This window comes from Nocardia rhizosphaerihabitans (genome assembly GCF_014646295.1).
Classification (GTDB): domain Bacteria; phylum Actinomycetota; class Actinomycetes; order Mycobacteriales; family Mycobacteriaceae; genus Nocardia; species Nocardia rhizosphaerihabitans.
In genome coordinates this window covers 504653-547082 of record NZ_BMNE01000006.1, presented here as the reverse complement: position 1 = coordinate 547082, position 42430 = coordinate 504653, and the positions used below count along the sequence as shown (strand labels likewise).

The following is a 42430-nucleotide window of genomic DNA, read 5'->3' as shown; positions in this document are numbered from 1 at the left end:
CTGACATTCATCGACACACTATTGAGTTCTCAAAGAACACACGCACAAGCTTCCACCCACAACATTTCGTAGGGGCTTCAGCGAGGCAGGGTTCAAACTTAGCTCATGCCCGCGCCCGGATGCAAATCCGCTTCAGGTGAACCTTCTTACTTGATGTTGTCGGCGCTCATCGTCCAACCTCGTTTCCCTGGTACTCGGTACCGGGTCGGTGTCCGTGTCGCTCTGACTGGAATTAATTTACGTGTCGACAAATGCGATGTCAAATTCCCTAGTCAGGGGATGTTTCGCCGACGTTGTCACGAACCACGGCCGGTACGGTGGCTCGTGGACGCGACAAAGGGAGGGGCGGCGATGGCGGTACAGAGTGGGAAGCGGCGACGACTGCGCCGGGTACTCGGGGCCGGGTTGGTCGTGGCGGGTGGGTTGGTACTCGTCACCGCGGGCGCGAATGCGGCTATGTGGGCTATGTCGTCCGGTCATCGGAGTGATGTGGCGGGGGCGCCGGATGTGCCGGTCGTGATTGTTCCCGGAGCGAAGGTCGCGACGGACGGCACTCCCATGGCGTATCTGCGGGGCCGGCTCGACGTCGCCATCGAATTGGTGGCCGCGGGGAAGGCCGGCGAGATACTGCTGTCGGGGGACGCGGGCGGGACTTCCGGAGACGAGATCGCTTCGATGACGCGGTATCTACTCGAGCACGGGATCGACCCGGAGATCGTGAAGTCCGATGGGGAAGGGCTGTCGACGCGAGAGACGTGTGAGCGGGCGCGGTCGATGTACGGGGTCGAGCGGGCGATCATCGTGAGTCAGTATCAGCATCTGCCGCGGGCTGTCGCGTTGTGCAGGGCTGCGGGGATCGAGGCCGACGGGGTGGTCGCGTATTGCGATTGCCGGCGGAGTACCGAGGTGCGCAACAACATCAGGGAGTGGCTCGCGGCGCCCAAGGCCGTCGCGGAGATGGTGCTGCGCTGAGGCTTCCAGGGTTGGACGCATCGGGTCAGGCTGTCGTGTCCTGGTGTTTCACCGGCGACGTTTCCACGGCGAAAGAACGGTCAACACTATCCGTCGGTCCGGGAGCTGCGATGGCCGATCCGATCACCGCGCTGATCAGCGCTTTTCAGGAGGATATTGTGCGAATCGTCAAGGCAGTGGCAGTGGGTTTGGCTGTTGCGGCTGCCACAGTTGTGGGGGCGGGTTCCGTTGCCGCGGAGCCGGAGCAGAAGGAGAACATCTACATCGATGTGAACGTGCTCGGGTGTTCGTTCGGCGCCGGGCTGGGTGGTGACGTTCTCGTCGCGCTGGGCGGTGGCAGTGGGTCGAGCGCGCTGGTGTCGTCGTCGCTGGCGGCGCGGATGCGGGCGGCGGGCTGCCTGCCGCAGCTGTAGGACCAGCGCCGATGGTCTCGCCGTGGCGGGCGGGACCATCGGGCTGCCGCACTGGCGGGATCGCGATCGCGTACCGTGATCGGCGTTGTCAGCACTGATGGCCGACGGATTGAGGTGCATCGTGGGCGGATCCGAGCACGCCGCGCGGCTCGTACGTTTCTGGCAGACCGTGGAGTTGTTCGGTCCGCATCGTGTTCCCGACGTCGGCGCGCTACCCGACGACGGGATCGTCGTCGAGCCGGCGGCGGATGATCTCGCGCCGTGGGAAGACCTGGCCACACTGCCCGCGTTGAAGCCGGGGCGGGTGTGGCAGTTCGTGGTGTACGGCGGCTTGTTCGGGGTGGGGCGGGCGCGCGAGGCGCTGGTTCGGGCATTCGGGGAGGATCGGCTCGAGGCCGATGCGCGGCGGGCCGGTATGACGGCCGCGTTCGCGGTGACGGTGACCGATGACGGAGTGGTCGTCGGGGGTTCGGCGACCTTGTCGGGGCTGGCCTGGGCGGTGAATCGACTGCGGTCGCCCGGTCCGGCGGACAGTGGCTGGGCCGACGGGTTCGACCATGATTCGGCGGCTTTCACCGCCGCTTTCGATACTTTGACGCGCGAGGCGGCGGCTGCCGACATCGTGCCGGAGTCTCCGCGGTGGCGGGCGTTCGATGTGGCGGGCCGTGGTGTCGGGGCTTCGCTCGTTGCGGCGGTGGCAGACGGGGTCATCTCCCCCGGGCTCGCCGGGATGTCCGCGCTGGCGTTCGCCGAGCGGCTTCTGCCTGAGGCCACAGAGGAGCAGCCCGAAGCGCCCAGCCTCACCGGTCGTGATCTGCATACTTTCACCGGCGAACTGTGTGCGGCGCTCGGGATTCGGTCGGAGCTGCGGGCCGGCGGGATTCGCGTCGCGTGTGTCCAGGTCGCGGCGCGCGACGCGGACAGCATCGCCACCGAGGATCGGCTGAACAGCGGTCTGGGCGAGGATCTCGCCGCGCTGGCAGCGGCCGTGGAACGCGGCGATATCGGTGCGGCGCTACAGGATTACCTCGCGGCCACCGAGACACTGCCGGTCGACGAGCGGATCGATGTCCGACAGCGCCTGGATGTGGTCGTCGAAGGACTACTCCCCCACCTGGTTCCGGATGGGAGGTGGCCGGGCGATCCACTGGTGTCGGGTCAGCAGTTCGCGGTCGATCGGGCGATGGCCGGATTACGGGACAGCTCAGGGATTTTCGCGGTGCATGGCGCGCCGGGTACCGGCACGACTACGATGCTGCGTGATCTGCTCGCGGGGATCATCGTCGAGCGGGCCGCGCAACTGGCGACCTTCGACGAGCCCCTGGATGTGTTCACCGGCATCACCGAGCAGGTGCAGGTCGCGAAGAACTACACCGTCGGCGCGCATCGGCTGGCGCCCAACGTCACCGGATACGAAGTGGTGCTGACGACGGGTAGCGAGGAAGCCGCGGCCGACGTCGTCACCGAGATCCAGCGTCGCGAGGCGGTCGATTGCGAGGTGAACCACTTCACCGAACTGGCCGATCTCGTCGGCGACGAGCCGGCGTGGGGATTGATCGCCGCGGCGATGGGCGACGAACGCCGGACGTTCGGCGAGCGGTTCTGGTTCGGGGAGCGGTTCGCCGGCGAGCGCAAGGCGGGGTCGACCACGGGCGGCATGCTCGACATTCTCAAACAGGCTGAGGCAGATCCGGATTCGCTGCCGGACTGGCCGACCGCGGTGCGGGACTTCGCCGGTCGTCGCGCCGAGGTGCGCAGGCTCGCCCAGGAGCGTCAGGATGTCGCCGACGCGGTCGCCGACCTGCCCGGCATGAACGAGCGTCTGCACTCGATGGCGGCGGAGATCGCGAACGCCGATACGGCACACGCGCATTGGCGGGAACGTCATCAGCTGGCGACCGAGCATCTGCGGGCCGCGCAGGCGACCCAGCATCGGGTCGGCAAGCTGCTCGGTGAGCACGGTGGACAGAAGCCGGGGTTTCTGGCCTCGTTATCGACCGGGTTCCGGGCCGGGCGGCGGTGGAGTGCCAGGAGCAATGAGCTTCTGCGCGAGCGGCATATCGCCGAATCGGAGATGCGGCGGCGGCAGACCGAGGTCGAGTACACGCGCGGAGAATGGGCGGCGGCGGCCGAGCACGGGCGACGGCTCATCCGTGATCATCTCGAGCTGACAACTCGGCGTGAGGCCGCGCTGGAGATCATCGAGCGGGCGCGCGAGAACTGGTCGGACACTATTCCGTTCGGCGATGTCGCCGGTGACGACGAGCAGTTCCAGCTGTGCAATCCGTGGGCCGACGAGCAGTACGCGGGCGCCCGGCGCGAGCTGTTCCTGTCCGCGCTGCGGTTGCATCGCGCGTTCCTGCTCGATGCCGGGTCGCGGGTGCGTGACAACCTGATCGTCGCCATCGCGCTGATCAGGGGTGAGCTGGCCGAGGAGCCGAAGCCGGAAACCGTGGTGGCCGCGTGGCAGACGCTGTTCCTCGCCGTGCCGCTGGTCGCGACGACCTTTACCGCCGTGCCGCGGTTGTTCGCCGGGCTCGGGCGGGAGGCGCTGGGCTGGCTGTTCGTCGACGATGCGGGGCAGGCCGCGCCGCAGTCGGTGGCGGGTGGGCTCTGGCGGGCGCGGCGCGCGGTGATCGTGGGCGATCATCGTCAGCTGGGGCCGGTGGGGACGCTGCCGACGTCGGCGCAGGAGGCGCTGGTGCGGCAGTACGGGCTCGATCCGGAATGGATGCCGGACATGGCGTCGGCGCGCCGGGCCGCCGATCGTGGCGTGCGGTTCGGGACGTGGTTGACGCCGGCCGATCATGCCGAACCGGTGTGGGTGGGGGCGCCGCTGCGGGTGCATCGGCGTAGCGATCTGCCGATCTTCGAGTTGACGCATCGCATCGCCTATGACGATGACCTGCTGGTCTTCGGTACGCCGGAACGGCCGAAGTTTCCCGGGCAGAATCGGTGGATCGATGTCAGATCGGCACGGGCCGAAGGCAATTGGATTCCCGGGGAAGGTGAGGCGCTTGCCGCGCTGCTCACCCAGCTGACGGCGGACGGCGTTTCCCCGGGCGACATCCGGGTCGTCAGTCCGTTCCGCGATGTCGCGCGGGGTGCGCGGGAGGTCGCGCGCGAGGTTCTCGGGGCGGAGTTCGCCACCCACCACGTGGGGACTGTTCATGCGATGCACGGCAATTCGGCCGAGGTGGTGGTGCTGATCCTCGGTACCTCCCCGGCGGCGGGTGGGTCACGGCGCTGGGCAGCGACGAATCCGAATGTGCTCAATGCGGCGGTGTCGCGGGCGCGGCGGCGGGTCTATGTGATCGGCAACTACCGATTGTGGAGCAGCCAGCGGTATTTCGAGGATCTCGCCGCGGTGTGGACCGTGCAGGACGAGCCGGTGGGTCAGGCCGTCAGCCGGTAGAAGCGCCAGAATCCGAACTCCTCGATCGGGAGGACATCGACGGCGGCGAAGCCTGCCTTGGCGGCGTAGTCGGCCAGCTTCGCGGTGCGCATGACCGTGCCGGTGCCCGCCGAACCAGGGTGCGCCATGCCGTCGGGCAGGCAGATCAGCAGGCTGAAGCCGTACATGAGGCGATCGATATCGCTGGCCGGTGCGGTGAACTCCGGGGCGACGGCTTCGTCCATCACGATCGCCGCGCCGTATGGGCGCAGGGACTTGCGTACCGCGGTCAGGACATCCACCGGGTGCGGCATGTCGTGCAGGCATTCGAAGGCGAAGACAGCGTCGTAGGTGGATTCGGGGAGGTCCGTCGCCGCGTCGGCGTGGTGGAAGCTGACGCGGTCGCCGAGGTCGCGGGCATTGACGCGGGCCATCTCGACCGAGGGCTGGTCGATGTCGTAGCCGTCGACCGTCAGATCGGGGTAGGCGCGGGCCAGTGCGATCGATGACCAGCCGCCGCCGGAACCGACATCGGCGACGCGGGCGCCGGGGCGGGACAGGATCGCGTGGACGTCCTCGACGCGGGCGAGGTCGGTGGCCAGGCGGCGTTCGAACCAGGGACGGTTCATGTCGGACTGTGATTCGCGCATGTCGGCGCCGTATTCGGACCAGCCGACGCCACCACCCTTGCGGTAGGCGCGGACCAGTGCGGGCAGTTGGACGGCGGCACCGGCGAGCATTCGGGCCAGTGGCGCAAGGTAATTGAGGCTGTTCTGGTCGGTCAGTACGTCCGCCGCGCCGGCCGGGAGCTCGAACCTGCCGTCGTCGCCGACGGTCAGGATGCCGGTCGCGGCCTGCTGCTCCAGCCACTCCTGGGCGTACCGGAGGTCGCCGCCTGCGCGCTCGGTCAGCTCGACCGCGTCGGCGGGGCCGCCATCGGCCAGCGCCCGATACCAGCCGAGCCGATCGCCGAGGTGCACGGCCAGGAGGTCGATGGTGCCGAGCGCCGCACCGAACAACCGGTCGGCGAACTGCTCACTGGTCTGTTCCACTGCGCTCACTGCCGGTCCTTTCGTGATGGCCCGTTGCCACGAACTACGCAACGGCGAGTCGAAGGGTTCATCCGACTGGATCGGTTGCGAAACCAGCTGACGCTGCGAGCGCGTCAGCTGATCGCCTACGGCGAATCGAACAGCAGGGCGCCGGGATCCACGTCGGTGCCGATGGCGTCGCTGGTGATCGAGTCCTTCGGGGAGTCCATCACGACGATCGGGCAGATCGGGGAGTTGCCGGTGGCGGCGATTTCGGTGGGGTCGAAGGTGACGATCGGGGCGCCCGCGACGACTTCGTCGCCTTCGGCGGCCAGGAGTCCGAAGCCTTCGCCCTTGAGCTTCACGGTGTCGATGCCCAGGTGGACGAGCACGCCGACGCCGCTGCCCAGGATGACGAAGGCGTGGGGGTGCAGTTTCAGGATCTTGCCCGCGATGGGGGCGGTGACCGTGAGGGTGCCGCGGGTGCGGTCGGGGTCGATGGCCACGCCCGCGCCGACGATCTGACCGGCGAAGACCGGGTCGGGGACGTCGGTGAGGGCGACGACCTTGCCTGCGAGCGGGGCGAGGACCGGCACACTCACAGGATGTCCTCGATGTCCTCGGCGAGGGTGTCCGCCTCGGGGCCGACGACGACCTGCACGACCGTGCCCGACTTGAGGACGCCGTGCGCGCCCGCGGCCTTGAGCGCGGCCTCGTCGACCTTGCCGCCGTCCTTCACCTCGGTGCGCAACCGGGTGATGCAGGCTTCGATCTCGACGATGTTGTCGGCGCCGCCCAGACCCTTGACGATCGCTTCCGCTTTGGACATGTGTTCTCCCTTTCCGCGGTGGTTGCCGGTTCCAGTATGGGAGCCTCGAATGTGCGCCACGTCATATTTCGCGGTTGACATCCGGTAGCCACCTGGTCAAACTTACAACTGGTTATGACCGGACAGTACCCGTCAGGGTGACCGGTTCACAACAGTTAACCCGGACAGGCTCGTAAGTCCGTCCGGCTCGCCGAGACCGCCGGCAAACCCGGCACGAAGAAGGTCGACATGACTGCCGTTACCGACAGCCCCAAGCAAGAATCGAAGGTGTTCGCGGGTTTGCAGCGCCTGGGTCGCAGCCTCATGCTGCCGATCGCGGTGCTCCCCGCGGCGGGCATCCTGCTGCGCCTCGGCCAGGACGATCTCCTCGGCCGGTTCTCCGCGCTGGAGAGCACCGCGTCGGTCATCTCGGCGGCCGGTCAGGCCGTGTTCACCTGGCTGCCGCTGATCTTCGCCGTCGGCATCGCGATCGGCTGGGCCAAGAAGGCCGACGGGTCGACAGCGCTGGCCGCGGTGGTCGGCTACATGGTGATCAACGGCGTGTTCGAGGCGATGTCACCGATCGTGCTGGAGGGCAAGACCGATCCGAAGGGCGCGCAGGCGCTGATCAACTACGGCGTCCTCGGCGGCATCGTGATGGGTCTGCTGTCGGCGATCCTGTGGCAGCGGTTCTATCGCACGAAACTGCCCGATTTCCTGGGCTTCTTCAACGGCAGGCGGCTGGTGCCGATCCTGACCGCGGTCACCGGTCTGGTCGTCGGTGTCGGCATGTCGTTCATCTATCCGGCGTTCAATTCCGCGCTCACCTGGGTGGGTGAGACGGTCGCCGACAACACCGTCCTCGGTGGCGGCATCTACGGCGCGGCCAACCGCCTGCTCATCCCGACCGGCCTGCACCACATCCTGAACTCGACCGTGTGGTTCCTCGTCGGCGACTACACCGACGCCTCCGGCCAGCTCGTGCGCGGTGACCTCAACCGGTTCTTCGCCGGCGACCCGACCGCGGGCACCTTCATGACCGGCTTCTTCCCGATCATGATGTTCGCGCTGCCCGCCGCGGCGCTGGCGATCTGGCGCAATGCGCGGCCGTCGCAGAAGAAGCTGGTCGGCGGCATCATGCTCTCCACCGGTCTGACCGCGTTCGTCACCGGCATCACCGAGCCGCTGGAGTTCTCGTTCATGTTCGTGGCGTGGCCGCTGTACGTGGTGCACGCGATCCTGACGGGCACGTCGATGGCACTGGTCAACGCGCTGGGTATCCACGACGGGTTCACGTTCTCGGCGGGCGCGATCGACTATCTGCTGAACTTCGGCAAGGCGACCGACGCGTGGATGCTGATCCCGATCGGGCTCGGTTACGCGGTGATCTACTACGTGCTGTTCAGCTTCGTGATCAAGAAGTGGAACCTGCGGACGCCGGGTCGCGAGGCCGAAACCGATGTCGAGGCCGGGGTGCCCGATGTCGCCGCGGTCGAAGCCGAGACCGCGCTGACCGCGACCGGCGATACTCGGACCGACGCGCCGTCGGTCGCCGAAGTCGAAACGAAGCTGGACAAGAAATTGGAAGGTGAGTGAGGCCATGACCACCCGCACAGTCGTCGTCGGATCCGAGGTGGGGCTGCATGCCCGCCCCGCCGCGAAATTCACCCAGGCCGTGCAGGCCACCGGGGTGCCGGTGCGGATCTCGGTGGGAGGTGGTGAACCGGTCGACGCGGCGAGTGTGCTCGCGGTGATGACGCTGGGCGCGGGCCACGGCGCCGAGGTCACCCTGCACGCCGACGACGACGCGGTCCTGGACAGCCTGGCCGAGCTCGTGGCCTCGGATCTGGACGCCGCCTGATGGGCGAGCAGCTGATCCGTGGGCTCGGGGTGAGCCCCGGTGTCGCGTGCGCGCCGTGGTTGCGGTTCGGTTCGCAGCTGGCGACCTCGCCGCTGGATCCGGTCGGCGGGTCGGTCGACGAGGAGCTGGCCCGGGTCAAGGCGGCGCTCGGTGGCGTGGCCGACGAGATGCAGGCCAGGGCCGGGCGCGTGAGTGGTGTCGCGGCGGAGATCTTGTCGATGTCGGCGACGATGGCCCGTGATCCGGGCATCGTCGCCGCCACCGAGAAGCAGCTGGCCGACGGGATGCCGACGGCGCACGCGGTGCACCTGGCGTTCGAGGGGTTCTGCGACAAGCTCGAGGCGCTCGGCGGGTACATGGCCGAGCGGGCGACCGACCTGCGCGATATCGGCGGGCGGACCGTCGCGGTGTTGCTCGGGGAACCGATGCCGGGCATTCCGGAGCCGGGGTATCCGTTCATCCTGGTCGCGCGGGACCTCGCGCCGGCGGACACGGCGATGCTCGGTGACAGCGATGTGGTCGGGCTGCTGACCACCGAGGGTGGGCCGACCAGTCACACCGCGATTCTCGCGAAGTCGCTGGGGTTGCCCGCGGTGGTGAACTGTCCCGATACCGATCGGCTCGTCGAGGACGCGCCGGTGCTGCTCGACGGCAGTACCGGTGATGTGGTGATCGATCCGAGTCCGTTGCGGCAGAAGGCGGCTGTCGAGCAGGCGGCGGCGGATGCGGCGCGGCTGGCCGCGGCCAGTGGACCGGGGCATACAGCCGACGGCACGCCGGTGCAGTTGCTGGTGAATATCGGGACTGTCGACGATGCCGAGAAGGCGGGGCCGGTCGACAGTGAGGGTGTCGGGTTGTTCCGCACCGAGTTCATGTATCTCGGCAAGGCGACGGCGCCGAGTCTGGATGAGCAGATCGCCTCCTACACAACAGTTCTCGAGCAGTTCGCCGGGCGCAAGGTGGTGGTTCGCACGCTCGATGCCGGCTCGGACAAGCCGTTGCCGTTCCTCGACCTGGGGACCGAGGAGAATCCCGCGCTGGGTGTGCGTGGACTGCGGATCGGGACGGTGTTCCCGGATACCCTGGCCACCCAGCTCACCGCGCTGGCCAGGGCGGGCGAGGCGACCGGGGCCGAGCTGTGGGTGATGGCGCCGATGGTCGCCACCGCCGACGAGGCCGCCGGATTCGCCGCGCTCGCACGGGAATCGGGGCTGCGCAAGGTGGGTGCGATGATCGAGATTCCGGCGGCGGCGCTGCGGGCGTCCGATCTGCTCACCCACCTCGACTTCGTCAGCATCGGTACCAACGACCTCAGCCAGTACACGTGCGCGGTCGACCGGATGGCGGGTGGGCTCGCGCACCTGCTCGATCCGTGGCAGCCCGCGGTGCTCGATCTGATCGCGATGGTGGGTGCGGCGGGGGCGGCGGCCGGGAAGCCGGTCGGGGTGTGTGGTGAGGCCGCGTCGGATCCGACGCTGGCGCCGGTGCTGGTCGGGCTCGGGGTGACGAGTCTGTCGATGTCGGTGCCTGCGCTGCCCGCGGTGCGGGCGGCGTTGTCGGCCGTGGATATCGAAAAGTGCCGGGATGCGGCGGATGTCGCGTGTGCGGCCAGGAATCCGCAGTTGGCGCGTGAGGCGGTCGCGGCGATCGTCGGGCGGGCATGAGTCGGAGGACGGTGCGTGCGGTTCGGCCGGTGGCCGGGCCGCTGCACGACGGTTGTCTGCGGGCGTCGTTCGTTCAGGGTGCGGTGATCAGCGCGGCACGCGGAGCCTGGCGAGAGTGCCTCCACGCCTCGTTCGGAACCGTCGATGTCGCGCTCATCGCCGGGTGGCGATCGGTCGCTCGGCCGTGGACCGGGGGGCGGTCCGACACTCGAGCCGATTCGGCGGCGCGACCGAACCAGCAGGATGCGAGGCGGCGGCCGGTCGGCCGGCACGAGTCTTCGTGGTCGTCAGACTCCCGGCAGGGGTCGGCGCCGTGATTGCACAGGGTGTGGTGCGGGGGCGGCTCGTCGGGGTATCCGGCGGCGAGATCGCAGATGGGGTGGTCGAATTCGCGGATGGCCGGATTACCTGGGTCGGTGCGGCGGTGGACTATCCTTCGGCTGAGCAACGTCCGCCGGCTGGTGACGATCTGGTGCTGCCGGGGCTGATCGACGTGCACTGTCACGGTGGTGGTGGGTTCGGGTTTCCCAATGCCGATGCGGCGGGGGCGCGGGTCGCTGCGGCGGATCATCGTGGTCACGGCAGTACCGGGTTGCTCGGAAGTCTGGTGTCGGCGCGGCCGGAGGTGTTGATCCGGCAGGCGGGCATGCTCGCCGATCTCGTGGATGAGGGGCAGCTGCTCGGAATCCACCTGGAAGGGCCGTTCATCAATGCGACCCGCTGTGGCGCACAGGATCCCGCGGCGATCATCCCCGGTGATCCGATGTTGTTCGAGCGGATCTTCGCGGCGTCGCGTGGCACCGTCCGATCGATGACTCTCGCGCCGGAGACCGCGCACTTCGAGGAACTGCTCGCCGCCATGCGGCGCAACGATGTGCTGCCGAGTCTCGGGCACACCGATGCGGATGCCGCCACGACCTCGGCGCGGATCGCGGATGCGATCGGCGGGCCGATCACCGCGACGCACCTGTTCAACGGGATGCCCGGCCTGCATCACCGCTCCCCCGGGCCGGTCGCCGCCTGCCTGGCTGCCGCCGGGCGTGGGGACATGGTGGTCGAATTGATCGCCGATGGAGTGCATTTGGCGCCGGAGACCGTGGCGATGGTGTTCGATACGGTCGGGCCGGGGCAGATCGCGCTGGTGTCCGATGCGATGGCGGCTGCCGGGTTGGGTGACGGCGACTACCAGTTGGGCGCGCTGGATGTGCGGGTGCGCGACGGTGTCGCCCGGCTCGCCACTGCCGACGGAGCTCCGGGTGCGATCGCGGGCGGGACCGCCCGATTGCTCGATGTGCTGCGGTGGACGGTTCAGCACGCGGGAATCCCGCTCGCCGACGCGGTCACCACCGCCACCCGCACTCCCGCCCAGGTGCTCGGTCTCCACGACCGCGGCGTCCTCTCGGTCGGTGCGCGCGCCGACCTTCTCGTCACCGACCAGTCATTGCAGCCGCGGCGGGTGTTCGTCGCCGGAACGGAAGGAATCTGATGGAGATCGTGATCCGGGCGGACGAACACGAGGTGGCTACGACGGTCGCCGATATCGTCGGCGGGTATGTGGAGCGCGGGAACGCGATCCTCGGTCTGGCCACCGGGTCGTCGCCGCTGGGCAGTTACCAGGAGCTGGCGCGGCGGTATCGCGAGGGTGAGATCGACTTCTCGACGGCGAGCGCGTTCCTGCTCGACGAGTACGTCGGGCTGCCGAAAGAGCATCCGCAGTCGTATTTCTCGGTGATCCGCTCGGAGTTCGTCGACCATGTGAATCTCGATCCGGCGCGCGTGCTGAGCCCGAACGGCGAGGCGGGCGACATCGCGGGCGAGGGCAGGCGCTATGACGCGGCGATCGCCGCTGCGGGTGGGGTCGATGTGCAGTTGCTCGGCATCGGCACCGACGGGCACATCGGGTTCAACGAGCCCGGGTCGGCGCTGACCTCCCGGACCAGGGTGAAGACGCTGACCGAGCAGACGCGCAAGGACAATGCCCGCTTTTTCGACGGCCCCGAGAATGTGCCCCATCACGTGCTCACCCAGGGCCTCGGCACCATCGGTGAAGCCGGACATCTGGTGATGATCGCGCTCGGTGCGGGCAAGGCCGACGCCATCGCCGCCGCGGCGGAGGGTCCGCTGTCGGCGTTCTGCCCGGCCTCGGTCATGCAGTGGCATCGGCACGTCACCGTGGTGATCGACGAGGCGGCGGCGAGCAAGCTGAAGCTGGCCGACTACTACAAGTACGCGCTGGCGAACAAGCCTGCCTGGCAGTCGTTCTGAGATGACCGCGCTCGAGTTCCCGGTGCAGGATGTGGCGGGTGCGGTCGGCGCCCGCCGGGTCGGCGCGGATCGGGTGGAACTGTGTGCGGCGCTGGGCAGTACGGGCGGGTTGACCGCGAGCATCGGGACGATCGAGGCGGTGGTGGCGACCGGGATTCCGGTGCACGCGCTGATCCGTTGTCGGGCGGGCGGTTTCGTGTATGCCGAGGCCGACGAGATCGCGGTGATGAATGCCGATGCGCGGGCGGCTGTGTCGGCGGGAGTGGCCGGACTCGTCGTCGGGGCGCTCACCGCTGACCATCGGGTCGACGTCGAGGTGCTGGAGCGTGTGCTCGACGGTGCTGCGGTCGATGACATCGAACTGACCTTTCATCGCGCCATTGATCAGGTATGCGACCGGTCGGCCGCCGTGGACACCTTGGTGGCCCAGGGAATGACCCGGGTACTTACCTCCGGCGGCGCCGCACGCTGCGCCGACGGTCTCGACGAACTCGCCGAAATGGTCGCGCACGCCGCCGGACGGATCCAGATCATGGCCGGTGGCGGGATCACCGTCGGCGATATACCGGCCTTGCATCGCGCCGGCGTCGACGCGGTGCACCTCTCGGCTCGCCGCGTCGTCGCCGATGACGGCGGGCCCGGTGGTGGTGGCACCTCCGGTCACGAGCAACTGGATCAGGAGCTCGCGGCCGAGGCGGCCGCACAGCTACGGGCTGTAAATTCGGTCGGCTGATCGACCACCCGCGTCGGCACGGATGACGGCGACCTGGCGCTGACGGCGCGCTCGGTCATGACGACCGAAGGACGAACTCGCGGCCGCTGCCCAACAGCACGCAGTGGATGCGACCGGTTGACCGGCCGACGACCAAGCACCCGGACGATCAACCGCGAGTGTCAGTTCGCTATGTGGCTGCGCCGCGTCCGGCCCCCCAGCACATCGAGGGCCGTCTGCCTGTGCGAGTCAGCTCAGGAACGTTCGGCGAGGATGAGTTCCGCCTCGCCGGGATTGCAGTCGAACGCGGCTTGAACCGCGGCGATCGCCCCCGCGTGGTCGCCCGCCGCGGCGAGCCGGTCGATCTCGGCCCAGCGATCTGTCGGCGGCGCCACCGACAGATCCAGTTTGCGTTCGAGCCGTTCCCACATGCGGGCCACCGTCGGATCGTCGGCGAGCAGCTCACCCAGATGGGCCTTGAAGGTGGGGTGTTCGGTGCGGTACATGCCCATCCAGCTGCTGCCGGGCGGGCTGGCTTCGGCATTGGCGGTGCGGTCGGCCAGCTTCAGGATCACGGCCGGCGGGTGCGCGGTGATCTTGCTGTAGGCGTCGAGGTTTCGGGCCTTGCGGTCGGGGCCGATGCCGGTGACCGCCCATACGAGGTCGAGAACCTCACGGCCGAAACGGGATTCGACCTCCTCGGCGGTGACGGGGGTGTCCTCGACGACGTCGTGGAGCCAGGCGGCGACGGCGAGCGAGCCGTTGTAGCCGAAATCGTCGAGCACGGCCCGCACCGCGGCCAGGTGGGTGACGTAGGGATGTTCGCCGTAGCGCTGGTCGCCGTGCGCCTCGACGGCGAACTCGCGTGCTTCGGTTTCCCGCTGATCGAACTCCATACCGCACCCCCGTGCTCGATTGGATCCTGTCGAGTCCGACCCTAGCCGAGGCCACCGACAGGTGGCCCGGATCAGTGGGGAGCGGGTTTCACCGCGGTGAGGATGCCGGTTTGGTACTTGCTCTGGGTGTACTCGAGTTCGGTGAATCCCATGTCGCGCAGCTGGTCGGTGTAGTGGCGGATGTCGGCGTCGGCGAAGGGGTTGCCGCCGCCGAAGAAGGGGGCGAGCACCCGGCGCGTCCCCGGGGTGGGTGAGGCGTCGGCGAGCAGCAACCGGCCGCCGGGGCGCAGGACCCGCCACATCTCGGCGAGCGCGGTGCCGCGATGCGGGGCCGGAATGTGATGCATGACGAAAGTGCAGGTGACGACAGCGAATTCGCCGTCGTCGAAGGGCAGGTCCTGCGCCGGGGCCTGCTCGTAGCGCAACTGTGCCCCGCCGGCACGCTGCCGATTGTCGGCCACCGCGATCGCCGAGGGATCGACCCCGACGGCCGTACCGGACGGGCCGGTCACAGCGCCGGCGGCACGCACGAGTTTGCCAGGCCCGCAGCCGATATCGAGCGTGCGGTGGCCCGGTGCGATACCGGCCTTCGCGACGAACTCGGCGAGCAGACGACGCTGCCTGCCCAGGAAGAACACCGCGGTGAACAGGTTGTAGCGGCGCAGGCCCGCGATGACCAGGCCGGTGTCGCTGTCGTCGACGAACATGGGAGTGCGAAGCTGGTTCTTTGACATGGGTCCATGGTCGAACGCAGCCACGGCAGCGACCAGAACCAGAACCGCCGGATCTGTCCGATTCCGGACACATCCGGTACATCCGTCCCGTGGAGGAACGCATGGCCGAGCACACCGATCGCCGGGTCCGCCGGACCAGGGACACCCTGCACCGCGCGCTGATCGAGTTGATGATCGAACGCGGCTACGACCGGGTGACGGTCAGCGACATCATCGACCGAGCCGATGTCGGGCGTTCCACCTTCTACGCGCACTACCGCGACAAAGACGATCTGCTGCTGGTCAGCTGCACCGAGTTCCTGCGCCGCGAGATCGCCAGAACCACCGCCCCTGGCTCGCCGATCGCGCCGCTGCGGGTGATGTTCCATCTCGCTGCGCAGTATCCCGAGGTGTACCAGCCGCTCATCGGGCCGAAGGCGACCACGACGGTGCTGCACGCCTACCGGCGATGCGTAGCCGACCTGATCGGCGAGCTGGTCGACGGCTTGGCCGCCGACACTGTCGCGTTCCTGTCGTGGGGGCTGGTCGGTGCTCTCGGCACGGTGATCGACCCGAACGCCCCCGTCCCGCCCGCACGGGCGTGGCGACGTTTCGAGGCGCTGGCCCTGCACGGACTCAACGGCGGCGCAGATCAGGCCACGGCGGGCGGCGCAGAATCGCCAGCGTCGCGATCACCCCGGTGAGCAGGCCGATCCATTCCCCCAGCTGGGCGATGCGATTGGAGTCGACGGCGGGCGTCCAGTGCGCGCGGCCCTCGTGCACGACGAACACGCCGACCGGGCGCGCCGATCGACCGAAGGCACTACCGCGCGCGACGGTGATGATGGTCGTGCCGTCGGCCGTCTCCATCGGTTCGCCGAACACCGTCGGCGGCGCGGCGACCGCCTCCTCGAGCCGATCCCTGATCGTCATCCGATCCCCCGTTCGTCGTTGCGACACTGCTGACGAACATACGCTCGAGCGGCGCGGTCCTCGGCCTTTCGGACGCGGCGTGCGCGATCAACGTCACCGGCGCTTGGCATGATGGGTGGGCCGAGCCACGACGAGAGGTGCCGAGCCCATGACCAGCACAGCGGAACAGGACATCCTGGCGACACCGTGGTCGCGTTCGATCGGTCTGCGTGTGCCGGTGGTGAACGCGCCGATGGGCGGTGCGGCGGGGGGACGGCTCGCGGCGGCGGTGACCGCGGCGGGTGGGCTGGGCATGATCGGGATGGGCAGCGCCGGATCGGTGGCCGCGCTGGAGCGCGAGCTCGCCGCCGCCGGCGGCACCGTGTCCGGGATCGGGCTCGTCGACTGGGTGCGGCAGCGCGAAACCGGGCTGCTCGAGGCCTCGATCGCCGCGCAGCCGCGCATTCTGTCGATCAGTTTCGGCACCGATTTCTCGTGGGTGCCGGTGGTGCAGGCAGCGGGGATTCTCGCGGTGACGCAGGTCTACGACGTGCCCGGTGCGCATCGCGCGCAGGATGCCGGTATCGACGTGCTCGTCGCGCGGGGCAGCGAGGGTGGCGGGCACGGCGCCGATCGGCTCGCGCTCCTGCCGTTGCTCGACGCGGTGCTCGATATCGCGACGGTTCCGGTGCTGGCGGCGGGCGGGATCGGTTCCGGGCGCACGCTCGCCGCGGTGCTCGCGGCCGGTGCGGCGGGGGCATGGCTGGGGACCTGCCTGGCCGCGGCGGACGAGTCGTTGGTGCCGGAGAACGCCCGGCGGGCGATGCTCGCGGCCGATTCCACCCATACCGTCGTGACCACCGCGTTCGATGAAACACTCGACCTGCCGTGGCCGCCGATCTATCCGGCTCGGGTGCTGCGCAACGACGTCACCGATCCCTGGTCGCGGCCCGAGTTCGACGAGTCGCGGCCGAGCGCCGAGATGCTCCGTGCCGCTATCGAGTCCGATGACGTCACCATCGCGCCGGTCGACGCCGGGCAGGGCGTCGGCCTCATCACCCACATCGAACCCGCCGCCGCGATCATCGACCGGTTGTGCCATGACGCGGCGGTGTTGTTGCGTCGCTGACGAGCGGCGCACCCGTCTCGACCTCCACGGTTCCCACACACACCTCAGACCCATTCGTGGCTCACGTGATGATCCAGCAGCGACGCCCGCTCGGCCTGCACCGCGCGAATCAGAGCGTCGCGCGGTTCAGCGCGTCGCGGCGCGACTAACCGACCGGGTTGTGCAGGTCGACGACTCGTGCGGGATCGTTCAGCATTCCCTGGTCGAGCTGGATCGTTTCCTCGGTCCGCCATCTGGCGTGCCAAATCGGTACGCCGCCTGCGAGATCGGTCTCGCGGGGGTTGGTGAGTAGCGGGAGCTCGAGATGCGCCGCCGTCACCGTGACGGTGGCGTTGGCCGGGGCGTGGGACCAGACGTCGTCGACGACATCGGTGATTCGGATGCCGAGGCGATGGCCGATGGTCAGGCGGGCGTCCTGCCAGAGCAGACGGATCTGCGCCTCCGGGCCGACCGGCGCGATGCCGCGGGTGATGACGGTGGCGCGACCGTCGGGCGCGATGTCGTAGAGCTCCAGGGCGACAGTGGCATTCGGCGGTCCGGCGAGGTTCAGCGTCGCGGTGGCCCGGCCCGCCAGGTGCAGCGCGCTGGCCACGGGCGCGGAGACCGACCAGATTTCGCGGTCGGGGCCGGGAAGCAGACCGCGATCCTGGAACGTGCCGGTGCGCAGGTCGACGGTGACGCGCTGGGAATCGACTGGAGGCCAGACACTTTCACTGCGCCAACCGCCGTCGAACTGGCCGACGGTGACCGGAGGTCCGGGGACCTCCACCGCCGCACCTGCCACGTGCCGGTCCAGGAACGCGGCCAGCTCCGCGTTGAAATGCGGTGTGCCACAGCGGCTGCGGCAGTCCGAGTGACCCCACTGACCGAACCATGCCCGGTGCTCGCCGGGGCCCATCCCCTGCCAGGCGTCGATGACGCGGTCGGCTCGGGTGTTGGAGTCGAGGAAGCTCTGGCCGAGGAACAGCGGAGTCGTGTTGCCACGCAGGTCCTCGACGATGTCGCGGTCCCGCCAGCCCGGGTTGGCGGCGTTGTGGTCGGTGGTGAGCGCGAGGTAGCTGTCGGTGCACTCCTTGGTCATCTGGAGTGCGTTGGCCTGGTATTCGGGTGAGTCGTCCCAGCGGCCCGGCGTGTGGGCGATGGCGAGGTGCTCCGGGCCGGCGAAGTCGGCGGGGCGGAGGCCGTCCTCGGTCAGCGGTTTTCCGCCGAACTTCCACGAGATGCCCTGCATGTACAGGTAGGAGTACGGGTCGACGACCGGCTCGAAGGCCGCGACCGCGGCCAGTCCCTTCGGCTTCGCGGCCAGCGCGAGCATGCCGGTCCAGCCTTCGTAGGAGGTGCCGACCACGCCGACCCGGCCCGTGGACCAGGGTCGGCTCGCCGCCCATTCCACCGCGGCGGTCACGTCGGACTGCTCCCCCGGGCCACCGAAATCCGGGCACCCGTTGGAGCCGCCGAAGCCTCGCAGATCCACGATCACGTAGGTGTAGCCGGACTTCAATGCCCACTCCACCGGCAGGTTGTCGGTGGACGGCCCGCCTTCGGGGCGCGGCTGGGTGAGGTAGGCCAGGTGCGCACGGTACGGGCTGGCGGTCAGCAGTACCGGGGTGCGCACGTCGTCGGCCAGACCCGCGGGCCGCAGGACATCGGCGTGCAGTCGCGTGCCGTCCGGCGCGGTCAGATACTCCTGCGTCCACGTGAACGCCGCGTTCACCGGCTCGGCCGAGACCGGCGCCGCCATACCCAGCGCCAACGCCACACCGGCGACGACCCGCGCCACCATCGCACCCCATTGCACGGATGGACTATTGCCGCTCCCGGCAGCGGCGTCCAGCCCCGAGAACCTGGGGCCGAGGTGTGTCGCTACGGCTGCGGGCGGACGGTCAGGATCTGCTCGGCCACTCCCACCGGTCCCCGGGTGTCGTGCAGCACGGTGGTGGTCAGCCCCTGTCCGGCGTGGCCGAACGTGACACTGGTGTCGAGGCCGGTCCAGGAGCCTTCGGGTTGCCGGTACAAGTGGATGGTCAGATCGACGTTGGGGAACATCCACTTGGTCGGCTCTTGCCGGACAGCGATGCCGTTCGCGGTGTCCACCAGCGCGAGGAACGACGCCAGCGGATGAGTGGACTCGCCGGTTACCAGAGTCACCGCCGACTGGATCCAGGCCGTGGTTCGTCCCGGCTGCGGGTGGCCGACGGGGCGGGTGTCGAGCGAGGCGATGTAGCCGCCGGGCCATATCGAGGTGAGCGGCCACGGCGACAGCGATTCGGGTGCGGGCAGCCGGTCGGGCTCCCCGCCCGCGACGCTGTCGGTGTCCTGGGTGCTCAGCATCCAGGCGCGGGCGCTCACGACGCTGCGGCCGGCGATGGTGACAGTGGCCTCGACCAGTTCGATGGTGCGGCCGGGCCGGATCGTCTTGACGTCGATGTCGAACTCCTCGAACCCGATCCGGCCGAGGATGTCGAAGCTGATCCGGCTCATGACCAGCTCGGGGCGTTGTTCGCTCGCCCGTGTGCGCAGGATCTCGTGGACGACCAGCCCGGCAAGCGGGCTGAAGTGCTGCTCGTCAGTGCTCCAGGCGCCGCCCGCGTGGACGGTCGGCACGAAGCGGTGGGTGCCGAGTCGCTGAAAGTAGCTGGTCGCCGGTGCGCTCATGTCCGTCACAAAACTCAACCTACGGGTCGAGTTTTCATCTCACCAGTCGGTTGGACCATCCTTGTGGTCGACTTCACAGGCGCGGGTCCGAGGGCCGATCCGGGCAACTTGGCCGGATGGTTCGACAATCGGCCCGGATATGATCGGCCGATGACTTCGATTGCGGACGAGAGCGTCGTGCCCGCCGGGCGCGCAGCGAGACGACGCGATCGCCGCAAGGCGGAGATGATCGATGCCGCGCTGCAGATCCTGTCCGGCAGCGGCTATCAGGGGATGCGTTTCGAAGACGTCGCCGAGCGTTCCGACATCGCGAAAGCCACTCTCTACCACTATTTTCCGAGCAAGGACGCGCTGGTCTCCGCGGCGCTCGAGAAGCTGGCCTCCGATGTGCTGACTCACCTGAGCGAGGCTCTCGATGCCGCGGCGGATCGGTCCGCGACCGACCGGCTTCGTTCGCTCGTCGCCGAGCAGTTGCGGGTGCTGACGGTGCTGTATCCCGAAGTGGGCAAGCTCTTCTCGTTCCCCGCGCCATGGCCTGCCGAGCACACCGAATCCATCAAAGCCATGCGCCGCCGGCACGATCGGATCTTCCGCGAGGTCGTCGACGCGGGCATCGCATCGGGCGAATTCGACTGCCCCGATCCGTCGGTCGCGCTGCACTGCCTGCACGGCATCCTGAACCACGCCTCGATCTGGCTCCGCCCCGACGCCGACCCCGAGGGTCGCACCCGCGACGCCGTCGTCGACGAATCGTTGCGCCTGTTCGTCCGGACCTGATCACCTCGTCGATCGGGCACGGTGTCTCGGTGTCGGACCCACCGGGTAGCTTCTCCGGCACGGGTGGGGAATCCCACTCGCTACGGGAGGGAATCACCATGGCCGAGCCGAGAACTCACCACTACCAGTTCGCACACCAGGTCCTGCCGAACCTGGCCCAGCGGCTCGGCGCGCGCATGGTCACCGACGAACCGCCGCACGGCTACACCGAACAGCTGAAATACCTGTGGGACAGCATCGGCGAGCGCCTGGCCGCCGAGGACCGCCTGCCGAGCGATGGCATCGCGGGCCGCCGCATCGACGCCGACGGATTCCAGCTGCTGCTCGTGGAACTACCGGCACCGGCCGCCGCGGCGGAAGCACATTTCGTCGCGGTCGTCCTGCCCGAGAACTCCGACGACGTCAGGGTGTTCACCCTCGAACGCGCCACCTTCCAGTCGGCGGACCGTAACGACGCCACCATGCTCGGATCCTGGGCGAACCGCAGCCACTTCAACCTCGGCCCCGGTCCCCACCCCGACCCCGCTGCCTTCATCACGGCCATCCACTCGAAGCTCGCCGCGCGATAGCTCGGCGTGGCGCGACCGGCGTGATCTTCGTCGTCGGTTCGGGTATCCATCCCGATCGTGGGATGTACTCTGACTGCCTTCAGGGGGATTCGCGAGCGGCGGTCCCCGGGAGGGAAGTCCAAAGATGGGCAGTGTCGTATCAGCCTGTGGCGCAACGTGTTCAGCGGTCAAGCGCGGTCAGCTGCGTTCGGTTCTGATCGCGGTTTCAGCGGTGTTGTGCTTAACCGGCACTCCCATGGCGGTCGGTAACGCGGATCCGCTGCCGACTCCGCAGAACGACCCGTTCTACACCCCGCCATCGGGCTGGGACTCGGAGGCGCCGGGCACCATCCTGAATTCGCGACCCGTCGAGGTGGCCTCAATGCAACCACAGGCGCAGGACGCCGATGCCTGGCAGTTGCTGTACCGAACGACCGATACCGACGGCCGACCCATGGCGACCGTGACGACGGTGCTGCGCCCACGAACCGGGCAGGTCAAAGGATTGATCTCCTATCAGCCCGCCACGGATGCCTCGGCCCCGCAGTGCGCGCCCTCGTTCGTGCTCCGGCAAGGAGCGCCCGACAAGTACGACTCCTCGCTGGACCTCATTCAGATCGACCAGATGTTGGCGTCCGGTCATGCGATTTCCGTACCCGACTGGGAGGGGCCGAAGGGGACGCTGATCACCCCGAGACAGCCGGGCTACGCCGCGCTCGACGGAGTGCGCGCGGCCCAGGGTTTCGCGCCACTCGGCCTGCCCGGCACCGATACTCCGGTTGCGGCGATGGGCTACTCCGGCGGGTCGATCGGTACCAGCTGGGCCGCGCACGTGCAGCCGACCTACGCTCCCGAAATACGACTGGTCGGTGTCGCCATGGGTGGTTGGACAGCGCCCCTCGGCAGCTACCTGGGGACGCTCGATGCCGGTCCGTTCTCCGGTTTCCTGCCGTCGCTCCTGCCGGGCATGATGCGTGCCGATCCGCGTCTGGCGGCGGCTTTCGACAAATATCTGACGCCCGCCGGGCAAGCTCTGATGGCTGCGGGTGACAGCAAATGCGTGACGGCGAACGTGGCTCAGCATGCGTTCCTGCGCATGGACGACTACCTGACGGTCCCTTTTGCGCAACTGATCGAGGAGCTACAGCCGTCGTTGGCCGAGCTGGACTTCGGCCCCGTGGCGCAGACCGCGCCGCTGTTCCTCTACAACGCCGTGCACGACGAGATCGTCACCATCGCCGGGCCCGACAAGGCGGTGGCACAGTGGTGCGCATCGGGCGTGCGGATCACCTACACGCGGGACCAATTGAGCGAGCACGTCAGTCTCGCGATCAGCGCGACTCCCGCGGTCCTGCGGTGGATCGATGAGCGTCTGGCAGGGCAGGCCGCGCCGGACGGTTGCTCGACGCGCACGGTGCCGTCCATGTCGCTCGGTGGTTCATAGCGCGCGGACACGTACGGGCATCTCCGGCCGGATACAGACGAGTCCGCCCGCTCCGTGATCACGGAGCGGGCGGACTCGAAACCGTTTACCGCGTACCCACTGCGTACGGAACGGGCCGATCAGGCCCGTTCCCGCAGGTCAGGCTTACACGTCGTAGTAGAGCTCGAACTCGTACGGGTGCGGACGCAGGTTGACCGGCGCGATTTCGTTGTCGCGCTTCAGCTGGATCCAGGTCTCGATCAGGTCCTCGGTGAAGACGTTGCCTTCGGTGAGGTAGTCGTGATCCTGCTCGAGGCGGTCGATGACCGTCGCGAGGCTGGTGGGGGCCTGCGGGATGTTCTTGGCCTCCTCGGGCGGCAGCTCGTAGAGGTCCTTGTCGACCGGAGCCAGCGGCTCGATCTTGTTCTTGATGCCGTCCAGGCCGGCCATCATCATGGCGGCGAAGGCCAGGTACGGGTTACCCGAGGAGTCAGGCGCGCGGAACTCGATGCGCTTGGCCTTCGGGTTGTTGCCGGTGACCGGGATGCGGACCGCGGCGGAGCGGTTGCGCTGCGAGTACACCAGGTTGATGGGGGCCTCGTAGCCTGGCACCAGACGGTGGTACGAGTTGACGGTCGGGTTGGTGAACGCCAGCAGCGACGGCGCGTGGTGCAGGATGCCGCCGATGTAGTGACGCGCCAGGTCCGACAGGCCGCCGTAGCCGGCCTCGTCGTGGAACAGCGGCTTGCCGTCCTTCCACAGCGACTGGTGCACGTGCATGCCCGAGCCGTTGTCACCGAAGAGGGGCTTCGGCATGAAGGTGACAGACTTGCCTTCCTGCCACGCGGTGTTCTTCACGATGTACTTGAACAGCTGCAGGTCGTCCGCAGCGCCGAGCAGCGTGCCGAACTTGTAGTTGATCTCGGCCTGACCGGCGGTGCCGACCTCGTGGTGGCCGCGCTCGAGCTCGAAGCCCGCGTTCTGCAGGTTGGTCGAGATCTTGTCGCGCAGGTCGACGTAGTGGTCGTACGGGGCGACGGGGAAGTAACCACCCTTGTTGCGGACCTTGTAGCCCAGGTTGCGGCTGCCGTCCGGGTTGAACTCGTTGCCGGTGTTCCACGAGCCCGAGACCGACTCGATCTCGTAGAACGAGCCGTTCATGCCCGAGCCGTAGCGGATGCCGTCGAAGATGTAGAACTCGGCCTCGGCACCGAAGTAGGCGGTGTCGGCGATACCGGTCGAACGCAGGTACTCCTCCGCCTTGCGCGCGATGTTGCGCGGGTCGCGGGAGTACGCCTCACGGGTGAACGGGTCGTGCACGAAGAAGTTCAGGTTGAGCGTCTTCGCGGCACGGAACGGGTCGATCCGAGCGGTGCTGAAGTCGGGGAGCAGGAGCATGTCCGACTCGTCGATCGACTGGAAGCCACGCACCGAGGAGCCGTCGAACGCCAGACCCTCTTCCGCCAGGTCGGCGGTGAACGCCTTGGCCGGGATCGAGAAGTGCTGCTGGACGCCGGGAAGGTCCGAGAAGCGGATATCGACGTATTCGATGTCCTCTTCCTTGATGTGCTGGATGACCTCTTCGGCCGTGCTGAACGTCACTTGTTCTCCTTACGGATCGGTTCCCAGCCAGTCACGATGCATGGGTTCGTCGCGACCTGACGCTATGGACGCGGTGTTTCCCTACAGTCAAGGCTGTGTTTCGCCAGTGTTACGCGTGCCGGAAGCCAGGGTGATCTCGGCCATCCGGGCGCGACCTGCATCGTAATCCTGCCATCCGCCCGATCGCGCGATGACGTGACCTCCACTAATGCGGTCGTGGGCGGGCGATAGCGCGCCACTATCCTGGAAGCCATGGCGCGCATCACCGGCACATGGCTCTCCGGAAACCCCGCGGAACCGGGCGACCCGGAAACATCCGGTTACCCCGGTGAGCTGTACGGGCTGCCACGCGAAGGGGCGGGGTCGCTGACCGCGACCTGGCGCCGGGTCGTCGCCCTGTTCATCGACTGGTTCATCGCGGTCGGCATCGCCGCGGTGATCACCCGCAGCTTCGCCTCGTCGTCGATGACGCTGCTGGTGTGGTTCGTGATCGGCATCGCCGCGGTGACGCTGTTCGGATTCACCCCCGGCCAGTACTTCATGAAGCTGCGGGTGATCCGGATCGACGCCCCGGTGGCGGTCGGTTTCGTGCGCGCGCTGGCCAGGCAGGTGCTGCTGGTGTTCGTCGTCCCGGCGCTGTTCACCGACGCCGACGGTCGCGGCATGCACGACCGCGCCACCGGAACCGCGCTGGTCAACGCGCGCTGAGGCCCGAGCCGAGCCTCAGAGCTCGCGGTTCTCGACCAGGCCGCCCGGTATCGCCTGCAGGAAATCCGCGCCGAAGGCCTGACTCGGCGTCCACGCGCCCGGCGTGACCGTGGCATCGGTGAGCAGCCGCTCCACCGCGGCGAGGGTGCTCGCGGCGGTGAAGTCGTAGGTGTTGGCCACGACGAGGCCTGCCGAGGCGGTGCGCCCGTCCGGCGCGGTGGCCCGTGCCCACAGCTCGCTGCGCGTTTCGGCGCGGCGGGCATCGGAAGGCCCTGAGATCAGAGCCCGGACCGCACCGGCCGCGGCGCGCTGCACGGGGCGGGCGCCGAGAATCCGGCGCAGCACCGGCTCGGCCACCCCCGCCGCCGCGGCGAGCGGCACCACGGTGAAGTCGGTGATGTTCGGGATGCCGGTGGACCGGTAGGCCGCGCTGATGTCGCCGAGCGCCACACTGTGCGCGAGGACCGTCCCCCGCGTCGTCGGCACCCGGACCGAGCGGTGTGACATCGGCACCGCGACCAGTTCGCCACCACTGCGCACCCGGCCCCCGAGGCCGACGCCCTCGAGCGCTGTCAGCAGAGTGCCCGAGCTGAAGCCGCCGCGGCTGATCAGCGCGATGTCGAGGTCGGTCGCCTCCGGCAGCTTCGCGGCCAGCCGGACCGCGAGATGCTCGGTGGGGACCACGTCGAAGCCGACCCCGGGAACGAGCGCGACCTGCGCGGCCACGGCCTCGTCGTGCTTGGCGTAGATCGCCTCGAACACCTCGACCTCGCCGGTGATGTCGACGTAGTGCGTTCCGGTGCGCAAGCACGCCTCGACCATCGGCGCCGAGGTCGCCGAGAACGGTCCGGCGCAGTGCGCGACGACAGAGACATCGGCGAGCGCGGCATCCAGCGCGGCGGCGTCGGTCAGCGAGACAACGCGCGAGGGCACCCCGAGCCGATCGGCCAGCCGCGTGACCGCCTCGCTCGCCCGCCCGGCGAGGACAGGCGCATGGCCCGACGCGACCGCCGCGGCGGCGATCAAGCCACCGGTATATCCGTTGGCACCGTAGATCATCCAAGACACGTCCCGACGATAGCGTGGGAAAGCCGCTCGGACCGGGCGACGTTCACCGGTACGCTCCTGCGGTGTCACTGAATCCGGCCTTGCTGGCCGTGCGTTTTCTGCTCGAACTGATCGCCATCGCCTCGTTCGGGGTGTACGGATGGCGGGCCTTCGATTCCCCCTGGCGATATCTGCTCGTCGTCGTGCTGCCGATCGCGGCCGCGGTGCTGTGGGGCACGTTCGCGGTACCCGATGATCCGAGTCGCAGCGGCGCCGCGCCGGTGCCGGTACCCGGTCCGGTGCGGCTGGCCGTCGAGGTCGCCGTGCTGTTCGGCGGGGCCGCGGCGCTGTGGGGCGCCGGCCTGTCCCGCCTGGCGATTGTCTCGGCGGCGGTGCTCGTCGCGTATCACCTACTGGCCTACGACCGGGTCCTGTGGTTGCTGACCGGACGGACGCCGAACAGCTGAAAACGCCGCGAGCCCGGCACCTGGGGGTCAGGTGCCGGGCTCGCGGCGATCGGTGGGGCTCAGCGGCGGCGGATGGCGCGCTGCATGCCCTTCATCTTGGCGCCGGGGGGCATCGGGCCCTTCGGCATGGCCGGGCCGCTGCGCGAGCTGAGGGCCGACAGCCTGCCCTCGATCTGGTCGATCCGCTTGACATCGATATTGCGCGGCAGCTTGGTGAGGAACTTCTGCAGATCCTTGAGCGGGGTCTGGCCCTCGTCGTTGCCGACGATCACCTCGTAGATGGGGGTGTCACCGACCAGGCGGGCGGTGCGCTTCTTCTCCTGCGCGATGAGCGACTTCACCCGCTGCGGCGAGCCCTCGGCGACGAAGATCACGCCGGGCAGGCCGATGACGCGGTGCACGGCGTCGAGCTGGGTGGTGGCCGCGACGCCGTTGGCGACCCGCCACTTGCCCTGCAGGTTCTCCAGCACCCACGCGGCAGCACCGGCCTGGCCCTCGGCCTTGCGGTAGACGTTCTTCTGCACGCGACGTCCGAAGATGATGAACGCGAACAGCACACCGAGCAGCAGACCCAGCGGCAGCAGGAACCACTGCATGTCGAAGATCAGACCGATGAGGAAGAAGACCACCGTGGTGCCGACGAGTGCGCCGATCATCAGCGGCAGCAGCGCCTTGTCTTCCTTGCGCTGCATGTTGAACGCCTGCCACAACTGCTGACGCCGTTCGCGTGATGCCTGCTTGCGGGCCGCTTTAGCCGCGGCCCTGGCTTCCTTCGACGGCTTGCCGCCCTTGCCTCCTGCCATGTGTCTCAGCTTAGATGCCCCGCCGCCGACCCGTCGGACCGCATGACGCTCCGACACGAATACGGCGATTCGGACGCCTTCGGCGGCGAACCGGGCGAGTACGGGCAAGAATGCCTAGGATGCGCCCGATCACCGAGAACCCGGCCAGCTCCCCCGTCACCGACGGCGTCGACGACGAGGTCGCCGAACGCCTGGCCGCGGCCCTGCGGTGCGTGACGGTCTCGACCGAGGATCCGGCGCACACCGCCGACGCGGAGTTCGTCCGGCTGGCCGAACACCTCGAGGCCGCGTTCCCGCGGGCGCACGCCGAGCTGACCGTGACCACCTTCGGCCGCAGCAGGCTCTATCGCTGGGACGGCGCCGAGCCAGGCCACGCCTCGGCGATCCTGCTGGCCCACCAGGACGTGGTCCCGGTCGACGATCCGCAGCGCTGGACCCATCCCCCGTTCGCCGGTGTCGTCGACGAGGAGTTCATCTGGGGCCGCGGCGCGATCGACGACAAGAGCCGGGTGCTCGCCGTGCTGGAGGCGGTCGAGTGGGCGCTCGGCTCGGGAATCCGTCCGCGGCGCACCGTCTATCTGGCCTTCGGTCACGACGAGGAGGTCTTCGGCGACGGCGGCGCGGTGCGGATGGCCGGGCACCTGCGCGCCGAGGGGGTGCGCGCCGATCTGCTGCTCGACGAGGGCGGGGTGATCACCGACGGGGTCGCCGACGGAGTGGACCGGCCGGTGGCCAGCATCATGCTCGGCGAGAAGGGCTATGCGACGGTGCGGCTTTCGGTCACCGAGACCGGCGGGCACTCCTCGATGCCGGGCAAGCAGACCGCGGTCGGGCGGATCGCGCGTGCCGTCGCGCGGGTGCAGGACCATCCGATGCCGTTGCGGCTGACCCCGGTGATCACCGACATGCTCGCCCGGATGCGGGTCGCCCTGCCCGAACCCCGGCGCAAGCTGCTCGAGTTCACCGAGACGCGGGGATTGTCCACGGTGGCGGGTCCGCTCATCGCGCGGATACTGGCGGCGGGCCCGACCACGGAAGCCCTGGTCCGCACGACGACGGCCCCGACGGTGATCCGGGGCGGCGTGAAGGCCAATGTGCTACCGCAGAGCGCCGAGGCGCTGGTGAATTTCCGGATCCTGCCCGGCGATTCGGTGTCGGCGGTGCTCGCGCACTGCCGCCGGGTGATCCGCGACATCGGCGTGGCGATCGACCTGGTCGGGCCCGCGTCGGAACCCTCGCGGGTCACCGGCCCCGGTCCAGCGTTCGACCTGATCGCCGAGCTCGCCACCGGCGTGGTCCCCGGCATCGTGACGACCACCGGGCTCGTGCCGGGCGCCACCGATTCCCGGCACTACGACGGCCTGGCCGAGACCCGCTGCAACTTCGCGCCGATCGTGCTGACCGCGGCCGACCTGGAACGGATCCACGGAACCGACGAGCGGATCTCCCGGCTCAACTACGCTCGACTGATCGAGTTCAACCGGCGCCTGCTCGAACGACTCGCGGTGGCGCCCGGCCCCGAAGAAGGAGCGCAGCGATGACGACGGACACGGGCGAATTCGCCGGCAAGGGCGGCCGGATCGTCTGGCGCGCTTGGCAACCCGAGACCGCACCGCGCGCGGTGGTGGTGCTGGTGCACGGCGTCGCCGAGCATTCGGGCCGCTACGAGTACGTGGGCGACAAGCTGGCCGCGGCCGGATTCGCGGTGTACGCGCTCGACCACATCGGGCACGGCCTGTCGGAGGGCGCCGCGGCCAATATCGGGTCGATGCACGCCGCCGCCGACAATGTGGCGACGCTGCTGAACTTCGCGGGCGCCGCCCATCCGGGCGTGCCCCGCTTCCTGCTCGGCCATTCGATGGGCAGCCTGGTGGTGCTGCATCTGGCGACCCGCGGGCCGGTCGATGTGGCCGGGATCGTGCTGTCGGCGCCGCCGCTGGACATCGCGGTGGGCAATCCGGCGCAGCGCCTGGCCGCCCCGCTGCTCACCCGGTTCGCGCCGAATCTCGGTGTGCTGACCCTGGATTCGTCGACGATCAGCCGCGATCCCGAGGTGGTGCGCGCCTACGACGACGACCCGCTGGTGTTCCGCGGCAAGCTGCCCGCCCGCACCGCGGTGGAGATCCTGCAGCACACCGCGCTGGTGAAGCAGCGGCTCGGCGCGCTCACCGCGCCGCTGCTGGTGCTGCACGGCACCGCCGACACCATCGCCGCGCCGTCGAGCTCGGACCTGCTCGAACGCGACACCGGCTCGGCCGACGTGACGGTGCTGCGCTACCCAGGGCTGTTCCACGAGGTGTTCAACGAACCCGAGCGCGACCAGGTCATCGGTGATGTCACCGCATGGCTTTCCCAACATGTTACCGACGAGTAGCTTTTGGCCTAGTAGACTCCGCCCATGGGAACCACGTCTACCGGCGCCGTCGCCTTCATCCGCGCCAGCTGGCACAGCTCCATCGTCACCAAGGCTCACGAGGGCTTCCTCGCCGAATACGCCGGCCTAGGGTTCGACCCCGCGGTCGTCGAGGTGTTCGACGTCCCCGGCGCCTTCGAGATCCCGCTACACGCCCAGCGCCTGGCCCGCACCGGCCGCTACGAGGCGATCGTGGCCGCGGCGCTGGTCGTCGACGGTGGCATCTACCGCCACGACTTCGTCGCCACCGCGGTGATCGACGGCCTGATGCGCGTGCAGCTCGACAACGACGTGCCGGTGTTCTCGGTGGTGCTCACCCCGCACCACTTCCACGAGCACAGCGAGCACGTCGACTACTACACCAACCACTTCGTGACAAAGGGAGCCGAGGCTGCCCGCGCGGTGGCGAACACCCTCAGCTCCCTGCGGTCACTGCCCGCGGCGCGCTGACTACTTGAACTGGGTCAGGCAGGCTTGTTCGCCGCCGAGGACGCCGGTGCGGAACGCCTCGAGGCGCTGATAACCGCTCGGCACCACCTTGCCGTTGACGTCGGCGGCCGCGAGGCCGTCGGCGAGCAGGCCTGACACGGCCTCGTCGAGGTCGCCCGCCGACAGGCGCGGATCACTGCTCGGCTCACTGAGTTTCGTGGTCAGCGCACCGGACAGGCACGCGGTGCGCAGGCCCGCCGACTCGGCGCCGGTCAGCGACAGCTTGCGATCCTGCTGGACCGCGAGGGCGTAGCGGGACACGAACACCACCGCGGCGTTGTAGTCGCCGGTGACCACCGCGGACAGCGGCTCCTCCTTGCCACTGGCACCCTCGCCCGCGCGCTTGGCCATGGCGGGCAGGTCGGTGCCGATGGTGTTGCTGCCGGGGCAGTACGACACCGGTTCGGTCGTGGTGGTCGAGGAGCAGTTGCGGGTGACGCCGGCGTAGTCGAACTTCGGCGCGTTCTGCACCGGCATCGACTTGCCCAGCTGGGTGGCCAGCGTGCTCAGGGTCTCCTGGCTCACCGGCAGCTGCTCATCGCGCTCGCCGTCCTCGAAGGTGACCGGCAGGCTGCCGCGGCGCTTGTCGATCTCGTCCTTGTTGATGCCCTTGCAGGACTTGGCGCCCTCGGTGTACCCCATCTGCACCGCGGTGACCCGCTCGAACGCCGAACCGTGCACGGCGTCGGGATCATTGGGGTCGCGGTCGCGCACGGCGACGGTCGCGCCGAGCACGCCGTTGAGGCCGTCGGTGGTGTTGAGGGTGAAGTGCTTGGAGTTGCCCTCGGCGACATGGCGCAGGAACACACCGGCCAGGCAGTCGGCCTGCTGCTCCTTCACCAGGGCGTCGGTGAGGAAGCCGCGCAGCAGGTCGGCCTGGGACTGGATCGCGTGGCCGTACTCGTGAGCCAGCACCATCACCACCGACATCTCCTTGTACTTGTCGACCAGCAGCGGCAGCAGGACCGAGCGGTCCCAGCCGATGGTGTGGTCGAGCGGGCAGTACGCGGCGTTGACCAGCTTGTAGGTGCTGCTCTTGCAGAACTGCACCGATTCCGACTCCGGCGCCTTGGCCGACCACGAGATGTACTTCGACGCGGGCTTGAAGGTGCCGCGGAAGGTCTTGGAATACTCGGTCTGCCAATACTCTTCGATATCGGCGATGGCGTTGAGGGCGAGCTTGTCGATCTTGCCGTTGTCGCCGTTTTCCGCCTTCTTGTCGGTGTCGGGCACCCCGGGGCGTGAACCGCTCGGCCCGCTGTTCGACGTCGCGCCCGCCACCTCCCACGGGTTGTCCATGGTCGGCACCGCCTGGTCGCTGGCGACAGTTGTCGCCGTGCAACCGGATACGAGCATGCCGACGCTCACCAGTGCCGCGGCAACGCCGACAGCGAACCGATGTTCGATCATCTGCTTTTCCTCCCCGGGGAATGACACGGACGCCTAGCGGTCCGATGTCGAGCGCTCACATGGTAATCGACTTCGGTCAGCGGTCCATCCGGACTGTCGCCAGTACCGCGCGATGATCGGTGCCGGGCAGGGTGAGCGTGCGGATCTGTTCGGCCACACCGCCCGCGACGAGGACGTGGTCGATCCCGATCACCGGTCCCCATCGGCGATCGGCCGGGTAGGTGAGCAGGACACCGTCGCCGGTCTGGTCGGCGGCCGAGGCGAACGGGCCGTCGAGCAGGGCGCGGTAGGCCGAATGATTCTGTGTCGCATTGAAATCCGCACCGACGATGGCGGGCGCGCTCGTGGCCGCCAGGATCTCGTCGACGCGGCGCATCTCCGCCGACCACGCGGCGAAGTGCAGATTCGGCGGGATCGGATGGAAGGCGAACACCGAGATCGGGCCGCGCTGCGGATGTTCCATCGTCGCGGAGATGTTGCTCATGATGAAGCCGTCGTATTTCCTGGTGTCGCGCAACGGGTATCGGCTGTAGATGCCGGTGCCACCGCCGCCCGACTGGGCCGGTTCCAGATAGACGTAGGGCAGCAGGTTGTCCAGTCCCGCCGTCCGCAAGCGCGTGATCGCGTCGACGGTCAGTTCCTCGATGGTCAGCACATCGACGGTGTTGTCCCGCACCGCAGCGACCACTGCGGCGGCGTCTGCCTGACCGAAGAGGATATTCGACTGCAACACAACCAGTTCCGGCCCGTCGGCTGCCCTGCTCTCCGGGATATAGGACGGCACGACCAGCCACAGCACACCGGCGAGCACCCCACCCCCGGCGACCGCACTGCGCCATCCGCGGGCGGCGAGGATCAACGCGAGTCCGACGACCGCGCCGAGCATCAACCACATCGCCCCCGATGCCAGCAACACCATCGGCTTCTGCTGCCAGTTCACGATATGCAACACGATCCCGACCACCGCCGCGATCAGTGCGCCCCACCCCAGGACGAGCAATGCTCGATCCACCCATTTACGCATCATGCGGGTCAGCCTATGGGGCCAGCGGTTCGGGCCCGCTGTGACGGTTCTGAGGGTTCTCTGAGGGGCCTACACTGGCGCTCCACAAGGAGGTGGCCATGTACATCGAAGAATTCCCGGCGGCCGGTCCGCTCACCGAGGACGCCGTCGACGCGCTGATGACCGTCGCGGGTCGCTACACCTCGGCGCTGACCCTCACCGTCGCCGACCGCACCGTCCAGCTCCCGGTGCTCCCGGTCTGCTGGAACGAACTCTCCATCCGCGCAGGCACCCCGATCACCGTCGAAGCCGACCGTGGCTACCGCCCGGTCGACGCGGAGGACCGTACCGCCCTGGCCGACTTCGTCGCCACCTTCCAGCGCGCTACCCGCTAGAGCGGCAGCCCCGCCTCGATCCAGTTGTAGGCCTGGATCTTTCGGGAAGCGGGGTCGTTGACGACCTGGTTGATGAGGTCGTTGATCTGGTCGGTGGACAGCGGGTAGCCGTAGTGCTCGGCGGCGCCCGCCGAGGCCCAGAGGGAGGCGAACAGGCCGGGGCCGCCGAGGAGGTGGGCCAGCGCGGTGGCGACGTCCTCGACGACCTCGATGACGCCGTGGACCAGGGCGATCGCGATGTCCTCGTCGCCGGGGGCGGCGCCGGGTGCCAGTGCGCCGGATTCGACGGCGCGCCGGGCCAGCCATTCGCGGGGCACCAGCGGGGCGGGGCCGATGGCGTCGCCGAGGTAGTAGCGCCACTCCCCTGGATTGCCCTGGTCGAAGGCGTGGATGTAGAAGGTGCGGGTCAGCGCCCACAGGGCGATGTAGCGCAGGGCGACCTGTTCGGGTTCCAGCGCCGCGTCGGGGCCGTCGGCCCGGTCGCGCTCGAGCTGGTTCCAGGCGAAGCGGAACCAGACCTGCTCGGAGTTGCCGACCCAGGTGGCGGGCAGGCGCTCGGCCAGTACGGCGACGTCGGCGGCGGGGCCGTAGAGACCGGTGTCGCCGGAGACCTCGACGCGCAGGTTGTCGACATAGCCGCGCAGAGCGTCGACGGAGGTGAACACCGCGTAGCCGAGCTGGGCGAGGCGGGTGAGGTCGGCGTTGGCGGGCTCGAGCACCAGCACCACCGGCATGCCGACGCCGGGCTGCAGGCCGTCGGGCCAGAAGGCCTCGGCGACAGCGAGTTCGCGGCCGGTCACCGGGTCGGAGACCTCGCTGTCGAGCAGCGGGAAACCGAAGCCGTCGGCGATGAGGTCGTCGACGAGCGCGTTCACCTGGTCCACCGCGGGATCGCCGATGGTCACCCCGGCGACGCCGACGCTCAGCAGCGTCGGCCGGTGCAGGGTGCCGGTGCGCAGCTGCTCGAGGAAGGCGTCGGCCGCCGCGGACAGCAACTTGCGGCGGGCGCGCAGGAATTCGCGGTAGTTCTCGACCCGCCACAGTGCCGGATCGGTCGGGATCCATTGTGAGGCGAGCACTCCCGGATGCCGCCGCTCCACCTCGGCGAGGTAGTCGGCGGGCTCGCGCTCGCCGAGTTCGGCTTCCGAGTCGGGGCTGAGGAAGCAGAAGTTGGCGATCGCGTTGATCTCGTTGCGCTCGTATCCGGCATCGCGCAGCGTGGTCTTCGGGAACAGGTAGTGCACCTGCACCGGCGAGCGCTCGCCGAACTGCTCGATGCCGAGCTCGGATCCGGTGCCCAGATCGCGCGAACCGTCCACGCGGGTCAGCAGATACAGCAGCGGATAGAACCGCGAACCTCTGGTGGCGCCGGCGAAATCGTCGGCGCACAGATCCAGCGAGCCGCCGCGCAGCCGCTCCAGCGAGGCGATGAGCCCGTTGATGCCGCCGCGTTCGAGGGTGTCGTAATCCTGCTGCAGGAAGGTCTCGGTGGAGCCGCTGAACCGGCCCCACAGCGCGGAATGGATGTACCAGTACAGGACCCGGTCGCGGTGCAGGTCGTCGTCGAAGCGGCCGCCGTTGAGGAACAGCAGCCTGGTCACCACGGGAATCGCATAGCGCCCCATGAGGACTCGGTCGTGGTCGAGGCCGAGGCGGCCAGCCACGGTGTCGAGGAAGGTGTCGACCTGGGTGGCCGTGGCGGTCAGCGCCTGCTCGAACTCCGCGGGTGACAGGTCGCCGAGCGCGTCGAAGTGCGCGCGGCCGTTGCCGACGGCGATCACGTTGCGCAGCAACCAGTCCAGGGTGAAGGTATAGCCGTCCTTGTCCCAGCGGATCAGGTGGTCGCGCAGGTTGCCGCGGGCCTGCGGCCACTGCGCGCACAGCGTCGCCAGCGCCAGGTCGCCCTTGGACAGCTTGGTGCCACCGGAGTTGACCCGGTTGAAGATGTCGACGACCTCGTCGACGGTGCGATCGGAGCCGGTGATGGTCTCGACGTTGAACTCGCGGTGGGTGATCTCGCGCAGCTTGTTCAACCGGTCGAGGTACGCGGCGAGGGTTTCCTGCGGGACGTCGGTGAACCGGGGCAGGTAGTGCACCGGGCCGTGCGCGAACAGCTCGGTGACATCGATCCAGGTCGGCGCGGTGTCGCGGCCGGGGATCTGGAACTCGAAAACCTCACGGTCGACATCGAAATGGAGTCCGGTGAAGGCGACGGCGTCGCCCTCGAAGAACGAGGGCGCACGGCCACGCAGGATGCCGTAGAGCGTGGTGATCCGCTGCTGACCGTCGAGCAGCAGTTGTCGCAGTCCCGTCCCGCCCGCCCCGCCGCGCACGGCGATGTCCTCGGAGCCGGTTTCCCACACCAGGAGCCCGCCGACCGGATACCCGAGATACAGCGACCGCATGAGCCCGCGCACCTGGTCCCTGTTCCACACGTAGCCGCGCTGGAATTCCGGCAGCAGCACCGCTCCGGAGTCGATCTGGTCGAGCAGGGAGGACAGACGTGTCACGGCAGCCTTTCGATCGCGATCCGGTAGCGCAGGCGCTCCATCGTTGCACGGATCGTACCGACAAACACCGACGCGCCAGCGGCCGAACAGGACTCGCGGCTGGATGCTTCGTGCTAGCGCGTGTCCGCTACCGCGGCACGGAACGCGTCGGAGGCGTAGAACGGCGCCAGCCTGCGCCGGACCACGGTGTCGAGATAGCCACGCTCGTCGAGCGTTCCGAGCACCGCGGGGCCGAAACGCAGTGCCTCCTCGATCATGTCCTCGCGCCCGATGCCCAGCTCGGCGAGCAGCTCGGCCAGTGGGGTGTCGCCGTACTTGTCGAAGACGTGATCGATGCCCTCGTCCAGCAGCGCGTGGAAGTAGTCGGTATCGCGGAAGGTGCGCCAGAACTCGAAGGTGAGAACGACGGCGTCTTCCACGTCGTTGGCCGAGACCAGGTCGCGGAAGGAGCCGACCGCGTCGCCGGTGTGCTTGCGCCAGGTCTCGCGCGCCGCGTCGAGCAGGACGTCGTCGGCGTCGTTGCGGTTGCCGCGCAACACGAATCGCGCCCCCGTGCGGGTGAGGCGGCCGACGCCGTTCTCGATCGCGGGCAACGCGGGCTCGGCCAGCCGGGCGAGCGCGCCGCGCAGCGACTGCGCCAGCCCGCCGCCCTCGGCGTGCCTGCCCTCGTCGACCGCGGCGACGACTGCGCGCTGCACGGCTTCGACGCAGGCGTCGACGGTGGCGGGGCTGTTGAGCACCAGCCGCACCAGCCGGTGCGAGACCTCCATGTCGGCCACGGCCGAGACCAGTTCGTCGAAGCGCCGGTTGTCCACGACCTCGTCGACCGGGATCTCGTCCTGGGCGCGGTGGTGGTACAGCCGGGCGGCGATCTCACCGACGAGTTCGGGGATCGCACCCTCGACCGGGAGCTGCACCGCGTACTTGTGCGCGACGTCCTTGATCTGCTCGCGCGTGACGGCCTCGGCCAGCGTCAGTTCCTGCGCCTCGGCGAGCAGTCCGTCCACCTCGTCGACGACGAGCTCGCGGAAACCCGCGGGCTGCAGCAGCTGGTCCTTGGTGAATGCGACGTGCGCGTCGAGCACCCGCAATGCCAGGTCGACGTGTCCGCCGTGCTCCTCGTTCGACTCACCCATGTCGCCCAGATTGGCATACCTCGCGCCGAGATGTGACCTCGGCGCTCGCCGCCGCGATCCCCGGCCCCGACACGCCGTGTGTCGCCGCAGACTCCGCCCAGATCACGGTGTGATCAACCCGTGTGCGCAGTTTGTCGACGAGTATGGCATACTAGGTTGCTGAGACTGGGCTGATCACAGAGATCGCCATGGCTCATCTACGGAAAAGACTTTTAAACACCATGACTCAAGGCACTGTTAAGTGGTTCAACGGCGAAAAGGGCTTCGGCTTCATCGCCCAAGACGGAGGCGGCCCCGACGTCTTCGTGCATTACTCCGCCATCGGCGGCTCGGGCTTCAAGTCCCTCGAAGAGGGTCAGCGGGTGGAGTTCGAGGTCGGCCAGGGCCAGAAGGGCCCGCAGGCCCAGGACGTCCGCGCGATCTGATTTCAGCGTGAGCTAGAAAGGCCCCGCACCATTGGTGCGGGGCCTTTCTCATGTCCCTATCCCCCGAATACCCGCTCCACCACCGCTTTGGCGCGACGGGTGATGCGCATGTAGTTGTCGAGGAACTCGCTGCCGTCGTCGGTGGGCCAGCCCGCCACGCGCGCGACCGCCGACAGCAACCGGCCCGGACCGGGCAGCTGGTCGGTGGCCTTGCCCTTCACCAGCACAAGGGCATTGCGGGCCGCGGTGGCGGTGATCCACGATTCCCGCAGCAGCGCAACATCTTCGGGCTCCAGAATGCCTTCGGCCTCGATGACGTCGAGCGATTGCAGCGTCGAGGTGTTGTGCAGGGCCGGCACCTCGTGGGCGTGGCGCAACTGCAGCAGCTGCACGGTCCATTCGATATCGGCGAGGCCGCCGCGCCCCAGTTTGGTGTGGGTGGCGGGGTTGGCGCCGCGCGGTAGGCGCTCGGCGTCGACGCGGGCCTTGATGCGGCGGATCTCGCGGACCGCATCGGCCGACACACCGCCCGCCGGGTACCGGATCGGGTCGATGACGTGCAGGAACCGCACACCCAGGTCCTGATCGCCCGCCACCTGGTGCGCGCGCAGCAGCGCCTGGACCTCCCATGGCTGGGCCCACTGGTCGTAGTAGGCCTGATAGGCCGCCAGGGTGCGGACGAGGGCGCCGTTGCGGCCCTCCGGCCGCAATCCGGCGTCGACCTGCAGCGGCGGATCGGTGCTCGGCGCACCGAGCAGTCGCTGTACTTTCTCGGCGATGCCCACGGCCCACTTCACAGCGGTGGTCTCGTCCTCGCCGGGACGCGCGTCACAGACGAACAGCACATCGGCGTCGGAGCCGTAGCCGAGCTCCATGCCGCCGAGCCTGCCCATGCCGATCACCGCGAGGTCGGCGGGCGCCGGTGCGCCCCGCTCGGCCTCCGAGGCCCGGATGACCGCGCTGAGCGAGGCCTCGAGCACGGCCACCCACACCGAGGACAGCGCGGCGCACACCTGCGGCACGTCGAGCATGCCGAGCAGATCGGCCGAGGCGACGCGCGCCAGTTCGTGCCTGCGCAGCGAACGGGCCGCCGCGACAGCACGATTCGGGTCGTCGTAGCGGGCCGCGGCGGTCTGGATGCCGCGGGCGACGTCCTCGGGTTGCGGGCCGAGCAGCTGGGGGCCGCCCGGTCCGTCGGCGTACATGCGAATCGTTTCGGGGGCGTTGATCAGCAGGTCGGGCAGGTACTCCGAGGAGCCGAGCACGATCATCAGGCGCTGGGCGATGGCCCCTTCGTCGCGCAGTTCGCGCAGGAACCAGATCTGGTCGTCGAGGCCCTCCGAGACCCGGCGGTACGCGAGCAGGCCCGCGTCGGGATTCGGTGTGTCACCAAGCCATTCGAGCAGGGTCGGCAGCAGCAGTGCCTGGATGCGGCCCTTGCGCGAGACACCGCCGGTGAGCGCCTTGAGGTGCCCGAGCGCATTGGCCGGGGCGCCGTAGCCGAGGGCGGCGAGCTGGCGGACGGCGGCGTCGGGGCTCAGCCGCAGCGCGTCGGAGTCGAGCCGGGCGACCGCCTCGAGCAGCGGGCGGTAGAACAGCTTGGCGTGCAGGCGCCGCACCCGCATGGAATTGCGGCGGATGTCGGTCTCGAGCACGCCGACCGCGTCCTGGCGGCCGTCCGGGCGGATGTGGGCGGCGCGGGCCAGCCAGCGCATGCCCTCCTCGTCGTCGGCGGCGGGCAGGGTGTGGGTGCGCTTGAGCCGCTGCAACTGCAGGCGGTGCTCGAGCAGACGCAGGAATTCGTAGGAGGCGGTGAGGTTGGCGGCGTCGTCACGGCCGACGTAGCCGCCCGCCGCCAGCGCGGTGAGCGCCTCGACGGTATTGGTGGCGTGCAGCGAGTCGTCGACCCGCCCGTGCACCAATTGCAGCAGCTGCACGGCGAATTCGACATCGCGCAGGCTGCCGGCGCCGAGTTTGAGTTCGCGCTCGCGCAGGTCGGCCGGGACCAGGTCTTCCACCCGGCGGCGCATCGCCTGCACGTCGGCGACGAAATCGGGACGTTCCGACGCGGTCCACACCATCGGCATCAGCGCGTCGCGGTACTGCTGCCCGAGCTCCAGATCCCCGGTCATCGGCCGGTTCTTCAGCAGCGCCTGGAACTCCCAGGTGCGCGCCCAGCGCTTGTAGTAGGCCAGATGGGAATCGAGCGTGCGCACCAGCGCGCCCGCCTTGCCCTCGGGACGCAGGGCCGCGTCGACTTCGAAGAAGGCCGAGCTGGCGACGCTCATCATCTCCGCGGCCAGCCGGGTCGCGGTCGCGTCGGCCGGTTCGGCGACGAACACCACGTCGACATCGCTGACGTAGTTCAGTTCGCGCGCACCGCATTTGCCCATCGCGATCACCGCGAGGCGCACCGGCACCGGACCGTTCTTGCACACCCGCGCGACCGCGACCGACAGCGCGGCGGTGAGCGCGGCGTCGGCCAGATCCGACAGATGCCTGCCGACCACCTGATACGGCGGCACCGGCTCGTTCTCGACGGTGGAGGCCAGATCGACCGCGGCCAGCAGCATCAGCTGATCGCGATACCTGCTGCGCAGCAACGCGATAGCCTCCGGCCCGGCGATACCGGCGCGGAACAGCATCGGCCCCGCGTTGGGGCCGGTCTCGGGTTTCGCGTCGACCGCGTCGAGCAGGTCGGCGATCAGGTCGTCGCGTTCGGGAATCCGGTTCTCGCGCAGGATCTTCCACGCGGCGGGCGCGGCGACGAGGTGGTCGCCGAACGCGGTCGAGGAGCCGAGCAGCCCGAACAGCCTGCCGCGCAGCGTGGTGTCGGAGCGGATCGCCGAATCCAGTTCGGCCCAGTCGTTTCCGAGCGCCTCGCGCAGCCGCACCAGAGTGGACAGGGCCAGGTCGGCGTCTGGGGAACGCGACAGCGCCCAGAGCACGGGCACGCCGTCGACATTGTCCCAGCCGAGCTGGTGCAGGGAATCCGCCGCGGTGGGCTCGAGCAAGCCGAGCCGGCCGACGCCGGGAACAGCGGAGCGGGCAGTCGGTGGCCGGACCATGTCCTAAAAGTACAGGGTCCCGGCATCGACCGCGTCACGTCCGGCGCGCCGGACGTGTGTCACAGGCTGAGGTATTCCTTGAGCTCCCACGGCGTCACCTGGCTGCGGTAATCGGCCCATTCCCGGCGCTTGTTGCGCAGGAAGAAGTCGAAGACGTGCTCACCGAGGGTCTCGGCGACCAGCTCCGAACGCTCCATCGCCTGCAGCGCCTCGTCGAGGGTGCCTGGCAGCGAGCGGAAGCCCATGGCGCGACGCTCGGCGTCGGTCAGCGCCCACACGTCGTCCTCGGCCTCGGGCGGCAGCGTGTAGCCCTTCTCGATGCCGCGCAGACCGGCCGCGAGCAGCACCGCGAAGGTCAGGTACGGGTTGCAGGCCGAATCTGGGCTGCGGATCTCGACGCGTCGCGAGGAGGACTTGTTCGGCGTGTACATCGGCACGCGCACCAGCGCGGAGCGGTTGGACCGGCCCCAGGAGGCCGCCGTCGGGGCCTCGCCGCCGTGGATGAGGCGCTTGTAGGAGTTCACCCACTGGTTACTGATCGCGCTGATCTCGGGGGCGTGCTCGAGGATGCCCGCGATGAACGAGCGCGCCGTCGAGGACAGGTTCTCCGGGTCGTCGGCGTCGGCGAAGGCGTTGGACTCGCCCTCGAACAGGCTCATGTGGGTGTGCATGGCCGAGCCCGGGTACTGGGCGAACGGCTTGGGCATGAACGTGGCGCGCACGCCCTCGTCGATCGCGACCTCCTTGATGAGGTAGCGGAAGGTCATCACGTTGTCGGCCATCGACAGCGCGTCGGCGTAGCGCAGGTCGATCTCCTGCTGGCCGGGGGCGCCCTCGTGGTGGCTGAACTCCACCGAGATGCCCATCGACTCGAGCGCGTCGATGGCGTGGCGGCGGAAGTTCGGGGCCGAGTCGTGCACGGCCTGGTCGAAGAAGCCGCCGTTGTCGGCGGGCACCGGCTCGCCGTTGTGCAAGCCGTTCTCCAGCAGGAAGAACTCGATCTCGGGGTGCACGTAGCAGCTGAAGCCCACGTCGGCGGCCTTGTTGAGCTGACGGCGCAGCACGTGGCGCGGGTCGGCCCACGACGGCGAACCGTCGGGCATGGTGATGTCGCAGAACATGCGGGCGGAGTGCTGGTGGCCCTTGGAGGTGGCCCAGGGCAGCACCTGGAACGTCGACGGATCGGGCCGCGCGACCATGTCCGCCTCGGACACGCGCGCGAAGCCTTCGATGGCCGAACCGTCGAAGCCGATGCCCTCTTCGAAGGCGCCCTCGAGCTCGGCGGGCGCGATGGCGACGGACTTCAGATAGCCCAGCACGTCGGTGAACCAGAGACGTACAAAGCGGATGTCCCGCTCTTCGAGCGTCCGCAGCACGAATTCCTTCTGGCGATCCATACGGGCGAGCGTAAGCACCTGGCGTTAAATCCGTGTTACATACACGCTCACGTTTGCGATCTCGTCACATCGATCGCACATCTCACCCGCCCTGACGGGGCGCGGTGCGCCGCGGTACGGCCTCAGCAGGTGAGTCCGACGCCGGGCGCGGCGAGGTCGACCAGGTAGTCGATCACCGCGTCGTCGACGCAGCGGTCGCCCGCGACCAGGGCCGCGGTGTGCCGGTTACCACGGAAGGTGATCAGCTCGGCGCCCAGCTGCGCGGCCAGGTCGACACCGGCCTGGTACGGCGTGGCTGGGTCGTCGGTGGTGGAGACGACGACCGTGGTCGGCAGGCCCGGCGCCGATACCCGGTGGGGCGTGCTGGTGTTGGGCACCGGCCAGGCGGCGCACAGTTCGAGCGGGGCGGCGCCGGTGCCCTTGCCGTCGTCGAGGAAGGGCGCGGCCTTGCGGTACTCGGCGTCCTGGCGGGCGACGACCGCGGGATCGGTGATCCGGGGATCGTCGACGCAGCGGATGGCGTTGAAGGCGTCCTGGGTGTTGGCGTAGGTGCCGTCCTCGCGGCGGCCGTCGTACATGTCGGCCAGCTGCAGCAGGGTGTCGCCGCGTCCGTCGCGCAGTTCGGTCAGGCCCTGGGTGAGGATGCTCCACAGTTCGTCGGAGTAGAGGGCCTGCTGGACGCCGGTGATCGCGTCGCCGTAGCTGAGCCCGCGCGGGTCGGTGGTCGCGGCGGGCGTGGTCTCCAGCGGGGCGACCAGTGCGCGGAACCGGGCCACCGACTGGGCCGGATCGGTGCCGAGCGGGCAGTCGGCGGTCTGCGCGCACTCGGCAGCGTAGGCGTTGAACACGCCCTGGAAGCCGGCGGCCTGGCGCAGCGATTCCTGCACCGGGTCCTGGGAGGAGTCCACCGCGCCGTCGAGCACGAGGGCGCGCACGTTCTGCGGGAACTTCTCGGCGTAGGCCGCGCCGAGCCGGGTGCCGTAGGAGTACCCGAGGTAGCTCAGCTTCGGGTCGCCGAGCACCGCGCGCATCACGTCCATGTCCTGGACGACCTCGCGGGTGCCGACATGGGTGAGCAACTCGGTACCGGTGCGCTGAGCACAGCGGTCGGCGTACTCCCGGTTCTCGGCCTCGGCCTCGGCGATGCCCGCCGGGGTGTTGTCGGTCGGCGGCTCCGCGCGTTCGGAGTCGGCTTCCTGCGGGGTCAGGCAGACGATCGCGGGCAGCGACGAACCGACGCCGCGCGGATCGAAACCGACCCGGTCGAACCTGTCGGCCAGTTCGGTGCGGTTGCCGACGGTGACCATCGACAGCCCGGAGACGCCCGGACCGCCGGGGTTCATCAGCAGCGAACCGATCTTGTCGCCGGTGGCCGGAATCCGCG

At 68.9% G+C, this 42430-nt stretch carries 39 protein-coding genes (1 of these 39 only partly in view); 21 read left to right on the top strand and 18 right to left on the bottom strand.

What is annotated here, in order from left to right; genetic code table 11:
* Positions 1–489 precede the first annotated feature (489 nt).
* The 3 genes from IEY60_RS26970 (at position 490) to IEY60_RS26960 (ending at position 4800) form a co-directional block, all read left to right on the top strand.
* Positions 490–972 (top strand): SanA/YdcF family protein, encoded by a 483-nt coding sequence (locus tag IEY60_RS26970; protein WP_229740144.1) that lies wholly within the window; start codon positions 490–492, stop codon positions 970–972.
* A 110-nt stretch (positions 973–1082) separates the two neighbouring features.
* On the top strand, positions 1083–1385 hold the full coding sequence (locus tag IEY60_RS26965; protein ID WP_229740143.1) for a hypothetical protein: 303 nt from the start codon (positions 1083–1085) through the stop codon (positions 1383–1385).
* A 121-nt stretch (positions 1386–1506) separates the two neighbouring features.
* Complete coding sequence (locus tag IEY60_RS26960) at positions 1507–4800, top strand: DEAD/DEAH box helicase (protein ID WP_189033260.1); 3294 nt, start codon at positions 1507–1509, stop codon at positions 4798–4800.
* Here the strand turns inward: IEY60_RS26960 and IEY60_RS26955 are convergent.
* The 3 genes from IEY60_RS26955 to IEY60_RS26945 form a co-directional block, all read right to left on the bottom strand.
* Positions 4782–5840: a class I SAM-dependent methyltransferase gene (locus IEY60_RS26955; protein WP_189033259.1), complete on the bottom strand. Its 1059-nt coding sequence runs from the start codon at positions 5838–5840 to the stop codon at positions 4782–4784. The genes IEY60_RS26960 and IEY60_RS26955 overlap by 19 nt on opposite strands.
* Before the next feature lie 116 nt (positions 5841–5956).
* Positions 5957–6412, bottom strand: coding sequence for a PTS sugar transporter subunit IIA (locus tag IEY60_RS26950; protein ID WP_189033258.1), 456 nt, complete (start codon positions 6410–6412; stop codon positions 5957–5959).
* Complete coding sequence (locus IEY60_RS26945) at positions 6409–6639, bottom strand: PTS sugar transporter subunit IIB (protein ID WP_189033257.1); 231 nt, start codon at positions 6637–6639, stop codon at positions 6409–6411. The genes IEY60_RS26950 and IEY60_RS26945 overlap by 4 nt, the downstream gene beginning before the upstream one ends.
* A gap of 228 nt (positions 6640–6867) precedes the next feature.
* Here IEY60_RS26945 and IEY60_RS26940 point away from each other — a divergent pair, with 228 nt between their 5' ends.
* From IEY60_RS26940 to IEY60_RS26915, 6 genes are all read left to right on the top strand, one after another.
* Positions 6868–8214, top strand: coding sequence for a PTS transporter subunit EIIC (locus IEY60_RS26940; protein ID WP_189033256.1), 1347 nt, complete (start codon positions 6868–6870; stop codon positions 8212–8214).
* A gap of 4 nt (positions 8215–8218) precedes the next feature.
* A complete protein-coding gene (locus IEY60_RS26935; protein ID WP_189033255.1) occupies positions 8219–8479 on the top strand; it encodes an HPr family phosphocarrier protein in 261 nt (86 codons plus the stop codon).
* Positions 8479–10143: a phosphoenolpyruvate--protein phosphotransferase gene (gene ptsP / locus IEY60_RS26930; RefSeq protein WP_189033254.1), complete on the top strand. Its 1665-nt coding sequence runs from the start codon at positions 8479–8481 to the stop codon at positions 10141–10143. The genes IEY60_RS26935 and ptsP overlap by 1 nt, the downstream gene beginning before the upstream one ends.
* Before the next feature lie 313 nt (positions 10144–10456).
* Positions 10457–11629 carry an N-acetylglucosamine-6-phosphate deacetylase gene (locus IEY60_RS26925; protein WP_373291768.1) on the top strand — a complete coding sequence of 391 codons (1173 nt, stop codon included), beginning with the start codon at positions 10457–10459 and terminating at the stop codon, positions 11627–11629.
* Complete coding sequence (nagB, locus tag IEY60_RS26920; RefSeq protein WP_189033252.1) at positions 11629–12408, top strand: glucosamine-6-phosphate deaminase; 780 nt, start codon at positions 11629–11631, stop codon at positions 12406–12408. Before IEY60_RS26925 ends, nagB begins: the two co-directional genes overlap by 1 nt.
* Position 12409: 1 nt before the next feature.
* Positions 12410–13141 carry a copper homeostasis protein CutC gene (locus IEY60_RS26915; RefSeq protein ID WP_189033251.1) on the top strand — a complete coding sequence of 244 codons (732 nt, stop codon included), beginning with the start codon at positions 12410–12412 and terminating at the stop codon, positions 13139–13141.
* 233 nt (positions 13142–13374) lie between these two features.
* On the opposite strand, the gene IEY60_RS26910 is transcribed toward IEY60_RS26915, so the two are convergent.
* Both IEY60_RS26910 and IEY60_RS26905 read right to left on the bottom strand, forming a co-directional pair.
* Positions 13375–14016, bottom strand: a complete 642-nt coding sequence (locus IEY60_RS26910) for an HD domain-containing protein (protein ID WP_189033250.1) — start codon at positions 14014–14016, stop codon at positions 13375–13377.
* 71 nt (positions 14017–14087) lie between these two features.
* Entirely contained in the window at positions 14088–14750 is a 663-nt protein-coding gene (locus IEY60_RS26905) for a class I SAM-dependent methyltransferase (RefSeq protein ID WP_229740141.1), read from the bottom strand.
* 101 nt (positions 14751–14851) lie between these two features.
* Between IEY60_RS26905 and IEY60_RS26900 the strand changes: the two genes are divergently transcribed.
* Positions 14852–15433 carry a TetR/AcrR family transcriptional regulator gene (locus IEY60_RS26900; RefSeq protein ID WP_189033249.1) on the top strand — a complete coding sequence of 194 codons (582 nt, stop codon included), beginning with the start codon at positions 14852–14854 and terminating at the stop codon, positions 15431–15433.
* On the opposite strand, the gene IEY60_RS26895 is transcribed toward IEY60_RS26900, so the two are convergent.
* A complete protein-coding gene (locus IEY60_RS26895) occupies positions 15366–15662 on the bottom strand; it encodes a hypothetical protein (protein WP_189033248.1) in 297 nt (98 codons plus the stop codon). The genes IEY60_RS26900 and IEY60_RS26895 overlap by 68 nt on opposite strands.
* Positions 15663–15834: 172 nt before the next feature.
* Here IEY60_RS26895 and IEY60_RS26890 point away from each other — a divergent pair, with 172 nt between their 5' ends.
* The gene (locus IEY60_RS26890; RefSeq protein WP_189033309.1) at positions 15835–16770 is read left to right on the top strand and encodes an NAD(P)H-dependent flavin oxidoreductase; all 936 of its coding nucleotides are present in this window, start codon (positions 15835–15837) and stop codon (positions 16768–16770) included.
* A 145-nt stretch (positions 16771–16915) separates the two neighbouring features.
* Here IEY60_RS26890 and IEY60_RS26885 read toward each other — a convergent pair whose 3' ends face one another.
* Together IEY60_RS26885 and IEY60_RS26880 are read right to left on the bottom strand one after the other, a co-directional pair.
* On the bottom strand, positions 16916–18568 hold the full coding sequence (locus tag IEY60_RS26885; RefSeq protein ID WP_229740140.1) for a CocE/NonD family hydrolase: 1653 nt from the start codon (positions 18566–18568) through the stop codon (positions 16916–16918).
* A 65-nt stretch (positions 18569–18633) separates the two neighbouring features.
* The gene (locus IEY60_RS26880; protein ID WP_189033247.1) at positions 18634–19425 is read right to left on the bottom strand and encodes a thioesterase family protein; all 792 of its coding nucleotides are present in this window, start codon (positions 19423–19425) and stop codon (positions 18634–18636) included.
* Between the two features lie 150 nt (positions 19426–19575).
* Between IEY60_RS26880 and IEY60_RS26875 the strand changes: the two genes are divergently transcribed.
* The 3 genes from IEY60_RS26875 (at position 19576) to IEY60_RS26865 (ending at position 22194) form a co-directional block, all read left to right on the top strand.
* Complete coding sequence (locus IEY60_RS26875) at positions 19576–20202, top strand: TetR/AcrR family transcriptional regulator (RefSeq protein ID WP_189033246.1); 627 nt, start codon at positions 19576–19578, stop codon at positions 20200–20202.
* A 98-nt stretch (positions 20203–20300) separates the two neighbouring features.
* Positions 20301–20771 (top strand): hypothetical protein, encoded by a 471-nt coding sequence (locus IEY60_RS26870; protein ID WP_189033245.1) that lies wholly within the window; start codon positions 20301–20303, stop codon positions 20769–20771.
* Positions 20772–20895: 124 nt separating this feature from the next.
* Positions 20896–22194 (top strand): lipase family protein, encoded by a 1299-nt coding sequence (locus IEY60_RS26865; RefSeq protein WP_189033244.1) that lies wholly within the window; start codon positions 20896–20898, stop codon positions 22192–22194.
* 144 nt (positions 22195–22338) lie between these two features.
* Here the strand turns inward: IEY60_RS26865 and glnA are convergent, their stop codons facing one another.
* Complete coding sequence (gene glnA, locus IEY60_RS26860; protein WP_189033243.1) at positions 22339–23775, bottom strand: type I glutamate--ammonia ligase; 1437 nt, start codon at positions 23773–23775, stop codon at positions 22339–22341.
* Positions 23776–24027: 252 nt separating this feature from the next.
* Here glnA and IEY60_RS26855 point away from each other — a divergent pair, with 252 nt between their 5' ends.
* Positions 24028–24483, top strand: a complete 456-nt coding sequence (locus IEY60_RS26855) for an RDD family protein (protein ID WP_189033242.1) — start codon at positions 24028–24030, stop codon at positions 24481–24483.
* A 15-nt stretch (positions 24484–24498) separates the two neighbouring features.
* Here the strand turns inward: IEY60_RS26855 and IEY60_RS26850 are convergent, their stop codons facing one another.
* The gene (locus IEY60_RS26850; RefSeq protein WP_189033307.1) at positions 24499–25542 is read right to left on the bottom strand and encodes a saccharopine dehydrogenase family protein; all 1044 of its coding nucleotides are present in this window, start codon (positions 25540–25542) and stop codon (positions 24499–24501) included.
* 71 nt (positions 25543–25613) lie between these two features.
* Between IEY60_RS26850 and IEY60_RS26845 the strand changes: the two genes are divergently transcribed.
* A complete protein-coding gene (locus IEY60_RS26845) occupies positions 25614–25997 on the top strand; it encodes a YrdB family protein (protein WP_189033241.1) in 384 nt (127 codons plus the stop codon).
* 59 nt (positions 25998–26056) lie between these two features.
* Here IEY60_RS26845 and IEY60_RS26840 read toward each other — a convergent pair whose 3' ends face one another.
* Positions 26057–26800, bottom strand: coding sequence for a DUF4191 domain-containing protein (locus tag IEY60_RS26840; RefSeq protein WP_189033240.1), 744 nt, complete (start codon positions 26798–26800; stop codon positions 26057–26059).
* Positions 26801–26919: 119 nt separating this feature from the next.
* Here IEY60_RS26840 and IEY60_RS26835 point away from each other — a divergent pair, with 119 nt between their 5' ends.
* Genes IEY60_RS26835 through IEY60_RS26825 form a run of 3 tightly spaced genes read left to right on the top strand, consistent with a single transcriptional unit; the run spans position 26920 to position 29663 of the window.
* Positions 26920–28341 carry a M20/M25/M40 family metallo-hydrolase gene (locus IEY60_RS26835; RefSeq protein ID WP_189033239.1) on the top strand — a complete coding sequence of 474 codons (1422 nt, stop codon included), beginning with the start codon at positions 26920–26922 and terminating at the stop codon, positions 28339–28341.
* Positions 28338–29174, top strand: coding sequence for an alpha/beta hydrolase (locus tag IEY60_RS26830; RefSeq protein ID WP_189033238.1), 837 nt, complete (start codon positions 28338–28340; stop codon positions 29172–29174). Before IEY60_RS26835 ends, IEY60_RS26830 begins: the two co-directional genes overlap by 4 nt.
* Positions 29175–29198: 24 nt before the next feature.
* Positions 29199–29663 carry a 6,7-dimethyl-8-ribityllumazine synthase gene (locus tag IEY60_RS26825; RefSeq protein ID WP_189033237.1) on the top strand — a complete coding sequence of 155 codons (465 nt, stop codon included), beginning with the start codon at positions 29199–29201 and terminating at the stop codon, positions 29661–29663.
* Here IEY60_RS26825 and IEY60_RS26820 read toward each other — a convergent pair whose 3' ends face one another.
* Together IEY60_RS26820 and IEY60_RS26815 are read right to left on the bottom strand one after the other, a co-directional pair.
* Positions 29664–31112 (bottom strand): neutral zinc metallopeptidase, encoded by a 1449-nt coding sequence (locus IEY60_RS26820; RefSeq protein WP_189033236.1) that lies wholly within the window; start codon positions 31110–31112, stop codon positions 29664–29666. It abuts the gene before it with no gap.
* Positions 31113–31188: 76 nt separating this feature from the next.
* Positions 31189–32139 (bottom strand): endonuclease/exonuclease/phosphatase family protein, encoded by a 951-nt coding sequence (locus IEY60_RS26815; protein ID WP_189033235.1) that lies wholly within the window; start codon positions 32137–32139, stop codon positions 31189–31191.
* A 95-nt stretch (positions 32140–32234) separates the two neighbouring features.
* Here IEY60_RS26815 and IEY60_RS26810 point away from each other — a divergent pair, with 95 nt between their 5' ends.
* On the top strand, positions 32235–32510 hold the full coding sequence (locus tag IEY60_RS26810; RefSeq protein ID WP_189033234.1) for a hypothetical protein: 276 nt from the start codon (positions 32235–32237) through the stop codon (positions 32508–32510).
* Here the strand turns inward: IEY60_RS26810 and IEY60_RS26805 are convergent.
* Positions 32507–35020: a GmrSD restriction endonuclease domain-containing protein gene (locus tag IEY60_RS26805; protein WP_189033233.1), complete on the bottom strand. Its 2514-nt coding sequence runs from the start codon at positions 35018–35020 to the stop codon at positions 32507–32509. The two genes, IEY60_RS26810 and IEY60_RS26805, sit on opposite strands and share 4 nt — an antisense overlap.
* Before the next feature lie 113 nt (positions 35021–35133).
* Positions 35134–36156 carry a hypothetical protein gene (locus IEY60_RS26800; RefSeq protein WP_189033232.1) on the bottom strand — a complete coding sequence of 341 codons (1023 nt, stop codon included), beginning with the start codon at positions 36154–36156 and terminating at the stop codon, positions 35134–35136.
* Between the two features lie 221 nt (positions 36157–36377).
* Between IEY60_RS26800 and IEY60_RS26795 the strand changes: the two genes are divergently transcribed.
* Positions 36378–36581 (top strand): cold-shock protein, encoded by a 204-nt coding sequence (locus tag IEY60_RS26795; RefSeq protein WP_056821080.1) that lies wholly within the window; start codon positions 36378–36380, stop codon positions 36579–36581.
* Between the two features lie 56 nt (positions 36582–36637).
* Here IEY60_RS26795 and IEY60_RS26790 read toward each other — a convergent pair whose 3' ends face one another.
* The 3 genes from IEY60_RS26790 to IEY60_RS26780 all read right to left on the bottom strand — a co-directional run.
* The gene (locus IEY60_RS26790) at positions 36638–39649 is read right to left on the bottom strand and encodes a bifunctional [glutamine synthetase] adenylyltransferase/[glutamine synthetase]-adenylyl-L-tyrosine phosphorylase (RefSeq protein WP_189033231.1); all 3012 of its coding nucleotides are present in this window, start codon (positions 39647–39649) and stop codon (positions 36638–36640) included.
* A 59-nt stretch (positions 39650–39708) separates the two neighbouring features.
* On the bottom strand, positions 39709–41046 hold the full coding sequence (locus IEY60_RS26785; RefSeq protein ID WP_189033230.1) for a glutamine synthetase family protein: 1338 nt from the start codon (positions 41044–41046) through the stop codon (positions 39709–39711).
* A gap of 122 nt (positions 41047–41168) precedes the next feature.
* A protein-coding gene (locus IEY60_RS26780; RefSeq protein ID WP_229740139.1) for an alpha/beta hydrolase crosses the window boundary here: on the bottom strand, positions 41169–42430 show its 3' portion. 271 nt of this gene lie beyond the right edge of the window; 1262 of the gene's 1533 nt are visible here — the last part of the coding sequence; the start codon falls outside the window, past its right edge; it ends in the stop codon at positions 41169–41171.

Excerpts from the sequence above, each read along its gene's own strand:
- IEY60_RS26965 (WP_229740143.1), top strand. The coding sequence starts at position 1,083 with ATGGCCGATCCGATCACCGCGCTGATCAGCGCTTTTCAGGAGGATATT.
- IEY60_RS26945 (WP_189033257.1), bottom strand. The coding sequence starts at position 6,639 with ATGTCCAAAGCGGAAGCGATCGTCAAGGGTCTGGGCGGCGCCGACAAC.
- IEY60_RS26940 (WP_189033256.1), top strand. The coding sequence starts at position 6,868 with ATGACTGCCGTTACCGACAGCCCCAAGCAAGAATCGAAGGTGTTCGCG.
- IEY60_RS26935 (WP_189033255.1), top strand. The coding sequence starts at position 8,219 with ATGACCACCCGCACAGTCGTCGTCGGATCCGAGGTGGGGCTGCATGCC.
- ptsP (WP_189033254.1), top strand. The coding sequence starts at position 8,479 with ATGGGCGAGCAGCTGATCCGTGGGCTCGGGGTGAGCCCCGGTGTCGCG.
- nagB (WP_189033252.1), top strand. The coding sequence starts at position 11,629 with ATGGAGATCGTGATCCGGGCGGACGAACACGAGGTGGCTACGACGGTC.
- IEY60_RS26915 (WP_189033251.1), top strand. The coding sequence starts at position 12,410 with ATGACCGCGCTCGAGTTCCCGGTGCAGGATGTGGCGGGTGCGGTCGGC.
- IEY60_RS26910 (WP_189033250.1), bottom strand. The coding sequence starts at position 14,016 with ATGGAGTTCGATCAGCGGGAAACCGAAGCACGCGAGTTCGCCGTCGAG.
- IEY60_RS26905 (WP_229740141.1), bottom strand. The coding sequence starts at position 14,750 with ATGTCAAAGAACCAGCTTCGCACTCCCATGTTCGTCGACGACAGCGAC.
- IEY60_RS26900 (WP_189033249.1), top strand. The coding sequence starts at position 14,852 with ATGGCCGAGCACACCGATCGCCGGGTCCGCCGGACCAGGGACACCCTG.
- IEY60_RS26895 (WP_189033248.1), bottom strand. The coding sequence starts at position 15,662 with ATGACGATCAGGGATCGGCTCGAGGAGGCGGTCGCCGCGCCGCCGACG.
- IEY60_RS26880 (WP_189033247.1), bottom strand. The coding sequence starts at position 19,425 with ATGAGCGCACCGGCGACCAGCTACTTTCAGCGACTCGGCACCCACCGC.
- IEY60_RS26875 (WP_189033246.1), top strand. The coding sequence starts at position 19,576 with ATGACTTCGATTGCGGACGAGAGCGTCGTGCCCGCCGGGCGCGCAGCG.
- IEY60_RS26870 (WP_189033245.1), top strand. The coding sequence starts at position 20,301 with ATGGCCGAGCCGAGAACTCACCACTACCAGTTCGCACACCAGGTCCTG.
- IEY60_RS26865 (WP_189033244.1), top strand. The coding sequence starts at position 20,896 with ATGGGCAGTGTCGTATCAGCCTGTGGCGCAACGTGTTCAGCGGTCAAG.
- IEY60_RS26855 (WP_189033242.1), top strand. The coding sequence starts at position 24,028 with ATGGCGCGCATCACCGGCACATGGCTCTCCGGAAACCCCGCGGAACCG.
- IEY60_RS26850 (WP_189033307.1), bottom strand. The coding sequence starts at position 25,542 with ATGATCTACGGTGCCAACGGATATACCGGTGGCTTGATCGCCGCCGCG.
- IEY60_RS26840 (WP_189033240.1), bottom strand. The coding sequence starts at position 26,800 with ATGGCAGGAGGCAAGGGCGGCAAGCCGTCGAAGGAAGCCAGGGCCGCG.
- IEY60_RS26835 (WP_189033239.1), top strand. The coding sequence starts at position 26,920 with ATGCGCCCGATCACCGAGAACCCGGCCAGCTCCCCCGTCACCGACGGC.
- IEY60_RS26830 (WP_189033238.1), top strand. The coding sequence starts at position 28,338 with ATGACGACGGACACGGGCGAATTCGCCGGCAAGGGCGGCCGGATCGTC.
- IEY60_RS26825 (WP_189033237.1), top strand. The coding sequence starts at position 29,199 with ATGGGAACCACGTCTACCGGCGCCGTCGCCTTCATCCGCGCCAGCTGG.
- IEY60_RS26820 (WP_189033236.1), bottom strand. The coding sequence starts at position 31,112 with ATGATCGAACATCGGTTCGCTGTCGGCGTTGCCGCGGCACTGGTGAGC.
- IEY60_RS26815 (WP_189033235.1), bottom strand. The coding sequence starts at position 32,139 with ATGATGCGTAAATGGGTGGATCGAGCATTGCTCGTCCTGGGGTGGGGC.
- IEY60_RS26810 (WP_189033234.1), top strand. The coding sequence starts at position 32,235 with ATGTACATCGAAGAATTCCCGGCGGCCGGTCCGCTCACCGAGGACGCC.
- IEY60_RS26800 (WP_189033232.1), bottom strand. The coding sequence starts at position 36,156 with ATGGGTGAGTCGAACGAGGAGCACGGCGGACACGTCGACCTGGCATTG.
- IEY60_RS26795 (WP_056821080.1), top strand. The coding sequence starts at position 36,378 with ATGACTCAAGGCACTGTTAAGTGGTTCAACGGCGAAAAGGGCTTCGGC.
- IEY60_RS26790 (WP_189033231.1), bottom strand. The coding sequence starts at position 39,649 with ATGGTCCGGCCACCGACTGCCCGCTCCGCTGTTCCCGGCGTCGGCCGG.
- IEY60_RS26785 (WP_189033230.1), bottom strand. The coding sequence starts at position 41,046 with ATGGATCGCCAGAAGGAATTCGTGCTGCGGACGCTCGAAGAGCGGGAC.